39 protein-coding genes (1 of these 39 running past the window's edge) are annotated in these 41,721 nt (G+C 72.0%); 11 read left to right on the forward strand and 28 right to left on the reverse strand.

Translation table 11 applies throughout. The features are described from left to right. The 9 genes from ACWC24_RS33275 to ACWC24_RS33315 form a co-directional block, all read right to left on the reverse strand. A protein-coding gene (locus ACWC24_RS33275; protein ID WP_450666631.1) for an FAD-dependent monooxygenase crosses the window boundary here: on the reverse strand, nt 1-1,269 show its 5' portion. The gene continues 63 nt to the left of window position 1, outside the view; 1,269 of the gene's 1,332 nt are visible here — the first part of the coding sequence; the start codon lies at nt 1,267-1,269; the stop codon falls past the left edge of the window. A gap of 1 nt (nt 1,270) precedes the next feature. Continuing rightward, the gene (locus ACWC24_RS33280; RefSeq protein ID WP_450666632.1) at nt 1,271-2,218 is read right to left on the reverse strand and encodes an aromatase/cyclase; all 948 of its coding nucleotides are present in this window, start codon (nt 2,216-2,218) and stop codon (nt 1,271-1,273) included. Nucleotides 2,219-2,253: 35 nt separating this feature from the next. Then, nucleotides 2,254-3,042 (reverse strand): 3-oxoacyl-ACP reductase FabG, encoded by a 789-nt coding sequence (fabG, locus tag ACWC24_RS33285; RefSeq protein ID WP_404739690.1) that lies wholly within the window; start codon nt 3,040-3,042, stop codon nt 2,254-2,256. Nucleotides 3,043-3,051: 9 nt separating this feature from the next. Continuing rightward, nucleotides 3,052-3,321 (reverse strand): acyl carrier protein, encoded by a 270-nt coding sequence (locus ACWC24_RS33290; protein ID WP_450666633.1) that lies wholly within the window; start codon nt 3,319-3,321, stop codon nt 3,052-3,054. A gap of 83 nt (nt 3,322-3,404) precedes the next feature. After that, nucleotides 3,405-4,628 (reverse strand): ketosynthase chain-length factor, encoded by a 1,224-nt coding sequence (locus ACWC24_RS33295; RefSeq protein ID WP_450666634.1) that lies wholly within the window; start codon nt 4,626-4,628, stop codon nt 3,405-3,407. Then, nucleotides 4,625-5,896 (reverse strand): beta-ketoacyl-[acyl-carrier-protein] synthase family protein, encoded by a 1,272-nt coding sequence (locus tag ACWC24_RS33300; RefSeq protein ID WP_450666635.1) that lies wholly within the window; start codon nt 5,894-5,896, stop codon nt 4,625-4,627. The genes ACWC24_RS33295 and ACWC24_RS33300 overlap by 4 nt, the downstream gene beginning before the upstream one ends. Beyond that, a complete protein-coding gene (locus ACWC24_RS33305; RefSeq protein ID WP_450666636.1) occupies nt 5,893-6,222 on the reverse strand; it encodes a TcmI family type II polyketide cyclase in 330 nt (109 codons plus the stop codon). The genes ACWC24_RS33300 and ACWC24_RS33305 overlap by 4 nt, the downstream gene beginning before the upstream one ends. Before the next feature lie 804 nt (nt 6,223-7,026). Further along, nucleotides 7,027-8,355 carry a class I SAM-dependent RNA methyltransferase gene (locus ACWC24_RS33310; protein WP_450666637.1) on the reverse strand — a complete coding sequence of 443 codons (1,329 nt, stop codon included), beginning with the start codon at nt 8,353-8,355 and terminating at the stop codon, nt 7,027-7,029. Nucleotides 8,356-8,487: 132 nt separating this feature from the next. Further along, nucleotides 8,488-10,539 (reverse strand): APC family permease, encoded by a 2,052-nt coding sequence (locus tag ACWC24_RS33315; protein ID WP_450666638.1) that lies wholly within the window; start codon nt 10,537-10,539, stop codon nt 8,488-8,490. A gap of 161 nt (nt 10,540-10,700) precedes the next feature. On the opposite strand from ACWC24_RS33315, the gene ACWC24_RS33320 reads away from it, so the two are divergent. The 3 genes from ACWC24_RS33320 to ACWC24_RS33330 all read left to right on the forward strand — a co-directional run bounded on the left by ACWC24_RS33320 (nt 10,701) and on the right by ACWC24_RS33330 (nt 12,330). After that, nucleotides 10,701-10,844: a hypothetical protein gene (locus ACWC24_RS33320; protein ID WP_450666639.1), complete on the forward strand. Its 144-nt coding sequence runs from the start codon at nt 10,701-10,703 to the stop codon at nt 10,842-10,844. A 140-nt stretch (nt 10,845-10,984) separates the two neighbouring features. Next, nucleotides 10,985-11,656 carry a potassium channel family protein gene (locus tag ACWC24_RS33325; protein ID WP_450666640.1) on the forward strand — a complete coding sequence of 224 codons (672 nt, stop codon included), beginning with the start codon at nt 10,985-10,987 and terminating at the stop codon, nt 11,654-11,656. Continuing rightward, complete coding sequence (locus tag ACWC24_RS33330) at nt 11,653-12,330, forward strand: potassium channel family protein (protein WP_450666641.1); 678 nt, start codon at nt 11,653-11,655, stop codon at nt 12,328-12,330. Before ACWC24_RS33325 ends, ACWC24_RS33330 begins: the two co-directional genes overlap by 4 nt. Before the next feature lie 304 nt (nt 12,331-12,634). Here the strand turns inward: ACWC24_RS33330 and ACWC24_RS33335 are convergent, their stop codons facing one another. The 8 genes from ACWC24_RS33335 to ACWC24_RS33370 form a co-directional block, all read right to left on the reverse strand. Further along, on the reverse strand, nt 12,635-13,396 hold the full coding sequence (locus tag ACWC24_RS33335) for a DUF3159 domain-containing protein (RefSeq protein ID WP_450666642.1): 762 nt from the start codon (nt 13,394-13,396) through the stop codon (nt 12,635-12,637). A 3-nt stretch (nt 13,397-13,399) separates the two neighbouring features. Beyond that, entirely contained in the window at nt 13,400-13,798 is a 399-nt protein-coding gene (locus tag ACWC24_RS33340) for an OB-fold nucleic acid binding domain-containing protein (RefSeq protein ID WP_351617002.1), read from the reverse strand. Between the two features lie 75 nt (nt 13,799-13,873). Further along, nucleotides 13,874-14,557: a response regulator gene (locus ACWC24_RS33345; RefSeq protein ID WP_450666643.1), complete on the reverse strand. Its 684-nt coding sequence runs from the start codon at nt 14,555-14,557 to the stop codon at nt 13,874-13,876. Continuing rightward, on the reverse strand, nt 14,554-17,223 hold the full coding sequence (locus ACWC24_RS33350; RefSeq protein WP_450666644.1) for an ATP-binding protein: 2,670 nt from the start codon (nt 17,221-17,223) through the stop codon (nt 14,554-14,556). The genes ACWC24_RS33345 and ACWC24_RS33350 overlap by 4 nt, the downstream gene beginning before the upstream one ends. Nucleotides 17,224-17,391: 168 nt before the next feature. Next, on the reverse strand, nt 17,392-18,570 hold the full coding sequence (locus ACWC24_RS33355; protein ID WP_450666645.1) for an alginate lyase family protein: 1,179 nt from the start codon (nt 18,568-18,570) through the stop codon (nt 17,392-17,394). Nucleotides 18,571-18,730: 160 nt separating this feature from the next. After that, on the reverse strand, nt 18,731-19,492 hold the full coding sequence (locus ACWC24_RS33360; protein ID WP_450666646.1) for a DUF3710 domain-containing protein: 762 nt from the start codon (nt 19,490-19,492) through the stop codon (nt 18,731-18,733). A gap of 1 nt (nt 19,493) precedes the next feature. Next, nucleotides 19,494-20,054 (reverse strand): dUTP diphosphatase, encoded by a 561-nt coding sequence (gene dut, locus ACWC24_RS33365; protein ID WP_450666647.1) that lies wholly within the window; start codon nt 20,052-20,054, stop codon nt 19,494-19,496. Continuing rightward, nucleotides 20,051-20,635 carry a PaaI family thioesterase gene (locus tag ACWC24_RS33370; protein ID WP_450666648.1) on the reverse strand — a complete coding sequence of 195 codons (585 nt, stop codon included), beginning with the start codon at nt 20,633-20,635 and terminating at the stop codon, nt 20,051-20,053. The genes dut and ACWC24_RS33370 overlap by 4 nt, the downstream gene beginning before the upstream one ends. Before the next feature lie 113 nt (nt 20,636-20,748). Between ACWC24_RS33370 and ACWC24_RS33375 the strand changes: the two genes are divergently transcribed. Then, the gene (locus ACWC24_RS33375) at nt 20,749-21,213 is read left to right on the forward strand and encodes a DUF3093 domain-containing protein (protein ID WP_450666649.1); all 465 of its coding nucleotides are present in this window, start codon (nt 20,749-20,751) and stop codon (nt 21,211-21,213) included. A gap of 411 nt (nt 21,214-21,624) precedes the next feature. Here ACWC24_RS33375 and ACWC24_RS33380 read toward each other — a convergent pair whose 3' ends face one another. The 4 genes from ACWC24_RS33380 to ACWC24_RS33395 all read right to left on the reverse strand — a co-directional run bounded on the left by ACWC24_RS33380 (nt 21,625) and on the right by ACWC24_RS33395 (nt 25,162). Continuing rightward, complete coding sequence (locus tag ACWC24_RS33380) at nt 21,625-22,563, reverse strand: hypothetical protein (protein WP_450666650.1); 939 nt, start codon at nt 22,561-22,563, stop codon at nt 21,625-21,627. A 13-nt stretch (nt 22,564-22,576) separates the two neighbouring features. Further along, on the reverse strand, nt 22,577-22,873 hold the full coding sequence (locus ACWC24_RS33385; RefSeq protein WP_003993510.1) for a DUF4193 domain-containing protein: 297 nt from the start codon (nt 22,871-22,873) through the stop codon (nt 22,577-22,579). Nucleotides 22,874-23,269: 396 nt separating this feature from the next. Beyond that, complete coding sequence (locus ACWC24_RS33390; protein ID WP_450666651.1) at nt 23,270-24,502, reverse strand: sensor histidine kinase; 1,233 nt, start codon at nt 24,500-24,502, stop codon at nt 23,270-23,272. Between the two features lie 6 nt (nt 24,503-24,508). Further along, nucleotides 24,509-25,162 (reverse strand): response regulator transcription factor, encoded by a 654-nt coding sequence (locus ACWC24_RS33395; protein WP_013000218.1) that lies wholly within the window; start codon nt 25,160-25,162, stop codon nt 24,509-24,511. Nucleotides 25,163-25,576: 414 nt separating this feature from the next. On the opposite strand from ACWC24_RS33395, the gene ACWC24_RS33400 reads away from it, so the two are divergent. Next, a complete protein-coding gene (locus ACWC24_RS33400; protein ID WP_450666652.1) occupies nt 25,577-25,750 on the forward strand; it encodes a hypothetical protein in 174 nt (57 codons plus the stop codon). 127 nt (nt 25,751-25,877) lie between these two features. On the opposite strand, the gene ACWC24_RS33405 is transcribed toward ACWC24_RS33400, so the two are convergent. Continuing rightward, nucleotides 25,878-26,693: an inositol monophosphatase family protein gene (locus tag ACWC24_RS33405; protein ID WP_450666653.1), complete on the reverse strand. Its 816-nt coding sequence runs from the start codon at nt 26,691-26,693 to the stop codon at nt 25,878-25,880. Between the two features lie 8 nt (nt 26,694-26,701). Further along, a complete protein-coding gene (locus tag ACWC24_RS33410) occupies nt 26,702-27,829 on the reverse strand; it encodes a ferrochelatase (RefSeq protein ID WP_450666654.1) in 1,128 nt (375 codons plus the stop codon). 126 nt (nt 27,830-27,955) lie between these two features. On the opposite strand from ACWC24_RS33410, the gene ACWC24_RS33415 reads away from it, so the two are divergent. The 4 genes from ACWC24_RS33415 (at nt 27,956) to sepH (ending at nt 32,777) form a co-directional block, all read left to right on the forward strand. Next, nucleotides 27,956-29,194, forward strand: coding sequence for an MFS transporter (locus ACWC24_RS33415; RefSeq protein ID WP_450666655.1), 1,239 nt, complete (start codon nt 27,956-27,958; stop codon nt 29,192-29,194). Then, nucleotides 29,154-30,470: a D-arabinono-1,4-lactone oxidase gene (locus ACWC24_RS33420; RefSeq protein WP_450666656.1), complete on the forward strand. Its 1,317-nt coding sequence runs from the start codon at nt 29,154-29,156 to the stop codon at nt 30,468-30,470. The genes ACWC24_RS33415 and ACWC24_RS33420 overlap by 41 nt, the downstream gene beginning before the upstream one ends. 299 nt (nt 30,471-30,769) lie before the next feature. Beyond that, the gene (locus ACWC24_RS33425; protein ID WP_450666657.1) at nt 30,770-31,108 is read left to right on the forward strand and encodes a hypothetical protein; all 339 of its coding nucleotides are present in this window, start codon (nt 30,770-30,772) and stop codon (nt 31,106-31,108) included. 634 nt (nt 31,109-31,742) lie between these two features. Then, entirely contained in the window at nt 31,743-32,777 is a 1,035-nt protein-coding gene (sepH, locus tag ACWC24_RS33430) for a septation protein SepH (protein WP_450666658.1), read from the forward strand. Between the two features lie 772 nt (nt 32,778-33,549). Here sepH and ACWC24_RS33435 read toward each other — a convergent pair. Further along, nucleotides 33,550-34,401: a sulfurtransferase gene (locus tag ACWC24_RS33435; RefSeq protein ID WP_450666659.1), complete on the reverse strand. Its 852-nt coding sequence runs from the start codon at nt 34,399-34,401 to the stop codon at nt 33,550-33,552. 306 nt (nt 34,402-34,707) lie between these two features. On the opposite strand from ACWC24_RS33435, the gene ACWC24_RS33440 reads away from it, so the two are divergent. Beyond that, nucleotides 34,708-35,529 carry a VOC family protein gene (locus ACWC24_RS33440; RefSeq protein WP_450666660.1) on the forward strand — a complete coding sequence of 274 codons (822 nt, stop codon included), beginning with the start codon at nt 34,708-34,710 and terminating at the stop codon, nt 35,527-35,529. A 25-nt stretch (nt 35,530-35,554) separates the two neighbouring features. Here ACWC24_RS33440 and ACWC24_RS33445 read toward each other — a convergent pair whose 3' ends face one another. The 4 genes from ACWC24_RS33445 to ACWC24_RS33460 form a co-directional block, all read right to left on the reverse strand. Beyond that, nucleotides 35,555-36,205 carry a thymidine kinase gene (locus ACWC24_RS33445; protein WP_450666661.1) on the reverse strand — a complete coding sequence of 217 codons (651 nt, stop codon included), beginning with the start codon at nt 36,203-36,205 and terminating at the stop codon, nt 35,555-35,557. A gap of 71 nt (nt 36,206-36,276) precedes the next feature. Then, a complete protein-coding gene (locus tag ACWC24_RS33450) occupies nt 36,277-37,482 on the reverse strand; it encodes an alkaline phosphatase family protein (protein WP_450666662.1) in 1,206 nt (401 codons plus the stop codon). Next, entirely contained in the window at nt 37,482-38,078 is a 597-nt protein-coding gene (locus ACWC24_RS33455) for a DUF5998 family protein (RefSeq protein WP_351616559.1), read from the reverse strand. The genes ACWC24_RS33450 and ACWC24_RS33455 overlap by 1 nt, the downstream gene beginning before the upstream one ends. A 129-nt stretch (nt 38,079-38,207) precedes the next feature. Continuing rightward, a complete protein-coding gene (locus ACWC24_RS33460) occupies nt 38,208-41,171 on the reverse strand; it encodes a bifunctional acetate--CoA ligase family protein/GNAT family N-acetyltransferase (protein ID WP_450666663.1) in 2,964 nt (987 codons plus the stop codon). A gap of 173 nt (nt 41,172-41,344) precedes the next feature. Between ACWC24_RS33460 and ACWC24_RS33465 the strand changes: the two genes are divergently transcribed. After that, nucleotides 41,345-41,626, forward strand: a complete 282-nt coding sequence (locus ACWC24_RS33465) for an HPr family phosphocarrier protein (protein WP_152891428.1) — start codon at nt 41,345-41,347, stop codon at nt 41,624-41,626. The last annotated feature ends 95 nt before the right edge of the window (nt 41,627-41,721 follow it).

A 41,721-nucleotide genomic window follows, 5' to 3' on the forward strand; every position in this document is an offset into this window, starting at 1 on the left:
CGACCAGACGGTGTGCCCGTCGGGCCGTACGAGGGTCCAGTGCTCGGCGGGGGCGTGGGGGACGCCGCCCAGGACGTCGGCGGGGCCGAGGAGCAGCCCCCGGCCGGCGCGCAGGAGTTCGGCGTGGTGCGGCAGGCGGGCGCCGACGCCGTCGTAGTGGACGTCGAGGCCGCCGATCGTCGCGGCGAGGTGGGCGCGGACCGGTTCGTGGCCGATGAGTTCGGTGAGCAGGGCGCGTACGGGTTCCACCTCGGGGCCGCCGAACAGCAGCAGCGCCTGCGCCTCGATGATGGAGAGGGTGCGCGCGCCTACCGGGTGGCGTTCGGTGTGGTAGGTGTCGAGGAGGCCGGGGTGGGCGCGGCCGGTGACCTCGGCGGCGAGCTTCCAGCCCAGGTTGAAGGCGTCGTGCAGGCCCAGGTTGAGGGCCTGTCCGCCGATGGGGGGCTGGCGGTGCGCGGCGTCGCCCGCGAACAGGACGCGGCCGTGCCGGTAGTGGGTGAGCTGGCGGGTCGTGTCGTCGAACGCGTTCACCCACAGCGGGGTGCCGCCGCCGACGTCCTCGCCGGTGACCCGCTTCCAGGCACGGACGATCTCGTCGTACGCGGGCGGCCCGGTCCGTACGGGCACCGGCGCGCCGTGCTCGTGCACCATCACCCGCGTCACCCCGTCGGCCCGGCGCGCGGCGACGGCCAGCCCGTCCGGCAGCCGTTCGAAGCGCCGGTCGGGGACCTCGATGCCTGCGACGTCGGCCCGCAGCAGCTCGCGCCGCGCGTCGTGGCCGGGGAAGTCCGCGCCGAGGAGACGGCGTACGGTGCTCTCCTCTCCGTCGCAGGCGACGAGCCAGGCGGCGCGTACGACGTGGTCGCCGGTCTCGACCTCGACGTACGCGCCCGTGTCGGTGACCGCCCGCACCTCCTGCCCGCGCCGCACGTCGGCGCCGAGCCCGGCGGCCCGGCGCGCGAGCAGCCGTTCGGTGTCGAACTGGGGCACCTTCCACAGCCCCGGCCGGCTGCCGGGCAGTGTCAGGTCGACCGGGATCCCGGCGAAGTGCCCGCGCGAGTCGCTCGCCGGGCCGTCGTCCCCGTCCCACAGCCCCCGGCTGTCGAAGATCTCCATCGTGCGGGCGTGAAGGGTGGAGGCCCGCGACTCGGTGGTGGGCTCTTCGAGCCGCTCGAGTACGACGACGTCGGCGCCGCCGAGGCACAGTTCCCCGGCGAGCAGCAGCCCGACGGGGCCCGCGCCGACGACCACGACCTGCGTGTCGGGCACGTCAGCCCCGCTCACCCGCGAGCGTCTCGGCGTACGCCTTGGCGTGGCCGAGGGTGGCGAGGCTGTTGGTGGACAGGGCGGTGTGGACGTACGTCCGGGCGTCGGCCACGGTCGCCTCGGGGCCGAGGACGGCGGCGATGTTGTCGGTGTCGAGGCTGACGGTGTGCTGGGAGGAGGCGACGGCGCCTTCCCCGGTCTCCTCGAAGGTCCACACGCCGGTGTGCAGGGTCAGCAGCGCGGGCAGGGTGACCTGCTTGTAGGCGATGCGGTGGTGGGGGAAGGTCACGCGGTACGACTTGGTGGTGTGCGTGGAACCGTCCTTGGCGCGGGTGTCCATCTCCAGGGTCTGGAGTCCCGGGGTGTCCTCGGTGAGGCGTGCGGACGCGACGTGCGGGAGCCGCTCGGCCCACTGGTCGGCCTCGTTGACGAAGTCGAAGAGGTCCTTGGCGGCGCCGGTGACGGTGACGCTGTCGGTGAAGGAGAACGTCAGGTCCTCGGCGGCGTGGGCGGCTTCGACGTTGGTGCACAGCGCGGCGAGTTCGGAGCGGCTGTTGCGGTCGACGGCCTCGTCGATCCAGGCGAGCCCTTGCGGGTCGTCGTCGACCGCGCGGTAGTCGTGCGTGAGCCGGACCCGTGCCCGGTTGTCGCCGAGGGGTTCGATGATCCAGGCGCCGCCCATCGCGGCGACCGGCGGGGTGCTGATCTCCTGCCGGAAGGTGACGCGCAGGCCCTCCGGGTCCAGGGTGCGGCGGGAAGTCCAGTTCTTGGCCTCGCCGTGTGCCGTGGCCCAGATCCGGATGCGTTCCTCGGCGCCGGTGTGCTCGACCCGGTCGACGTGGATGGTGGGCGGGAAGATCCGGGGCCAGTTCACCACGTCGGCGATGAGGCGGTAGACGGCTGCCGCGGGGGCGCCGACGGTGATCTCGTGCTCGACCTCACGGGTTGTCATGGTCGGGGCTCCTTCGTCATGGTCCTGGGTCCTGGTCAGAAGTTGCCGAGGCCGCCGCAGACGTTGAGGGCCTGTGCGGTGATGGAGGCGGCGGTGTCGGAGGCGAGGTAGCCGACCAGGCCCGCGACCTCTTCCGGGGTGGAGTACCGGCCGAGCGGGATCTTCGCCTGGAACTTCTCCAGGATCGCGTCCTCGCTGGTGTCATAGGCGGCGGCGTACCCCTGCCGGACCCGCTGCGCCATCGGCGTCTCGACATACCCGGGGCAGACCGCGTTGACGGTGATGCCGGTGGGCGCGAGTTCGTTGCCGAGGGCCTTGGTGAAGCCGACGACGCCGTGCTTCGACGCGGAGTAGGGGGCGCCCAGTACGACGCCCTGCTTGCCGGCCGTGGAGGCGATGTTGATGATGCGGCCCCGGTCCTTGTGGCGCAGCCCGCCCGTGGTGAGGACCTCGCGGGTGAGCCGGAAGACGCTGGTGAGGTTCGTCTCGATGACGTCCTCCCACAGCTCGTCGGCGATGTCGGCGGTGACGCCGCCGCCGGACCGGCCCGCGTTGTTGACGAGCACGTCGATCGTCCCGAACCGCTCCAGCGCGGCCCGCACGAAGTCCCGTACGGCCTCCGGTTCGCGGACGTCGACGGTCGTACCGGCCACGTCGAGCCCCTCGGCGACGAGTTCCTTGACGGTGGCTTCGACGTTCTCCGCGTCGCGGGCACCGATGAACACGCGGTGCCCCTGGACGGCGAGCAGCCGGGCGACGGCCAGGCCGATGCCGCTGGTGGCGCCGGTGACGAGCGCGACGCGGCCCGTGGTGGTCGTGGTCATGGTGGCCTCTCAGACGGTGCGGGAGACGGTCAGCTGGTCGTTGACGACGCCGATGAGGACGCGCGGGGTGAGCGCGTCGGTCAGCAGCTCGTCGTCGAGGGCAATGCCGTACGCGCGCTCGATCCGGCTGCCGGTCTCGAGGAGGGCCAGCGACTCGTAGCCGAGCGCGGTGAACTCGGTGTCCAGGACGTCACCGTCGAGGTCGACGCCCTCTTCGGCGCCGGCGGCTTCCAAGAGGATGCGCTTGAGATCGGCGAGGGTGAACGGGTCGGCAGACACGGGAGGGGTCCTTCCGGTGGGGGGCTGGGTGGGGCCGCTGGGCGAGGACACGGGTGGGGAGGCGGTCCTTCCGGGCAGGGCGGTCAGTGCGCTGCGGGCGCCCGCAGGACGACGGCGGAGTTGAAGCCGCCGTATCCCCGGGCCAGGACCAGCGCGGTGCGCAGGCCGAGGCGGCGCGGCCGGTCGACGACGAGGTCGATGTCGTACTCGGGGGAGAGCTTGACGTTGACGGTGGCGGGGACGATCCCGTCGCGCAGGGCGAGCAGGGCGGTGGCCAGGTCCAGGGGAGCGGCGCCCGAGTAGAGGCGGCCGGTCATCGTCTTGGGGACGCTGACCGGGACGCCGTGCGCGCCGAAGACCTGGACGAGCGCGTCGGCCTCGGCTCGGTCGAGGTCGACGTCGCCGGCCGCGTCGGCGAACACGACGTCCACGTCGGCGGGTTGGGTGCCCGCGTCGGCGAGGGCGAGTTCGACGGCCTTGCGCAGGCCGGGCGGGCGCCCGCTGCCGGGCCTGGGGTCGAAGGTGGCGCCGTACCCGGCGATCTCGCCGTAGGAGTGCGCGCCGCGTTCGCGGGCGGCCTCGGCGGCCTCCAGGATCAGGATCGCGCCGCCCTCGCCGGGCACATAGCCGCAGGCGTCGCGGTCGAAGGGGAGGTAGGCGCGGGCGGGGTCCTCGCCGGTGCTGAGCCGGCCGCCGGCGAGCTGCGCGACCCAGCCCCAGGGGCACAGGGAGGCGTCGACGCCGCCGGACACGACAAGACGGGTGCCCTTGCGGATCTGCCGGCGGGCCTGGGCGACCGCGTCGAGGCCGCCGGCCTGGTCGCTGACGACGACGCCGCTGGGGCCCTTCATGCCGTTGCGGATGGAGATCTGGCCGCTGTTGACGGCGTAGAACCAGGCGAAGGACTGGTACGCGGACACGTACTGGCTGCCCTGGCTCCACAGCTTGCGCAGCTCGTTCTGGCCGAACTCGAAGCCGCCGGACGCGCTCGCGGTGACCACGCCCATGTCGAAGGAGGCCAGCTCGTCTGGGCGTACGCCCGCGTCGGCCAGCGCCCAGTCGGCGGCGGCGAGGGCGAGCCGGGTCATCCGGTCGGTCTGCGGGATGAGTCGGCCCGGCAGGTGCTCCTCGGCGGTGAACCCGGTGATCTCGCCGGCGAGTTTCGCCGGGTAGCCGGACGGGTCGAAGCGGGTGAGACGGTCGATGCCGCTGCGGCCATCGAGCGTGGCCGCCCAGTGCTCGCGCGTCCCGAGCCCGGTCGGCGAGGCGACGCCGAGTCCGGTCACCACGACGGTCGCCGTACTCACACCTGCTTCCTCTCCGGCTCGGCCAGCACCATCGCGCTCTGGAACCCGCCGAACCCGCTGCCGACGGTGAGTACCGCGTCGGTGATCTGGTCGCGGGCATCGAGCGGCACGTAGTCGAGGTCGCACTCGGGGTCGGGGGTGTGAAGGTTGGCGGTCGGCGGGACGACGTCGTACTCCATGGCCAGGACCGAGGCGGCGATCTCGATGGAGCCGATCGCGCCCAGGGAGTGGCCCACCATCGACTTGATCGAGCTGACCGGGGTGCGGTAAGCGTGCGCGCCGAGGCTGCGTTTGAACGCCGCCGTCTCGTGGCGGTCGTTCTGTTTCGTGCCCGAGCCGTGCGCGTTGATGTAGTCGACGGCCTCGCCGGGCAGCCGCGCCTCGTCGAGGGCGACCCGGATCGCCTCGGACAACTCCGCTCCGTCGGGGCGCAGTCCGGTCATGTGGTAGGCGTTCGAACGGGTCGCGTACCCGGCGATCTCCGCGTAGATGTGGGCGCCGCGCCTGCGGGCGCTGTCGAGTTCCTCCAGCACGAACACGGCCGCGCCCTCGCCGAGCACGAACCCGTTGCGGGTGCCGTCGAAGGGGCGCGAGGCGTGGGCCGGGTCGTCGTGGCGGGGGGTGGTGGCCTTGATCGCGTCGAAGCAGGCCATGGTGATCGGGGAGATCGGCGCGTCCGACGAGCCGGCGACCATGATGTCCACCGCTCCCTCGCGGATCAGTTCGGCGGCGTACCCGACGGAATCGATGCCCGAGGTGCACCCGGTGGACACGACGGTGGCAGGGCCCTCGGCGCCGACCGCCCAGGCGACCTCGGCGGCGAAGGAGCTGGGCACCAGGTGGCTGTAGAGGTGCGGTGCCGCGTACGCGTGGTCGACGAGGGCGAGCCGGCCGCCGTCGCTGACGACGCGGTACTCCTCGTCCAGCCCCATCGTGGCGCCGACCGCGCTCCCGATGGTGACGCCGGTGCGGTACGGGTCGAGGTCGGCGAACTCGATCCCGCTGTCCGCGACCGCGCCGCGCGCCGCGACCACCGCGAACTGGGCGGCCCGGTCCATGCGGCGCACTTCCTGCGGGGTGAGGCCGTGCTCGTACGGATCGAAGTCGATCTCGGCGGCGACGCGGGAGCGGAACGGCGCGGGGTCGAAGAAGGTGATTCGCCGGGTCGCCGTGCGTCCCTCACTCAGCAGGCTCCAGAAGTTCTTGGCGCCCACGCCGCCCGGCGCGAGAACCTCGAGCCCCGTGATGACGACGCGACGCGCGCTCACGCGGACGCCTCCCACGAATAGAACCGCGTCGCCATCGCGTCCGCCGGCGAGCGCCAGGTCGCAGGGTCGTACGCCTCGATGAACGGCTTCAGGTCGTTGCTGATCCCGACGAACCGGGGGTCGGTCTTCGCCGCCTCGATCAGCTCTCCCCCGTTGTCCTCGTCGAAGTCCTGGAGGTGGAAGTACAGCCCCCGATAGTGAAAGAGCTGGCGCCGCCTGGTCCCCATCCTGTGCGGCATCTCGGTCGTGTCGAAATCGGCGAACAGACCGGCCACGTGCGCGCTCGCGCCCGGTTCCAGCCTGGCGACGATCAAGGTGCTGTGCATGCGTACCCACTCCCCGCTTCCGTGGTGGCCCTGACATGGCAGCGGACACGTCACGTCCGGCTTCCCTCGAACGCCCACGCTGACCCGCGACTTCAAGCCTCCGGGGTGCGGAGATCACGTTCAAGGCAGGCCGGTTCAGAGCTTTGTCAGGGTTTTTCGGGGGACTGCAGAGAAAGGTCAGACGGGTACGGGTCAACAACAGAGGGAGGTGCGGGCGGGACAGGGGACTGCGGGGTGTGTCAGACGATCGTCATGAGGGGGTGGGAAGTGCTTCGCGGGGTGTTCCGGCGAGCGGTACGGCCGGGGGCGACCGGAACGGCCATGGCGAGGCGACCGGACTCGATACCGCCCCGACCAGCGGCACAGCCGTCCGGACCGCGCCGGTCAGGGCGGTCCGGATCCCCGCACCGATCAGGCCCACGACCTGCGCCGCGACGACAGACCGCCCGCACCGCCCGGCAAGCCGGGTGCCAGAGGCCGAAGCGCATACGGCCCCGACGGAGTCAGACCTCCGTGCCTGCGGCACAGTGCACGGTGTCGCCGGACTTGATCACGACAGGGCATGACGGGGACGGCCGCCATTGTCCTGTACCTGGAGACGACAGAACGAGCGTCATCTGAGCGTCAGGACGGCCGGCGCCGTCTGCGCCGAGAGACGGAGAGACGGTCCCGTCGATTCGGCAACGGCCACAGGAGCGCCAGGTCGGACAGCCTTCACAAGCCGACGAGGTGCTCCCCGCCATGCGCTGCGGGAAACAGGTCGGGCACCACCGGACACGCCTGAGGAACCGAGGAAATCGCAGGTCAGAGCCCCTTTGTAGCAGGCTCCAGGATCGCCACGCACTCCACGTGGTGCGTCATCGGGAACAGGTCGAACGCGCGCAGCGTGCGCACCTTGTAGCCGTTGTCGCGGAAGTACCCCAGGTCGCGGGCCAGGGCCGCCGGGTCGCAGGCCACGTACGCGATGCGGCGCGCGCCCAGCGAGGAGAGGTGTTCGACCGTCTTCCGGCCCGCGCCCGCTCGCGGCGGGTCCAGGACGATGAGGTCGACCTCGGTGATGCCGGTACGCGGCAGGACCGCCTCGACCTTGCCCTGTTCGATGCGGACGCGGTCGAAGGCGGCGAGGTTGTGCCGGGCGTCCTCGACCGCGCGCTTGCCGGACTCGATGCCGAGGACCGCGCCCGTCTCGCCGAGGCGGTCGGCGAGGGCGCCGGCGAAGAGGCCGACGCCGCAGTACAGGTCGAGGGCCATCTCGCCCTTGCGGGGCAGCAGGCCCTGCATGACGGCCTTGACGAGGGTGTCGGCGGCCATCGGGTGGACCTGCCAGAAGCCGCCGCTGCCGACGCGGTAGGTGCGGCCGTCGGCGCGCTCGCGCACGAACGCGCGGCCGTGGACGCGGTGGATGCCGCCGTCCTGTTCGGCGACGCGCATCACGGAGACCGGCTTGTCGAGCTCGACGAGAGGCAGGCGGGCGCCGGGGCGGGGCTCCAGGATCACCATGCGGTCCTGGGAGCCGGTGGCGGCGATCGCGTCCACGGACTCCATGCCGGACCAGTCGCGCTCCTCGATGCCGAGCTCGCTGACGCCGGGCGCGGCGATCATGCAGTGCTCGATCGGCTCGACCTCGTGCGAGCGGTGGCGGCGCAGTCCGGCGTTGCCGTCGGCGTCCACGGCGTACTGGACGCGGGTGCGCCACTGCGGCACCTCGCCGGCGGGCAGCTTGTCGCCCTCGGCCGGCATCACCGTGCCGTCCCAGCCGGCCTCCTCGGGAGTGAGGCCCGCGAGCCGCTGGAGCTGCTCGGCGATCACCTCGCCCTTGAGGCGCCGCTGGGCGCCGGGCTTGGCGTGCTGCCAGTCGCAGCCGCCGCAGCGGCCGGGACCGGCGTAGGGGCAGGGTGCCTCGACGCGGTCCTTGGACGCCTCCAGCACCTGGACCGCGTCCGCGCGCAGGAAGCGGGCGCCCTCCTCGCCCTCGGTCACCCGGGCCACGACCCGTTCGCCGGGCAGCGTGTGCCGGACGAAGAGCACCTGGCCCTCGGACGTACGGGCGATGCAGTGACCGCCGTGGGCGACGGGGCCGACCTCGACCTCGTACTCCGCCCCGACCAGCGACTTCTTCGGTTCTGCCTGCATGGCGGGGTGACTCCACAACATCGAGAGAGGAACGGCCGGACAACAGCCCACCAGTCTACGTGGGTGTCGTCCGGCCGCTCACCACGAGGCGCACACCGGTCGCCCGGTCGCGCCGCCGACGCTGCCGCGCGATCAGCTCTCGGCCGTCGTGGACTCCTTCTGGCGCTCCTCCGCCGGACCGCGCCGGACCGCGCCGGGAGCGTTCCAGTCCTGGCGCCTGCGGGCCCGGTTGCGGGCCGCCTCGGAGGACTCCAGCTGGTAGGGCACCGAGGTCACCATGATGCCCGGCGTGAACAGCAGGCGGCCCTTGAGCCGCAGCGCGCTCTGGTTGTGCAGCAGGTGCTCGTACCAGTGGCCGACCACGTACTCGGGGATGATCACGGAGACCACGTCGCGCGGGGACTCCTTGCGCAGGCCCTTGACGTACTCGATGATCGGCCGCGTGATCTCGCGGTACGGCGAGTCGAGCACCTTCAGCGGTACGTCGATGCCGCGCCGCTCCCACTCCTCGCGCAGCGCCTTGGTCTCCGCCGGGTCGACGTTGACGGTGAGCGCCTCCAGGGTGTTGGAGCGCATCAGCTTGGCGTAGGCCAGGGCACGCAGGGTGGGGCGGTGGATCTTGGAGATCAGCACGACCGAGTGCACCCGGGACGGCCGCAGGCTGTCGTCGCTCGGGCCCTCCGGGGCCGCGATCTCCTCGGCCACCCGGTCGTAGTGGCGGCGGATGGACGTCATCGTCACGAAGAAGATGCACATGCCGAGCAGGGCGACCCAGGCACCGTGCGTGAACTTGGTGACGAGGACGACGACCAGGACCAGGCCGGTGAAGAACGCGCCGAAGGTGTTGATGGCGCGCGAGCGGAGCATGTGACGGCGTGCGTCGGGGTCCCGCTCGGTGGCCAGGTGGCGGTTCCAGTGCCGGACCATGCCGATCTGGCTGAGCGTGAAGGACACGAACACGCCGACGATGTACAGCTGGATCAGCCGGGTGGAGTCGGCGCCGTAGATGACGACCAGGAGGCTCGCCGCGCCGGCCAGCAGCACGATGCCGTTGGAGAAGGCCAGGCGGTCGCCGCGGGTGTGCAGCTGGCGCGGGAGGTAGCGGTCCTGGGCGAGGATCGAGCCGAGCAGCGGGAAGCCGTTGTAGGCGGTGTTCGCGGCCAGGAACAGCACCAGGGCGGTCGCCGCGGCCAGCACGACGAACAGGAAGCTGCCCTTGCCGAACACGGCCTCGGCGACCTGGGAGATCACCGGGTTCTGCACGTAGCCGGAACCGACCGGGACGCCGTTGTGGATCAGGTCGGTGGCCGGGTTCTCGGCCATCCGGACGTTGGTCGCCATGGCCAGCGCGATGATGCCGCAGAACATGGTGACGGCGAGCAGGCCCATCATGGCCAGCGTGGTCGCCGCGTTCTTCGACTTGGGCTTGCGGAAGGCCGGGACACCGTTGGAGATCGCCTCGACGCCGGTGAGCGCGGCACAGCCGGAGGAGAAGGCGCGCAGCAGCAGGAAGACCAGCGCGAAGCCCGCGAGGCCCTGGTGCTCGGCCTTGATGTGGTAGTCGGCGGTCGGCGCGCTCATGGTGTCGCCGAGGACCAGGCCGCGGAAGGCGCCCCAGGCGATCATGATGAAGACGCCGGCGACGAAGACGTACGTCGGGATCGCGAAGAGCGTGCCCGACTCCTTCACACCGCGCAGGTTCATCAGCGTCAGCAGCACGATCACGGCGACCGCGCAGAACACCTTGTGCTCGACGACGAACGGGACGGCGGAGCCGAGGTTCTCGATGCCGGAGGCGATGGACACCGCGACGGTGAGGACGTAGTCGACGAGCAGCGCGCTGGCGACCGTCAGACCCGCCCGGGGGCCGAGGTTGGTGGTCGCCACCTCGTAGTCGCCGCCGCCGCTGGGATAGGCGTGGACGTTCTGCCGGTAGGAGGCGACCACGGTGAACATCAGCACGACGACCGCGACGGCGATCCAGGGGCTGAAGTGGTACGCCGACACGCCCGCGATGGACAGGACCAGCAGTACCTCTCCGGGCGCGTACGCGACGGAGGACAGCGGGTCGGAGGCGAAGACGGGGAGGGCGATGCGCTTCGGCAGCAGGGTTTCCCCGAGCCGATCACTGCGCAGTGCGCGCCCGATCAGGATCCGTTTGGGCACGTCGGTCAGTTTGGACACAACTGAGCATCGTAGGCCTTCGAACACAGACTCGCCCACTCGGCACCCGAGATATGCCTCATGGGTGAACTCGAAGACCCGACGGGCTGCTGATTCCGCAGGTGGCGCGACCCCCGTGTCTAGATGTCTGGACCCCTGCCGTCGCCGCCCCCGGAGGTTCCATGTCCACGACCGCAGAGCTGATCGGCGCCGCCGTGAGCCTTGTCGGCCTCGGATTCCTGACCCTGCGCAGCGTGCGCAGCATCACGCGCCGCCCGCCGCCGCTGACCGCGACAGACCACCGCTCCCGGACGTCGATGCGATGACTGCGCGTACGACACCGGGGGTAGGACCGCGAAGTGACTGCACAGGGGTGCCCGGCGCGCACCGCGCGTGTGTAGCTTGGGCGGCGGTCTGAGACCCTGTTCAAGCCATAGTCACCAACCCTTGACCTCGGAAGGACGTCGTGCACATCGTCATCATGGGCTGCGGCAGAGTGGGTTCCGCTCTCGCGCAGACCCTGGAGCAACAGGGGCATTCGGTCGCTGTGATCGACCAGGACCCCACCGCCTTCCGACGACTGGGCTCCTCTTTCGGCGGCCGTCGGGTCACCGGCGTCGGCTTCGACCAGGACACCCTGCGCGAGGCCGGCATCGAGGAGGCCGGCGCGTTCGCCGCGGTGTCCAGCGGCGACAACTCGAACATCATCGCGGCCCGCGTGGCCCGCGAGATGTTCGGCATCGAGAACGTCGCGGCCCGTATCTACGACCCCCGGCGCGCCGAGGTCTACCAGCGCCTGGGCATTCCGACGGTCGCCACCGTCCGCTGGACGGCGGACCAGATGCTGCGCCGGCTGCTGCCGTCCGGCGCGGAGCCGCTGTGGCGCGATCCCACCGGCGGGGTGCAGCTCGCCGAGGTGCACGCCTCCAGCTCCTGGGTCGGTCACCGGATCAGCGAGCTCCAGGAGGAGACGGGCGTACGGGTGGCGTTCCTGACCCGCCTCGGCGAGGCGATCGTGCCGACCTCGCTGACCGTGCTCCAGGAGGGCGACCTGGTGCACGTGATGATGCGGACCGACGACGTCGAGAAGGTCGAGGCGGCGTTCGCCGAGGGCCCGAAGGAGGGCGGTCACCGATGAGGGTCGCCATTGCCGGTGCCGGTGCGGTCGGCCGTTCGATCGCGGGCGAGCTGCTGGAGAACGGCCACGAGGTGCTCCTCGTGGACAAGGCGCCGACCGCCATCTCGGTCGAGCGGGTCCCGCAGGCGGAGTGGCTGCTCGCCGACGCCTGCGAGATCACGTCGCTGGACGAGGCGGCGCTCCAGCGCTGCAACGTCGTGATCGCCGCGACGGGCGACGACAAGGTCAACCTGGTCGTCTCCCTGCTGGCGAAGACGGAGTACGGCGTTCCGCGGGTGGTCGCCCGCGTCAACAACCCGAAGAACGAATGGCTCTTCAACGAGTCGTGGGGTGTTGACGTGGCCGTCTCCACCCCGCGCCTGATGTCGGCCCTGGTCGAGGAGGCGGTGAGCGTCGGCGACCTGGTCCGGCTGCTGCGCTTCAGCCACGGCGACGCCAACCTCGTCGAGCTGACCCTGCCGGAGGAGTCGGCCCTGGCCGGCACCCAGGTCGGCGATGTGGAGTGGCCGGAGGACACCTCGCTGGTCACCATCATCCGCGGGAACCGTGTCCTCACCCCGACCCAGGAGGACTCCCTGGAGGCGGGCGACGAGCTGCTGTTCGTGGCCGCGCAGGCCCGCGAGGAGCAGCTGGAGGACCTGCTGTCGGTGCGCCGCGACGATTCGTCGAGCTAGGGCGTGTTTCGAAAGTAGCGTCGTCCGCCCGAAGGGCGGGCCCGGCGGCGTCTGGTGCGTGCGATCGCAAGGCGGAGGGTCGCCCCGATACTGGTTGTATCGGGGGGATCCCGACAACGCGGCTGGGGGTGCCCCCTCTGGGGGAGCGCGTGCCAGACGCCGCCGGGCAGACGGGACTTTCGAAACACGCCCTGGCGCCGGCCGACGGTCCGTCGAGTCGGCGTCGGCGCATCAGCGCCTCGGGTCTACGACGATGGGGCGCCCGGAAATTTCCGGGCGCCCCATCGTCGTACTCATGTCCGTCTCAGCGGCGGTGGCGTCCGCCCGTGGCCTCGCCGCGTTCCGCGGTCTCCGCGGCGAGCGCGGCCTTGCGCTCCTCCTCGGCCTTCTCCTCCGCCTCCATCTCGGCGAAGACGTCGATCGGCGCCGGCGCCTTCGCCAGGAAGACCCAGGTGAGCCAGACGGCCAGCAGGAAGGGCGGGATCTTCAGGGCGACCAGCACCCAGCCGAGCTGGGCGGTGTTCGCCCACCAGTACAGCGGGAAGAGGACCGCGCACTTGGCGAGCAGGATCAGGCCCCACGCCCAGCTGGCCTTGGCGTACGCCTTCTTGCGGCCGGGGTTGCGGGTCCGCCAGGAGAGGTTCTCCTTGAAGACCGGGCCGAGGATCAGGCCGATCAGCGGGACACCGCACAGCGTGGTGATGATGTACGCCAGGGCCAGGCCCAGCGTGTAGAGCATGCCGGGGAGGTAGAAGTCCTTGGCGTTGCCCGTCATCATCGCGAACACGACGCCGAAGGCGACGCCGAAGACACCGCTGAAGGCGTGCTTGACGGTGTCCTTCATGACCAGCCGGACGACGACCAGGACCAGCGACACGACCAGCGCGGCGATGGCCGACCAGTGCAGGTCCTTGTTGATCGTGAAGATGGTGACGAAGAGCAGGCCGGGCAGCACCGTCTCGACCATGCCCCGCACCCCGCCGAACGCCTCGAAGAGCGCGGCTTCGGTCACCGCCCGGGCGTCGTCCTGCTGAGTGTCCTGGGTCGGCTTGTCGAGCGACGTCACCGGCTACTCCCGTCCGAGGGGTCTCAGTTCGTACTTGGGGTTGAACAGCACTCGCCGGCCCCGGCTCATCGAGATCCGGCCCGACGCGATCAGCCTGCGCCCGGGTTCGATGCCCACGATGGAACGCCTGCCGAGCCACACCACGTCCAGCGCCGCGGAGCCGTCGAACAACTCGGCTTCCAGGGCCGGGACTCCGGCTCGAGGCCGCAGGGTGACCGTGCGCAAGGTACCAGTAACCGTCACGATCTGCCGGTCCTGGCAGTCACCGATGCGGATGCAGCCGGCGGTTTCGGCGTCCTCCCGCAGCTCCTCGGACTCCAGGTCCTCCTGCGACGAGGAGAGCCGGTCGAGCATGCGCCGGAACCGGCCCACCGGTTTCTCGGAACGAGGAACAGCACTCATATCTGAAGCGTACCGGGGTGCCCTGCCAAGGACGTACCCGCGGTGACGACGCCCGAACCGACCCCGTTCCCCGGTTCACTTCTCGAACCTGTATCCCATCCCCGCTTCCGTGATGAAGTGCCGCGGGTGCGAGGGGTCCGTCTCCAGTTTCCGGCGCAGCTGGGCCATGTACACCCGGAGGTAGTTCGTCTCGGTCCCGTAGGAGGGTCCCCAGACCTCCTGGAGGAGCTGCTTCTGGCTGACCAGCCGGCCGGTGTTGCGCACCAGCACCTCGAGCAGATGCCACTCGGTGGGCGTCAGGCGTACGTCCCTGCCGTCCCGGTTGACCTTCTTGGCGGCCAGGTCGACGGTGAAGCCCTCGGTCTCCACCAGCGCGTCGTCCTCATCGGCCCCGACGGGTTCGGCCCGGCGGACGGCGGCCCGCAGCCGGGCCAGCAGCTCGTCCATGCCGAAGGGCTTGGTGACGTAGTCGTCGGCGCCCGCGTCGAGCGCCTGGACCTTCTCGTCGGAGGAGTGGCGCGCGGACAGCACCAGGATCGGCACCCGGGTCCAGCCGCGCAGGCCCTTGATCACCTCGACGCCGTCCATGTCGGGCAGGCCGAGGTCGAGGACGACCACGTCCGGATGACGGGCCGCGGCGAGCTGGAGCGCGGTGGCACCGTCGTAGGCCGCGTCGACCTCGTACTTGCGGGCCCTGAGGTTGATCACGAGGGCGCGGACGATCTGCGGCTCGTCGTCGATCACGAGCACCCTGGTCATCTGACCTGCCTTTGCGGTTGTACGGGCCGTGGTGGTTGTACGAGCTCTTCCGGCGGCACGGAGCCTGCCGGTCGCGCGGGTTCTTCCGGTCGTACGGATCCATCGGGCCGTACGGGACTCGGTGGCTGTGCGGGCCGGACGGACTGTGCGGGCCGGACCGGTTCGGGGCCCGCTCCGGCCGCGCGCAGGGTGAGGACCATGGTGAGGCCGCCGCCGGGGGTGTCCTCGGCGTCGAGCGTGCCGCCCATCGCCTCGGCGAAGCCGCGCGCGACCGCGAGGCCGAGGCCGACCCCGGCGCCGCGCGGGGCGTCGCCGTAGCGCTGGAAGGGCTCGAAGATGCGTTCCTTGGCGTCGTCCGGGACGCCCGGCCCGCGGTCCACCACCCGCACCTCGACCCGGTCCGCGATGGCGCTGGCGGCGACCAGGACGCGTGCGCCCCGCGGGCTGTACTTCACCGCGTTCTCGACCAGGTTGGCCACCACGCGCTCCAGCAGCCCGGCGTCGACCGCGGCCATGGGCAGGGTCTCGGGGACGTCCAGCTCGACGCTGTCCTCGGGAACGCCGCCGAGCGCCATCGGCACGACCTCGTCGATGTCCGTCTCGCGGATGATCGAGGCGACGGTGCCGGTCTGGAGGCGGGACATGTCGAGCAGGTTGCCGACCAGGTGGTCCAGGCGGTCGGCGCCCTCCTCGATGCCCGCCAGCAGCTCGGCCCGGTCCTCCTCGGACCACTCGACGTCCTCCGAGCGCAGGGACGACACCGACGCCTTGATCCCGGCGAGCGGGGTGCGCAGGTCGTGGCTGACGGCGGCCAGCAGCGCGGTGCGGATGCGGTTGCCCTCGGCCAGCGCGCGGGCCCGGTCGGCCTCCTCCCGCAGCCGCCGCCGGTCCAGGACGACGGCGGACTGGGCCGCGAACGCGGCCAGGACCCGGCGGTCCTCGGCGGGCAGTACCCGCCCGGTGAGCGCCAGCGCCATGTGGTCCCCGACCGGCATGTCCACGTCGGCGTCCTCGGGCCGCTCCAGCGGCCGGCCGAGTCCCACGCTTCCCGCGCAGGTCCACGGCGCCACGTCGCTCTCGCGCTCCAGAAGCGCCGCCGACTCCATGCCGAAGGTCTCGCGCACCCGCTCCAGCAGCGCCTCCAGGCTGGTCTCGCCGCGCAGCACGTCACCCGCGAGGAAGGAGAGGATCTCCGACTCCACCCGCAGCCGGGCCGCCTGGTGCGTGCGCCGGGCGGCGAGGTCCACGACCGAGGCCACCGACACCGCGACCCCCACGAAGATCGCGATGGCCACGATGTTCTTCGGATCGGCGATCGTCAGCCGGTGCAGCGGGGGTGTGTAGTAGTAGTTCAGCAGGAACGATCCGACAGCCGCCGAGCCGAGCGCCGGGAGCAGCCCGCCGAGCAGGGCCGCCGCCACCGTCAGCGCCAGGAACAGCAGCATGTCGTTGGCGAGGCCCAGGTCCACCGTGTTCAGCAGCAGCGCCAGGACCACCGGGCCCACCACGGCGACGAACCAGCCCCAGCTGATCCGGGCCCGCCCCAGCCGTGCGCCCCGGGCGGCCGGCAGCCCGCGCCCCTTGCCCGCCTCGCCATGGGTGATCAGGTGGACGTCGAGGTCGGGCCCCGACTCCCGGGCCACGGTCGCTCCCACGCCCGGCCCGAAGACGTACTGCCAACTGTTGCGCCGCGAGACGCCGAGCAGGATCTGGGTGGCGTTGACCCCGCGGGCGAAGGCCAGCAGGGCCGCCGGTATGTCGTCGCCGACCACGTGGTGGAAGGTGCCGCCCAGATCCTCGACCAAGGTCCGCTGGAGGGTCAGTTCCTTCGGCGAGGCCGAGGTCAGCCCGTCGCTGCGGGCTATGTAGACGGCCAGCACCTCGCCGCCGGCGCCCTTCTCGGCCAGCCGGGCGGCCCGCCGGATCAGCGTCCGGCCCTCCGGGCCACCGGTCAGACCGACCACGATCCGCTCCCGCGAACCCCAGATCGCCGACACCCGGTGCTCGCTGCGGTACTGCTGGAGGTACTCGTCGACCCGGTCCGCCACCCACAGCAGCGCCAACTCGCGCAGGGCGGTCAGGTTCCCGGGCCGGAAGTAGTTCGACAGGGCCGCGTCGACCTTGTCCGGCTGGTAGATGTTGCCGTGCGCCATCCGGCGGCGCAGTGCCTGCGGCGACATGTCGACCAGCTCGATCTGGTCGGCGCGGCGCACCACCTCGTCCGGCACGGTCTCGCGCTGGCGCACCCCCGTGATGGACTCCACCACGTCGCCCAGCGACTCCAGGTGCTGGATGTTCACCGTCGAGACCACGTCGATGCCCGCGGCGAGCAGTTCCTCCACGTCCTGCCAGCGCTTGGCGTTGCGGGAGCCCGGGACGTTGGTGTGGGCCAGTTCGTCCACCAGGGCGACGGCGGGCGCACGCCGGAGCACCGCGTCCACGTCCATCTCGGTGAAGACCGCGCCCCGGTGGTCGAGCTCCTGGCGCGGGACGACCTCCAGGCCGTGCAGCATCACCTCGGTGCGCGGCCGGTCGTGGTGCTCCACGTAGCCCACCACGCAGTCGGTCCCGCGCTCCACCCGCCGATGCGCCTCGGACAGCATCGCGTACGTCTTGCCCACGCCCGGTGCCGCACCGAGATAGATCCGAAGCTTGCCGCGTGCCATGGCCCCATTGTCTTCCCGTGCCGCCTGCGTACGCAGCGTCGACCTTACGGCGGGCCGGGGTGACAGAACGGACAAGAAGGGGGGTAGAGGTCGTCTTTGACGCAACCCTGACGCGCCCGGCGCGGGGCCGGCGCGGCCGTGGTCGCGTCGGCCCCCGGGGGGCGCGGCTCAGCCGGCGTTGTCCCCGTGGGTGAGGGTCTCCCAGGCGACGAACAGGTTGTTGCTGCCGGCCGGACGGTTCTGGAGGGTGAGTGCCTGGGTGTTGGTCATCGCGATGCCCAGCCGGTTGTGCAGGGCGTTGTAGCCGACCTCGGTGACCGGACCGAGCCCGAGGTTCAGCGTGCCGCCGCACAGCCAGCTCGGGACGGCGGTGCCGAGCTGGTACTTGGACTGGAAGCCGAGCGCCTGCCGCAGCCGCTCGCCGACGTCGGTCCCGTACAGGTCCTGGCCCTGGATGCGGCTGGTCTCGGCGATGTGCGAGATGGACGAGATGCCGTACCCGGTGTGGGTGAAGTCGCGGCAGGTCTCCTGGGTGAGACCGGTGACGAAGGTGGACTGGCCCTGCCAGTAGGCGACGATCTTCGCCGTGGTGTCGAGGTTCTGGCTCGGCACGGTCTTCGGCACCGCGCCGTCGGAGGCCAGGTAGACGTACGCGGCGGTACGGGTCCGGAACTTCGCCATGGCCTTGTCGTACGACGTCCGGTCCTCCAGGAAGACGGAGATGCCGACGGCGGCCTCCATCATGGTCAGTTCCCAGTTGCCGTTGGAGTTGGAACCGTTGACGACCTCGGGGAGGTAGACGTCGCGGAGCATGGTCGCGAAGCGGCCGGAGTTGGCCCAGGTCCCGGTGTACGTGTACTTGACGATCTCGGCGGCCTTGGCCCAGGAGGAGCCGGCCCAGCCGGTCTGGAGGGGCGCGTTGCTGTTGGTGTGGTCCTTGATCACCGCGGACCACGCGTCCATCAGCGCGATGGACTTCTGCGCGTACCGGCTGTCCCGGGTGATGTACCAGGCGAGGGCGTCGGTGTACGCGGCGATCGCGTCCTCGCGCTCGTCGGTGCAGCCGTAGTTGGGGTTGGAGTACGAGCCGCACTCGACGGTCGCGCGCGGCGCCGGGGTGCGGTTCAGGTCGGCGTACTTGCTCGCCAGCATCTGGTCGAAGGCGCCCTTCCAGGGCTGGGCACCGGCCTGGACCTCGGCCCGGGCGAAGTCCAGCTGCCCCTGGGAGACGGTGACACCGGGGTGGACGAAGGCGGCGGGGGCGGCCTGGGCCTGGCGCGCGGCGGGCCAGACTAAGGCGCCCGCGACCAGGGCGGTGACGGTGGCGAGGAGTGCGGTACGGCGCATGGTGGGGGGCCATCCGTTCTTGTATGTGAACGATGAGCGCCTGCATGAACGCAGGCGCTGCGCCGAGACCATAGGTACAGACCAACCGCCCGTCAAGGTGGCGCGCACATGACGAAGGGCCGTACCCCGTCGGGGTACGGCCCTTCGTGTACGACTGTGCTCAGCGGACCTCGGTGATCTCCGGTCCGCGCTGGAGCTGGCCCATGCCACCGGAGAAGCGGGAACCGGCCTCCTCCTGCTGGACGCCCTCGGGCACCATCTGGGCGTCGTTCGGCAGCTTCAGGACGATCGGGTCACGGGGGGCCATCGGGCCCTCGCCCCGGACCACGACGGTGTCCCGGAAGATCTGCTCCAGCAGACCGGCCGCCTGCGGCTGCACCGCGCCCTGGCCCGAGATGACCCCGCGCAGGAACCAGCGGGGGCCGTCCACGCCCACGAACCGCACGACCTGGAAGCCGCCCGTGCCGTCGGGCAGCTGCACGGGCACCTGGGCCCGCAGCTCCCAGCCCAGGGGACCCTCGACCTCGTCGACGATGCCGCCCTGCTGGGTGATGCCCGAGCCGATCTCCTCGCGCACCTCGCCCCAGATGCCCTCACGCTTGGGAGCGGCGAAGGCCTGGAGCTGGATGGCGCTGTCGTGCAGCACGACGGTGGCGGCGACGATCGCGTCACCGGCCACCTCGACCCGCAGCTCCATGCCGTCGACGCCCGGCACGAACAGACCGCCGAGGTCCACGCGGCCCTCGCCCGGCTCGCGCACCTCGGTGTCGTCCCAGGGCCCGTCGGGCCGCGGCTCGGGTTCGAGCCGCACGCGCTCGCGCACGCCCTCTACGTCCGCCTCGGTGTCGACACTGTCGACGACCTGCTCGGCCTCGCCGGCCGCGCCGTCGGCGGCATCCCTCTTCTTGCGACGTCCGAACACGTCACTGTCCTTCCCGGTCGGATACGACCGAAGCGTATCTATACCCACCCGTTGCGCCGCCGTCGGCGGCCTGACCGCTTGTGCCGCTCGCGCCGTCCACCGCGGCATGGCCGCCGGTGGACCCGAAGCCCCCCTCGGCCCGTACCGAGTCGGGAAGTTCCGCGACCTCCCGGAAGCGAACCCTCTCGACCTGTTGGACTACCAGTTGGGCAATCCGGTCGAAGCGCTCGAACCGCACCGACTCGCGCGGATCGAGATTCACCACGATCACCTTGATCTCCCCACGGTACCCGGCATCAACCGTCCCCGGGGCATTCACCAGGGCGACGCCGCAACGGGCGGCGAGCCCGGACCGGGGGTGCACGAAGGCCGCGTACCCCTCCGGGAGGGCGATCGACACCCCGGTGGGCAGGACCGCCCGCTCCCCCGGCGCCAGCTCGCAGCCCTCGGTGGTCCGCAGGTCGGCGCCGGCGTCACCGGGCTGTGCGTACGAGGGAAGCGGCACCTCGGGGTCGACGCGCCGGATCAGCACGTCCAGCGGGTCACGGCCGGCGGGGCTCACGGGTTCACCTCGAAGGCGCGGGCGCGGCGGATCTGGTCCGGGTCGCTCATGGCGGCCTGGATCTCCTCCTCGCGGCCGTGCCGGACGAAGTGCTCGACCGCGACCTCGACGAAAAGGGCGTCGGCGCGGACGGCGACGGGGCCCTCCGGGCCGCCGATGCGCCCGGTGGCCGTCGAGTAGATCTTCCGTCCTGCCACCGCGGTCACCTCGCCCTCCAGGTACAGGGTCGTCCCCACCGGCACGGGCCGCACGAAGTCGGTCTCCAGCCGTCCGGTCACGGCGACGGTCCGCAGCAGCCAGCTCAGCGAGCCGAGGGTCTCGTCGAGCGCGGTCGCGAGCACACCGCCGTGCGCGAGCCCGGGAGCGCCCTGGTGGGCGGGCTGCACGGTGAACTCGGCGGTGACCGTGACACCCGTGCCGGCCCGTGCCTGGAGGTGCAGCCCGTGGGGCTGCTCGCCACCGCATCCGAAACACTGTTCGTAGTGGGCACCGAGAAGCTCGCCGGGCGCGGGAGCATCGGGGTGTCGCACCGGTTTCACGGCGTCACCGGGAGGCTGAAGAGCTGGGGAAGTACCACTCACAGGCGCAGACCTTACCCGCCCGCCCGTCTCCCGCCGCCGCCCTGCCCGACAGCGCTGCGCGCTGGCCCCCCCTGATCCCGGCGTGATCCGGACACCGTGCCAAGCTTGGCTCCATGCAGCACTCCGCCACCCCGTACGAAGAACGCCTGACCGCCCCCCGCTCCTGGTGGCTGATCTCGTTTCTCGTGGGCGTCGCCTGCGCCCTGGTCCTGCTCCCGTTCGGCACCCTGCCGATGCTCGGCGGCCTGGTCGGCGGCACCGCGGTCGCCGCCGTCACGGCCAGTTCCTACGGCTCGCCGCGCATCCGTGTGGTCGGCGGCTCGCTGATCGCCGGCGAGGCGAAGATCCCCGTGGCGGCGCTCGGCGAGGCGGAGGTCCTGGACGCCGAGGAGGCCCGCGCCTGGCGCACCTACAAGGCCGATGTGCGCGCCTTCCTCCTGCTGCGCTCCTACATCCCCACGGCGCTGCGCGTGGAGGTCACGGACCCGGACGACCCGACGCCGTACCTGTACCTGTCGACCCGGGAGCCGGAACGCCTGGCGGAAGCCCTGGAGGCTGCCCGGACGGCCTCGGCGTAGCACCCGGGCCGTCGGGGCCCCGCGGGGGCTCCGGCAGCCGGAAAGCCCGTCCGGAAGGCCCGGGAGAGGCTCGCGCGGACGGACTCGCAGGGGTCTTCCGGAGCCGCGCGCGGAACGCGGGCCCGAAGCGCCTCGAGCGGCTCACGAGAGCCGCACCGGAAGACCCTGGCACCGGCCTCGGGACAGCGGGCCCGAAGGGCCCTGAGCGGCTCGCGAGACGCGGTCCGGAGGGCTCCCGAAAGGGGCTGCGGGAGGCCGGCCCCGAAGGGGCGTGAGCGGTCGCCGGACCGGAGGGGGCGCGAGCGGGCCGTGCGGGAGACCCGCCCGGAAGGGGCGTGAGCGGCTGCGGGCCCGGAACCGGGGCCTGGAGCGGCTGCGGGAGGCGACGTCACCCGCGGGCGGCGGCGCGTCTCACCGCCCCAGTTCCTTCGAGATGTCGCCCAGCCGCACCGGATCCGCCGGAGGCTCCAGCGGCGGCAGCTCGGGCAGCGCGTCCCAGGACACCTGCGACTTCCGCAGGTCCGCCCGGATCCGCGCGGCGAGTTTTCTCGTGTCACGACGGTTCATGACCGCGCCGACCGCGGCTCCGACCATGAACGGCATCAGGTTCGGCAGGTTGCGGACCAGTCGTTTGGTGATCTGCTGCCGAAGCTCACGCTTCATCCGGCCGCCCAGCGCCGCGTCGATCGTCGACGGTTTCCTCACGTCGATCCCGCGCTCGCCCGACCACGAGCGCAGATACGCGGTACTGCGGTCCCTGAGCTGTCCCGGCGGGCGCAGGCCGTACACCTCGTAGAGCTCGGCGATCAGCTTCAGCTCGATCGCCGCGACCCCGGTGATCTCCGCGGCCAGCTCGGTGGGCATCGCGGGCGGTACGGGCAGCATCGCGGCCGCCCCGATGCCCGCGCCCACGGTCGAGGTGGCGTTCGCGGCGCCCGCGACGAGCTTGTCCGCGAGCTGCTCGGGGCCGAGGCCCGGGAACTGCCTGCGGAGCGTCGCGAGGTCGCGCACGGGAATCCGCGGGGCGATCTCGATGATCCGGTCGACGAGGTACGCCAGGCCCGCCTTGGCGCCGCTCCCGGTCTTGCGGGCGCCGTCCGCGGCGAGGCCCACGGCCTTGTCGCGGATCGCCGCGGCCCGCCGCCTGGCGACGGGCGCGGGACTCTCCACCGGCGCCGGGAGGTCACCCCGGTCGCCTGCCGGTTCGAGCGAGGCCGAGCCGGACGACTCCTGCGTCGTACCGGATGAGCCCCGCTCGTCGTCACGCACGCCGTGAGGGCCGTCGGACGGCCCGTGCTCCGCTCCCCTCAGGAGGAAGCGGCGCTTCCGAGGTGGGGTCGAGCCAGTCACGGCCGACCCGTCCTCAGTCGCAGTCGCGGCAGATCGGCTGGCCGTTCTTCTCGCGGGCCAGCTGGCTGCGGTGGTGCACCAGGAAGCAGCTCATGCAGGTGAACTCGTCCTGCTGCTTGGGCAGCACACGGACGGCCAACTCCTCGTTCGAGAGGTCGGCCCCGGGCAGCTCGAGGCCCTCGGCGGCCTCGAACTCGTCGACGTCGACGGCCGAAGCCGACTTGTCGTTCCGACGGGCCTTCAGTTCCTCAAGGCTGTCCGAGTCAACGTCGTCGTCGGTCTTGCGTGGGGTGTCGTAATCGGTTGCCATGGTCGCTCTCCCCCTCTGGGTGTTTGCGGTGTCTCCAGCGCACGTAACGCGTGAGAGGCCGGACTTGTGCCCGACCCGAGGCGGAGATTTTGCCTCACATCAAGGTCTGTTACTCAATCGACACCCAACCGGATCCCCCGAGAGTGATCGGCTTGGATGGCGATCGGGACCGTACACGGTCATGGCGCCGCTCTCCAAAGGCGCCTCACCGTGTACTTCCCGTGAGCACGGCACCGGAAAACCCGGATTTTACGGGCTTTGTGGCACCAGCTGTGATCACGGAGCGTGGATAGTCTGAATATCGCCCTTGTGATCGATCACACAGGACATCGCCCGCAGGGTGTCCCGAAAATTCCGCTAAAAGCGAACAGTCCCGTGCGTGTCGAGGCCATGGTCTCAGATAGGCAATGTGACGCACATCATGAGCCCGCCCCCTTCCCGCGGCTGCGCGGAGATATGCCCGCCGTGCGCCCGGGCGACGGACCGGGCGATGGACAGACCCAGGCCGACACCCTTGTCACTGCCCGTACGCTCCGTGCGCAGCCGCCTGAACGGCTCGAACAGGTTGTCGATCTCGTACGCCGGAACGACCGGTCCCGTGTTCGACACGGCCAGGACCGCCTGGCCGTGCCGGACCTCGGTGGTGACCTCGACCCAGCCGCCCGAAGGCACGTTGTAGCGCACGGCGTTCTGCACCAGGTTCAGGGCGATCCGCTCCAGCAGCACACCGTTGCCCTGGACGACGGCGGGCTTGCGCTCGCCGCGGATCACCACGCCCTTGGCCTCCGCCTCGGCGTGCACCTGGTCGACCGCCTGCTCGGCGACCTCCGCGAGGTCCACCGGCTTGCGCTCGACGATCTGGTTGTCGCTGCGGGCGAGCAGCAGCAGGCCCTCCACGAGCTGCTCGCTGCGCTCGTTGGTGGCCAGCAGCGTCTTGCCGAGCTGCTGGAGCTCCACCGGGGCGCCCGGGTCGGACAGGTGCACCTCCAGGAGGGTGCGGTTGATCGCCAGCGGGGTGCGCAGCTCGTGCGAGGCGTTGCCGACGAAGCGCTGCTGGGCCGTGAAGGCCCGCTGGAGGCGCTCCAGCATGTCGTCGAAGGTGTCGGCCAGTTCCTTCAGCTCGTCGTCCGGGCCGTCCAGCTCGATCCGGCGGGACAGGTCCGAGCCCGCCACCGCGCGCGCGGTGCGGGTGATCCGGCCGAGCGGGGACAGCACCCGGCCGGCCATCGCGTAGCCGAAGGCGAAGGCGATGACCGCGAGGCCCAGCAGCGCCAGCAGGGAGCGGCTGAGCAGGTCGTCCAGGGCGTGCTGGCGCTGCTCGTTGACGCAGTCGCTCATCGCCTGGTTGAACACGTCCGGCGTGGCCTTGGTGGGCAGGACGCAGACCTTGCTGGTGACGCTGCCCTCGGTGATCTTGAACGGCAGGTCGCTGCCCACGTCCAGCGCCTGTGCCGCGAGCAGATAGATGATCGACAGCAGCATGATGCCGGCGATCAGGAACATGCCGCCGTACAGGAGCGTCAGGCGTATCCGGATGGTCGGGCGCAGCCACGGGAAGGGCGGTTGCGGTCTTCTGGGGTCCCAGGTGGGCTTCGGAGGCGCTGCGGGCGGTGCGGGATCGGTGGCCACAGTGGATCAGATCCTGTACCCGGAGCCGGGGACGGTGACGATGACGGGCGGCTCGCCCAGCTTGCGGCGCAGGGTCATGACCGTCACCCGCACCACGTTGGTGAACGGGTCGGTGTTCTCGTCCCAGGCCTTCTCCAGCAGTTGCTCGGCGGAGACCACCGCGCCCTCGGAGCGCATCAGCACCTCCAGGACGGCGAACTCCTTGGGCGCGAGCTGGACCTCCTTGCCGTCGCGGAAGACCTCGCGGCGGTTGGGGTCGAGCTTGATGCCCGCGCGCTCCAGCACGGGCGGCAGCGGCACGCTGGTGCGCCGGCCGAGGGCCCGCACCCGCGCGATGAGCTCGCTGAACGCGAAGGGCTTGGGCAGGTAGTCGTCGGCGCCGATCTCCAGCCCCTCGACCCGGTCGCTGACGTCGCCGGACGCGGTGAGCATGAGCACGCGCGTGGGCAGGCCGAGCTCGACAAGCCTGCGGCACACGTCGTCGCCGTGCACGAGCGGGAGGTCGCGGTCCAGGACGACCACGTCGTAGTCGTTGACGCCGATGCGCTCCAGGGCGGCCGCACCGTCGTACACGACGTCGACGGCCATGGCCTCCCGGCGCAGTCCGGTGGCCACCGCATCGGCGAGCAGCTGCTCGTCCTCGACGACGAGTACGCGCACGTCGCTTGTCCTTCCTGTGTCCACCCGCGCGGCCCCTCGGGCGCACACGGGCAGGAGTCTTCGTGGATGTGGCGTCCATCCTGCCCTTTTCGGCTGTAAGTCGGCGGTAAGGCGGGAGAGCGGGCACGGATGTGCGGGCGATCGGCCCTGGAATGGCGGATTTTCTCGTCCGGTCGAGGTTTCCGTGGAAGGGAGCGGGGGGAGGACCGTTTACACCCCGCGATCACACTCTGCTTGTGCCGCAACACCATGCGGTACGTCGCTGTCCGCTTTTCCACAGAGTGGTCGTGGGTGTCCGGCACCGTGGCCGCCCGGTACAGGGCTGCGCCGGGCATCCACAGGAGACGTGATCGCCCCTTCCGAACGGCACACCCCCGTGCCATCGACCCACGACCCTGGACGAGGGGGCGCAGCATGGACGCTTTCACCGCAGGACTTCTGCAGCGCATAAAGGCGACCGAGTCCGACCTGACGCGGGCTCGTGACGAGGGCGACGAGTTCCTCGTCGACGTGGAGCAGGGCGAGCTCGACGACCTGCACCGCCTCGCCGCCGAGCACGGCGTGGAAGTCGGCATGTCCGCCGTCTGATCGATTCGCACGTACGACAGCGGGGCCCCGGGCGATCCAGTGCCGGGGCCCCGCTGTCGTAGGTCGCACGGACTCCCGGGCGAACAGTTGTGCTCCTCGGGGTGCCCCGAGGATGCCCGGGGCACGCTCAGTCGTGCCAGGCGCCGAAGTCCTCCAGGAGCCGCTGGAGGGGCTCGAAGACGCCGGGGCTCGCCGCCACCGTGAGGTCGCCCGAGGGGCCCTGGGAGGGGCGCCCGCCGGTCAGGGCGCCCGCCTCGCGGGCGATCAGGTCGCCCGCCGCGTAGTCCCAGGCGTGCAGTCCGCGTTCGTAGTAGCCGTCCAGGCGGCCCGCGGCGACGTCGCACAGGTCGACGGCGGCCGAGCCGCTGCGCCGGATGTCACGCAGCAGCGGAACGAGCTTCCGGGCGACCTCGGCCTGGTGGGTGCGGACCTCGCCGACGTAGTTGAAGCCGGTCGAGACCAGGGCCTGGTCCAGGGGCGGCGCGGGACGGCAGGTGAGCCTGCGCGCACCGTCCCAGGCACCGGTGGCCCAGGCTCCGCCGCCGCGGACCGCGTGGCAGGTCTCCCCGCGCATCGGGACCGCCACCACGCCGACGACCGTCTCGCCGTCCTGCTCGGCAGCGACCGACACGGCCCAGGTCGGCAGTCCGTAGAGGTAGTTCACCGTGCCGTCGAGGGGATCGATCACCCAGCGGATCCCGCTCGTGCCCTCACTGGCGGCCCCCTCCTCGCCGAGGATGCCGTCGGCGGGGCGGCGGTCGGCGATGAGGCCGGTGATCAGCTTCTCCGCCGCGATGTCCATCTCGGTGACGACGTCGATCGGGCTCGACTTCGTCGCGGCGACCGCGAGGTCGGCGGGGCGGCCGTCGCGCAGCAGTTCGCCCGCGCGGCGGGCCGCCTCGTGGGCGATGCCGAGCAGTTCGGTGTGCAGGGGGTCGGTCACGGCGTTCCTCACGCGTAGGGGCTGTCGGCGCCCGCGGCGGCGGGGCGGGGGGCGCGGGCCGGGCAGCAGCCGACCGGGCACACGTCGTGGCTCGCGCCGAGCGCGCCCAGGGCGCACGGTGCGACCGTCCGTCCGCGCTCCGTCCCGGCGCGCTCCAGGATCAGTTCCCGGACCGCGGCGACGAAGCGCGGGTCGTCGCCGACGGTGGCCGACCGGCGCACCGGCAGTCCCAGTTCCGCGGCCCTGGCGGTGGCCTCCGTGTCGAGGTCGTACAGGACCTCCATGTGGTCGGAGACGAAGCCGATGGGGGCCATGACGACCGCCGGGACGCCGGCCGCGTGCCGCTCCTCGAGGTGGTCGCAGATGTCGGGCTCCAGCCACGGGATGTGCGGTGCGCCGGAGCGGGACTGGTAGACGAGCTGCCAGGGGTGGTCGACGCCGGTGCGCTCCCGGACGGCGTCGGCGATCAGCCGCGCCACGTCCAGGTGCTGCCGGACGTAGGCCCCGCCGTCGCCGTGTTCCCCGGCCGGGCCGGAGGTGTCGGCGGCGGAGAGCGGGATGGAGTGGGTCGAGAAGGCGAGGTGCGCGCCGTCGCGGATGTCCTCGGGGAGGTCGGCGAGGGAGGCGAGCACCCCTTCGATCATGGGTTCCAGGAAGCCCGGGTGGTTGAAGTAGTGCCGCAGCTTGTCGATCCGCGGCGGCTCCACGCCCTCGGCCCGCAGGGCGGCGAGCGAGTCGGCGAGGTTCTCGCGGTACTGACGGCAGCCCGAGTACGAAGCGTAGGCGCTGGTCGTCAGGACGAGGACGCGGCGACGTCCGTCGGCGGCCATCTCGCGCAGGGTGTCGGTCAGGTAGGGCGCCCAGTTGCGGTTGCCCCAGTAGACCGGCAGGTCCAGGCCGTGGTCCGCGAAGTCCTTGCGCAGGGCGTCCAGCAGGGCGCGGTTCTGGCCGTTGATGGGGCTGACCCCGCCGAACAGGAAGTAGTGCTGCCCGACCTCCTTGAGGCGTTCCTTCGGGATGCCGCGCCCGCGGGTCACGTTCTCCAGGAACGGGACCACGTCGTCCGGGCCTTCCGGGCCGCCGAAGGAGAGCAGGAGCAGGGCGTCGTAGGGGGTGGGATCGAGCGCTTCTGGCATGAGTCGAATCCTGCCACCCGGCGCCGACAGCCGGGCTCCGGGCCCGCGGAGCCGGTGCATTAGGGTTACCTAACCAGTAACCTGTATCGGCCATCTTCGCGCCTTACCGGATCCCCGGAGACACCCGTGCCCAGCCCCTACCGCGCCCTGTTCGCCGCCCCCGGCTCCAAAGGCTTCTCCGCCGCGGGGTTCCTCGGCCGGATGCCGCTGTCGATGATGGGCATCGGCGTGGTCACGATGATCTCCCAGGTCACCGGGCGCTACGGGCTCGCGGGCGCGCTGTCGGCCACCATGGCGCTGGCCGCGGCGGCGATCGGCCCGCAGATCTCGCGGCTGGTCGACCGGCACGGGCAGCGGCGGGTGCTGCGGCCGGCCACCCTGGTCGCGCTCGCCGCCGCGGCGGGACTGCTGCTCGCCGCGCACTTCGCGTGGCCGGACTGGGTGCTGTTCGTGTGCGCCGCCGGAATCGGCTCCGTGCCCAGCCTCGGCGCGATGATCCGCGCGCGCTGGGCCGCCCTGTACCGGGGCACCCCGCAGCTGCACATCGCGTACTCCTTCGAGTCCGTGGTGGACGAGATGTGCTTCATCTTCGGGCCGATCATCTCCATCGGACTGTCCACGGCCTGGTTCCCGGAGGCCGGGCCGCTGCTCGCCGCGGGCTTCCTGGCGGTCGGTGTGTTCTGGCTGACCTCCCAGCGCGCCACCGAACCCGAGCCGCACCCGCGCGAGCGGCACGGCGGCGGTACTGCGCTGCGTTCGCCCGGACTCCAGGTCTTGGTGGCCACCTTCGTGGCCACCGGAGCGATCTTCGGGGCGGTCGACGTGGTCACCGTGGCCTTCGCCGAGGAGCAGGGCCACAAGGCCGCCGCGAGCGTCGTCCTCGCGCTCTACGCGGCGGGATCCTGCACGGCGGGCATCGTCTTCGGGCTGTTGCGCTTCCGGGGAGCACCGGAACGTCGCTGGGTACTGGGCATATTCATGATGGCCGTGAGTATGATCCCCCTCCTACTGGTCGGAAACTTGCCGTTTCTGGCCGTGGCGCTGTTCGTTGCGGGTCTGTCCATCGCGCCGACGATGATCACGACGATGTCCCTCATCGAAGAGCACGTACCACGTGCGCAACTGACCGAGGGCATGACCTGGGTGAGCACCGGGCTCGCCATCGGGGTCGCACTCGGTTCCTCGGCGGCCGGCTGGGTGGTCGACGCGGTCGGCGCGCGCGCCGGGTACGGGGTTCCGGCCGTGTCCGGGGCCGTCGCGGTCACGGTCGGTTTCCTGGGGTACCGCCGGCTCAGCAGGCCGGCGTCGGGTTGGGGAGGGACCGTTGAGCACGACAGCGAGCGGGAAGAGCGGCACGTGGCGTAACTGGGGCGGCAACGTCTCGGCCCGGCCCGCGCGGGAGGTCACGCCCGCCTCCGTCGAGGAGCTGGCCGCGGCCGTGCGCAAGGCCGCCGAGGACGGTCTGAAGGTGAAGGCGGTGGGCACCGGGCACTCGTTCACGGCGATCGCCGCCACCGACGGCGTGTTGATCCGCCCGCAACTGTTGACCGGCATCCGCAACATTGATCGCGAGGCCGGGACGGTCACGGTCGAGGCCGGCACCCCGCTCAAGAGACTCAATGTGGCCCTGGCCCGCGAGGGTCTGTCGCTGACCAACATGGGCGACATCATGGAACAGACCGTCTCCGGGGCCACCAGCACCGGCACGCACGGCACCGGCCGCGAGTCGGGCTCGATCGCCGCCCAGATCAAGGGCCTGGAACTGGTCACGGCCGACGGATCGGTGCTCGTCTGCTCCGAGAAGGAGAACCCGGAGGTCTTCGCGGCCGCCCGGATCGGCCTGGGCGCGCTCGGCATCGTCACCGCGATCACCTTCGCCGTGGAGCCGCTCTTCCTGCTGACGGCACGCGAGGAGCCGATGCCGCTGGACCGGGTCATCGCCGAGCTCGACGAGCTGTGGGCCGAGAACGAGCACTTCGAGTTCTACTGGTTCCCGCACACCGACAGCACCAACACCAAGCGCAACAACCGCAGCGCGGGCCCGGAGCAGCCGGTGGGGCAGCTGGCCGGCTGGTTCGAGGACGAGCTCCTCTCCAACGGCGTCTTCCAGGTGGCCCAGCTGGTCGGCCGGGCCGCGCCCGCGACGATTCCCGCGATCGCCCGGATCTCCAGCAAGGCCCTGTCCGCGCGCACCTACACGGACATCCCCTACAAGGTGTTCACCTCCCCGCGCCGGGTGCGCTTCGTGGAGATGGAGTACGCCGTCCCGCGGGAGGCCCTGGCCGAGACGCTGCGGGAGCTGAAGACGATGGTCGACCGCTCCGGGCTGCGGGTGAGCTTCCCCGTCGAGGTGCGCACCGCGCCGGCCGACGACATCGCCCTGTCCACCGCCTCGGGCCGGGACAGCGCCTATGTCGCGGTGCACATGTTCCGGGGTACGCCCTATCAGGCGTACTTCACCGCCGCCGAGCGCATCTTCACCGCGCACGAGGGCCGGCCGCACTGGGGCAAGGTGCACACCCGGGACGCCGAGTACCTGGCCGGGGTCTACCCGCGCTTCGGCGAGTTCACCGCGCTGCGGGACCGACTCGACCCTGAACGTCTGTTCCAGAACGACTACTTGCGGAGGGTTCTGGGGTAGGGGACGCGCCGGGCGTCCCGGCCGCGGGCGACGAGCCGTCACCGGAGCCTCCGCCCGCGGCGGCGCTCGGGTCCGGTGCCGGGCTCTGCGCCGTACCACCGCCTCCCGCGCTCCCGTCCGGGGCACCGCCCGCAGCGGTCGCGCCGCCGGCCGCGTCCGGCGTGGCGGAGGAGCCGGACGCGGACGCTGTCGCGCCTCCGCCGGAGCCGGAGCCGGTGGACGGGCCTGCCGACGGACCGGACGAGGGGTCCGATGCCGGACGGGACGACGGGTCCACACCGGAGGACGACCCGCCGTGAGTGGTCAGGGCGCCGCCGACCGTCGTACTGCCGCCGCCGCTGAAACTGCTGCCGGACACCAGCTCGTACGTGGTGATGCCGGCCATCGTGACCCCGAACACGAGGGCGGCCGCGACCACGGGCCGGCGCCACCCCCTGACCCTGGCGCGACAGACGGTCCCCCGTGTGAACTCTCCGACGGGCGGGGCCGCCGGGACACCGGGCACGGCCACGGCGGCCCTGGACGGGACGGCCGCCTCACGCAGCTGCTCGCCGGTCCGCCGGAAGAAGTGCTGGAACAGCGTGCCGCCGCAGGTGGCGACGACACTGACCACGCCGGCACCGAGGATCGTCCCGTAGACACCGAAGTAGGAGGCGAGTTTGGCCGCCACCACCGCGGCCACGGCACTGCCCGCGACCTGAGGCACGCTCAGGTCGATCCGCCTCCCGTTCTTCACCTCCCTCCCGCTGCCGGACTCGTCCACGTCAACGGGCCTTTCACGCATTCCGGGACCTTGTCTGCCTCTCCCTCGACCGGTCGACCCGCACCGCTCGATCGACCACTTGCACGAGAAAGGGACGTACAGACGAAACGATTAGTTCCGTTTCCGGCGATCGGGTGAAGTACGCCACGTTCACGCCCGTACCGCCGCACAACGGACGGTCAAGTCCCACCCCCTGCAACAAGTTGAACGGCGCGCCAATCCACGCACGTGGCCCAAATGGAGTACTGTTGCGAGCCCTGGGTTCGGTCTCCCGCCAGGGCGTCCGGGGCCTTGCCGGACCACCGGGAGGGGGCTAGTTGCACAGGGTGACGGAGTTTGTCACTTAGCGTTGCGAATAGGTAACCGTGCCATAACGGCGTACGCGGACTCACGTCCGACACGCCGGGCAACTCGGCAAGGTTGTGGCAGGCTGCACCCGGGCAGGCCACACTCGACTAGCGGAAGCAGCGACGCACGTGACGTCGGCAGGCACCACCCGGGAGGTCCCCATGCCCGAACTGCGTGTCGTGGCCGTCTCCAATGACGGCACACGGCTGGTGCTGAAGGCTGCGGACAGCACGGAGTACACGCTTCCGATCGACGAACGGCTCCGTGCCGCCGTGCGCGGCGACCGTCCCCGCCTCGGCCAGATCGAGATCGAGGTGGAGAGCCATCTCCGCCCCCGTGACATCCAGGCGCGTATACGTGCCGGCGCGACCGCGGAAGAGGTCGCCCAGATGGCCGGCATCCCGGTCGACCGCGTACGCCGCTTCGAGGGCCCTGTGCTGGCCGAGCGCGCGTTCATGGCCGAGCGGGCGCGCAAGACCCCGGTCCGTCGGCCCGGCGAGAACGCCGGACCCCAGCTCGGCGAGGCCGTCCAGGAGCGCCTGCTGCTGCGCGGCGCCGACAAGGACACCGTGCAGTGGGACTCCTGGCGCCGCGACGACGGCACCTGGGAAGTCCTGCTGGTCTACCTGGTCGCCGGTGAACCGCACTCGGCGAGCTGGACGTACGACCCGCCCCGGCGGCTCGTGCAGGCCGTCGACGGCGAGGCGCGCTCGCTGATCGGCGAGTCCGACGACCTCGCCGCGCCCGAGCCCAGCTTTCCCTTCGTGCCGCGGATCGCACGGCTGCCGCGCGACCGCCCGCTGGACCGCGCCCTCGACCGGGAGCGGCCGAGCCTGCCGGCGCAGGCCTCCGAGCCTCCCGAGGAGAGCACGGGCGAACGGGACTCGCTGACCAGCCTGCTGGAGGCGGTGCCGAGTTTCCGGGGCGACCTCGTGGTCCCGGAACGCCCGGTGGAACCGCCCGTGGAGGAGCCCGTCGAGGAACCGGAGGCGGAGGAGCCCCCGGCTCCCGCGGCCTCCGCCGGCTCCGCCTACGCGGACGTACTCATGCCGCGCTCGGTCGGGAGTCACCGCGACCGTCTGGTCGGTGCCACCGACCGGCAGGCCGAGGCGGACGGCGTCCGTCCAGGGCGCCGGGCCGCGGTACCCAGCTGGGACGAGATCGTCTTCGGCACGCGCCGCAAGAAGCAGGAGTAGCCCGGCCGTACGACACCGAGGGCCCGCGCGCGTCACCGGCGCGGGCTCCGGTGACGCGCGCGGGCCCGGAACTCGTGCGCGGAGCACGGCACATGCACGGAGACCGCCGGAACACGCGCGTGGGGCACGGCACCTGTGCCCGTCCCCCGGAACGCGTGTGCGCGGTGCGCGGGAGTCCTGCCGGACACCGGCGGACGCGCGGGACGCCCGTAGGCGTTCGCGTGGGGCCACCGGCGCACCCGTGCGTTCGCCGGGCCACGCGCGCCCGCCGACCGGCCCGCACCGGGCCCTGGCCCCGCACGGACGCGCGGGCATCCGCGCGGGACAACCGCGAGCTCGCGTACGGCCCACCGGACATCTGTACAGGACAACCGCGGGCCCGCCCATGACCCGTCGGGCATCCGTACAGGACAACCGCGAGCCCGCCTATGACCCGTCGGGCATCCACGCGGGACAACCGCGAGCTCGCGTACGGCCCACCGGGCATCCGCGCGGGACAACCGCGAGCCCGCGTACGGCCCACCGGGCATCCGTACAGGACAACCACGGGCCCGCCCATGACCCGCCGGGCATCCACGCGCGACAACCGCGGGCCCGCCCATGACCCGTCGGGCATCCGCGCGCGACAACCGCGAGCCCGCGTACGGCCCACCGGGCATCCGTACAGGACAACCGCGAGCCCGCCCATGACCCGTCGGGCATCCGCGCGCGACAACCGCGAGCCCGCGTACGACCCGCCGAGCATCCGTACGAGACCGGCGGGCGTGCCGCGCTACTGCGGGTCGGGGCCCACGGCGACGGGTCGGGAGGGGTCCGAGGACCACTGCGACCACGAACCGACGTACAGCGCGGCCGGGATCCCGGCGACCGCCAGCGCGAGCACCTCATGGGCGCCGGAGACACCCGAACCGCAGTACACGCCCACCTCGGTGCCCTCGGCGGCCCCCAACGCCCTGAAGCGCGCGTTCAGTTCCCCGGCGGGCAGGAACCGCCCGTCCGCCGCCACGTTCTGCATGGTGGGCGCCGACACCGCGCCCGGGATGTGCCCGCCGACCCGGTCGATCGGCTCCACCTCGCCCCGGTACCGCTCCCCCGCGCGCGCGTCGAACAGCACCCCCGACCGCGCCAGCGCCGCGGCCCCGTCCGCGTCCAGGAATCCCGCGGCCGCCGGCACCGGCTGGAAGTCGCCCTCGGCGGGAGTCGGCACGTCCGCCGACAGGTCCCCCTCCCAGGCCCGCAACCCGCCGTCCAGGACCCGCACGTCCGGGTGACCCGTCCAGCGCAGCAGCCACCACGCGCGCGCCGCCGCCCAGCCCTGTCCACCGTCGTACACGATCACCGGCACCTCTCGCGACACGCCCGCCCGGCGCATCGCGGCACCGAACTCCGCGATGTCGGGCAACGGGTGCCGGCCGTCCGGTCCGGGCGCGGCGGCGAGCTCCGCGTCCAGGTCGACGAAGACGGCTCCGGGCACATGTCCGGCCGCGTACTCGGCCCTGCCGTCGAAGGCGGGTTCCCCGGCCGCCTTGGCCGTGCTGAGCTGCCAGCGGACGTCGAGCAGCGTCGGCGGACGCTCCTCGGACAGGACGGTCGCGAGTTCTGCTGCGGAGATGATGGCGTTCATGGTCACCATCCTCGCGCAAAGGGTGGCCGCGTCGCCGATGTCCGGCTACTCTGCTCGGCCGGGCAGGCACGGTCACGAGGAGTACGGGATCGGCCACATGCTGTACAACTGATCGACCCCCACAAGTAATCGTGCCGAAAGGGACGAGAAACCTTACAGCGGGCATTCTCCGGCTATGGGACCCACGCACGCGTGACGGCGTGTACGCCCGGTGAGCAGGGCGCCACACTCGGTGCGAGCATCGGGCACGAGATCCGGAGAGCGGAAGCGACGCGGCCCCCACGAGGGGCCGAGAAGAGAGTGACGATGACCGAGACACGGGAGTCGGCAGGCCCGAACGGCGAGGCGCACGCCCGGTACGCGCCCGGCACGCCCTGCTGGGTGAGCCTGATGGTGCACGAACCGGCGGCGACCCAGGACTTCTACGGAGAGCTCTTCGGCTGGGAGTTCCAGCCCGGTCCCCGGCGGCTCGGCCCGTACGTCAGGGCCCTGCTGGACGGCCGAGAGGTGGCGGGCATCGGCCAACTGCCGCCGGACCTGCACCTGCCGACCGCCTGGACGCCCTACCTCGCCTCGGACGACGTGGACCAGACCGCCGAGACGGTACGGCTGTGCGGCGGCACGCTCGGCGTCGGACCGCTCGACGCGGCCGAGGCCGGACGGCTGGCGATCTGCTCCGACCCGTCGGGCGCCGTCTTCGGGGTCTGGCAGACGGCGGAACACCAGGACGACGGCGGCCTCGGAGCCCCGGGAGTCCCCGGCGTCCCGGGCACGCCCGCCTGGAACGAGTTGCTGACCTTCGACTCGGTGACCGTCGCCAAGTTCTACGGATCGGTGTTCGGCTACGAGGAACAGCCTTTGGTCCCGGCCGACTTCGACCAGGTGACGCTGTGCGTCGAGGGCCGCCCGGTGGCCGGCATCCAGGGAGTGGGCAACGCCCTGCCGCGCGAACGGGGCCCGCACTGGCTGACGTACTTCGAGGTGGCCGACACCGACGAGTCGCTGGCCCGGCTCGTCGCACTCGGCGGACGGGTCCTGAAGCCGGCCCGGGACGGCGCCCACGGGCGCGTGGCCTCGGTGGCGGACCCGGAAGGGGCCCGGTTCGCCCTGGTCCAGAGCCCGCGCTGACGGTCCGGGAGAGCGGGCCCGAGGCTCAGGAGGTCGACACCGGCAGCACGTCGGGCGACAGGGCCGCCGCGTGGGCCGTGGCCGACGTCATACGTCGCCGGTGATGGCGGCGGCACAGCACCTCGTAGCCGATCTCGTCCGCGGAGCGGTTGACGTCGCCCACGACCACCTGGGCGCCCTCGACGACCATCTCGCCGCCGACCGTGCGGGCGTTGTGCGTGGCGCGGGCGCCGCACCAGCACAGGGCCTCGACCTGGAGCACCTCGACCCGGTCGGCCAGCTCCACCAGCCGCTGGGAGCCGGGGAAGAGCTTGGAGCGGAAGTCGGTCGTGATGCCGAAGGCGTAGACGTCCACTCCCAGGTCGTCGACGACCCGCGCGAGCTGGTCGATCTGTTCGGGCGCCAGGAACTGCGCCTCGTCCGCGATCACGTAGTCCGCGCGCCCGCCCTTGGAGAGGTGGTCGACGAGGAACGCGTACAGGTCCTGCCCGTCCTCGACCTCGACCGCGTCCGTGACCAGGCCGAGGCGGGAGGACAGCTTGCCCTCGCCCGCGCGGTCGTCACGCGTGAAGATCATGCCGACCAGCCCCCGCGTGGAGCGGTTGTGCTCGATCTGGAGGGCCAGCGTCGACTTCCCGCAGTCCATCGTTCCGGAGAAGAACACCAGCTCGGGCATGGGAAGCGGAGCACCTTTCGGCGGAGACAGGCGGAGGGCGGACGGGAGGGAACGGGGCGTGGGTGTGGAACTCAGGTGCGTACTTCGAGCAGCGGGACCAGCTGCTCGGCCGGGGTCATCGAACCATGGTTGCCGACCATCGCCGACTCCTTCGGTTCCCGCTCCGAGGCGATGATCAACACGTCGTCGTGGGCGGCCGCCACCACGTCGCCGATACGCGCGTACACGCGTTCGTCGATGTGCGGACCGAACCATCCGGCCGCGATCGCCTCGTCCCGCGAAGCCACCCAGAACTGCTCGCCGAGCACCTCGCGCCAGCAGGTCAGCACGTCGCTCTCGGCGCCGGGCACCGCGTAGACGTGGCGGGCGCGGCCCTCGCCGCCCAGCAGGGCCACGCCGGCGCGCAGCTCCCAGTCCTCGTCGAAGTCGATGCGGTGCTGCTCGTCGAACGGTACGTCGATCATGCCGTGGTCGGCGGTGACGTACAGGGCGCTGCGCGGCGGCAGTTGCTCGGCCAGGCGCTGGACGAGCCGGTCGACGTACATGAGCTGGCCGCGCCAGGTGTCGGAGACGACGCCGTAGCGGTGGCCCGCGCCGTCGAGTTCGGCGTAGTACGTGTAGACCAGGGCGCGGTCGGCCGCGGCCAGTTGGGCGGCGGCGAGATCCACGCGTTCCTCGCCGGCCAGCCTTCCGTGGAACGTTCCGCCGCTGAGGGCGACCTTGGTCAGCGGGGTGTTCGCGAAGGTCGGCGACGAGACCTGGGCGGCGTGCACGCCGGCCTCCTGGGCCAGCTGGAAGACGGTGGGGTACGGCTGCCAGACGCGCGGCGAGGTCCACGGCTTCCAGCGGAGCTGGTTCATCAGCTCGCCGGTGTCCGGGTTGCGGACGGTGTACCCGGGCAGGCCGTGGGCGCCCGGCGGCAGGCCGGTGCCGACGGAGGCGAGGGAGGTCGCGGTGGTGGCCGGGTAGCCGGCGGTGATCGGGCGGCCGGTGCCGCCGCGGGAGCTCGCCAGCAGCGAGGCCATGAAGGGCGCCTCGTCCGGGTGCGCCCTGAGCTGTTCCCAGCCCAGGCCGTCGATCAGGAACACGCAGTTGCGGTCGGCGGCGGTCAGCTCGGGGATGCCGGCGGGCAGGCCCGGGACGCCCATGCCGGCGGCGAGCGTGGGCAGCAGGTCGGCGAGCGAGCCGGAGCCGTACTCCGGGACGGGGGCGGAGCCGACGGCGAGCGGCTCGGGGTGGTCCCAGGCGACGGAGTCGGACGGCGAGAGAGGGGACATCAGGGGGTGACGTCCGCGGTCGCCTCGGAGATCGCCTGGGCGAAGGAGAGGGCCTGGCGGACCGTCTCCGGGCCGTCCCCGGCCTCGCTGACACGCAGGCTGAGGTCGTCCGCCGTCGAGCTGCCCGTGTAGCCGTGGTCGGCGTCGCAGTTGGGGTCGCCGCAGGCGGCGGGCTCCAGGTCGATGCGGGAGACGGCGCCCCAGCCGATGGTCAGCACGATCTCGCGCGGCAGCGTGCCGGGGGTGTAGGACTCGGGGTTGGCGACCACCCGGCTGACCACGACGGACGAGATCCGGCCGATCTTCACGGACTCCGTGGACGTCGTGGCGTACGGCGTCGGGGAGGTGGTGTCCGCGGCCTGCTCGTCGGTGTGGCTCACGATGAAGCGGTTGCCGGTGAGGACCAGCACGGTCACGTGCCGGCGCACCTCGTTCTGGTCGAACGTGGTCTCCTGGTGGACCAGGTACGACCGGATCGGCTCGCCGCCCACGGCGGCCTCCACCGCCTCGGCCACGAGGGCCGGGTAGTAGCCGCTGCGCTCGATCGCCGCACGCAGCCCCTGGGTCGTCGTACTGGTCTTGGCCATGACGTCCATCCTACGGGGGCGCACTGACTGCGAGGCACCGCTCGGCGTACCCGACGGTCCCGCGCGAGCGAACCGTCCCGCCCGGACGGCCGCTCGGCGCGGCGCCCGGTGGGACCGGACGGCCGCTCGGTGCCGCGCTCAGTACGAGGGGAGCGTGCGCGGGCCGAGGTCGTCACGGACGGGGGGTGGTGCCAGGCGCACGGTGGCGCCGAGGACGCTCAGTCCGCGAGGGGCGACGACGACCGGCTCCAGAGTGACCGCGACGACCTCGGGGTGGTCGTCCACCAGCCGGGACACCCGCAGCAGCAGTTCCTCCAGCGCAGGCGTGTCGACCGGGGTCGAACCCCGCCAGCCGAACAGCAGCGGCGCCGTCCGGATCGACCGGACCAGCGAGGTCGCGTCCCGGTCGGTGACCGGAACCAGCCGGTGCGCCATGTCGTCGAGCAGTTGGGACGCGGCCCCGGCGAGCCCGAACGACAGCACGGCCCCGGCCTTCGGATCGATGACCGAGCGCACGACCGTGTCGACCCCGCGCGGTGCCATCGCCTGCACCACCGGCCGCAGCTCGTCCGGCTTCCCGAACAGCTCGGTCAGCTCGGTGTACGCCCGGCGCAGTTGCTCCTCGTCCGCCAGGTCGAGGCGTACGCCGCCGAGGTCGGCGCGGTGTCGCAGATGCGGTGCGGTGGCCTTGAGGGCCACGGGATAGCCGAGGGCGCGGGCGGCCTCGGCAGCGGCCTCGGGGGTGGGTGCGGGCACCGCCTCGCGCACGGCGATCCCGTACCGCCCGAGCAGCTCGCACGTCTCCCCGGTACCGAGGGTGAGTCCCTGGCCGCGGTCGAGCAGGCCCTCGATCAGCCGGGCGGCCCCCTTCTCGTCGATGTCCTCGTACTCCGGCACCTTGCCCGGGTCGGCGGCCTCACGCCGCCACTGCCCGTACCTGACGGCCTCGGCGAGAGCGCGGACCGCCCGTTCCGCGGCGGGGTAGGCGGGGATGAGCCGGGAGCCCGAGGCGGGGATGCCGGGCTCGCCGAGGGAGCCGGGCGCGCCGGGAGCCCCGGGCGTTCCAGGTGTTCCGGGTGTTCCGGGCGTTCCAGGTGTTCCGAGGGGGCCGGGCCTTCCGGGCGGCCCGGAGACGGTCGGGGCCGGGGAGTTCCCGGACGCCGGGGCGGGCTGCCGCGGTTGCGTGGTGGGCGGTCGTGGCGCGGAGCGGGTGGCCGCCTGGGCCTGGGGCGCGGTGCTCGCCGCCGCCGACAGCGCCTCGGCGAGCCCGCCCAGCTCCACGTGCACGACCAGCACCGGCTTCGAGGGGACGTCGGCCGCGGCCGACCGCAGCGCCTCGGCCAGCGTCGCGTCCCCGACCGACTCCTCGCCGACCGCCGGTATCGCGGTCACCACGACCGCGTCGCACGTCTCGTCCGCCAGCGCCCGCGACAGCGCCCCCCGGAAGTCGTCCGCCGTGGCCCCCGTCGTCAGGTCGACCGGCGGCTGCGGCCGCAACCCCTCGGCGAGGCAGGCGTCGTACGTCAGCACGCCCAGCGACTCGGAGTTGCCGAGGATCGCCACGCGCGGGCCGGCCGGCAGCGGCTGACGGGCGAGCAGCAGCCCCGCGTCGACCAGCTCGGTGATGGTGTCGACGCGGATGACCCCGGCCTGCCGCAGCAGCGCGGACACGGTCGCGTGCGGCAGCCGGGTCGCCCGTACGGCGTGCCCCTGCGGGACGTGGCCCGCGCCCTGCACGACGACGAGCGGCTTCGCCGCGGCCGTACGCCGGGCCAGGCGGGTGAACTTGCGCGGGTTGCCGATGGACTCCAGGTACATCAGGGCGACGTCGGTGTCCGGGTCGTCGTACCAGTACTGGAGGACGTCGTTGCCGGAGACGTCCGCCCGGTTGCCGGACGACACGAAGGTCGAGACGCCCGTGACACCGGTCACACCGCCGCCTCGCCGGTGCAGCCGGGACAGCAGGGCGATGCCGATGGCGCCGGACTGCGCGAACAGACCGATCCGGCCCGGACGGGGCATCTGCGGGGCGAGCGAGGCGTTCAGCCGTACGTCCGGGGAGGTGTTGATGATCCCGAAGGCGTTCGGGCCGATGATGCGCATCCCGTACACGCGCGCGTGACGTACGAGTTCGCGCTGGCGCTCGCGCCCTTCGGGTCCGCTCTCCGCGTACCCGGAGGAGACCACGACGAGACCCTGGACGCCGTGCTCGCCGCACTCGGTGACGACGTCGGGCACGTGCTCGGTCGGCACGGCGACGACCGCGACGTCGACGGGTCCTTCGATGTCGCGCACCGAGCGGTGGGCGGGCACGCCGTCGAGCTCGTCCTGTCCCTCGGGCAGCGCCCGGTTCACGGCGTACAGGCGTCCGGTGAACCCGGCCTCCCGGAGGTTGCCGAGGACGCTGCGGCCGACGCCTCCCGGGGCGCGGCCGACACCGACGACGGCGACGGAGCCCGGGGCGAGCAGCCGGCGCACCGACCGCGCCTCGGCGCGCTGCTCCCGCGCGCGCTGCACGGCGAGCGAGCGCTCCGTCGGTTCGAGGTCGAACTCCAGGCGTACGACGCCGTCCTCGAAGCTGCGTTTCTGGGTGTAGCCGGCGTCCGTGAACACCTTGATCATCTTGGTGTTCGCGGGCAGCACCTCGGCGGCGAAGCGGCGGATGCCCCGCTCGCGCGCGACGGCCGCGATGTGCTCCAGGAGGGCGGAGGCGACCCCCCTGCCCTGGTGCGCGTCCTGGACCAGGAAGGCGACCTCGGCCTCGTCGGCGGGCGCGGAGGCGGGCACTCCGCCGGCGCCGATGCGGTCGTAGCGCACGGTGGCGACGAACTCGTCCCCGATCACGGCCGCGAGCCCCACCCGGTCCACGAAGTCGTGGTGCGTGAAGCGGCGGACGTCCTTGGCGGACAGGCGCGGGTACGGCGCGAAGAAGCGGTAGTACTTCGACTCGTCCGAGACCTGTTCGTAGAAGCTGACCAGGCGGTCGGCGTCGTCGACGGTGATGGGCCGGACGCGGGCGGTGCCGCCGTCGCGCAGCACCACGTCCGCTTCCCAGTGTGCGGGGTACTCGTGCCGGTCCTGCGGGTCCGCCGAGGTCTGCATGGGCCCCAGAGTACGGCTCGCGTACGACAACGGCGCGAGGCAGTCTGTGGGGGACGGACGTCGGGTCGAGGCCGCGGCCGGCACCCCGGGACGGGAACCGGGTCGCACCCGGCACCCGTCCCGGCATGTAACACTGGTCTAGACAACCCTGAGACACTGAAGGGCAGCATCACATGGCTGAGCGCCGCGTCAACGTCGGCTGGGCCGAGGGCCTCCACGCCCGTCCCGCCTCCATCTTCGTCCGGGCCGCCACGGCCACCGGCGTCCCGGTCACGATCGCCAAGGCCGACGGCAACCCCGTCAACGCGGCCTCCATGCTGGCCGTCCTCGGCCTCGGCGCCGAGGGTGGCGAGGAGATCGTCCTCGCCTCCGACGCCGAGGGTGCGGACGCCGCCCTCGACCGCCTGGCCAAGCTGGTCACCGAGGGGCTCGAAGAGCTTCCCGAGACCGTCTGAGCCCGCGCCAATCCGACCTTCTCCAACAGGCCCTTGTCGCCGGATCCGCCGGCCGGGTCGGTGTTGTGGCGCAGGACCATACGGATGTTCCACGA

The sequence above is a fragment of the Streptomyces sp. NPDC001443 genome (genome assembly GCF_053597355.1).

Bases quoted from the DNA above. Each gene is read 5' to 3' on its own strand.
- ACWC24_RS33280 (WP_450666632.1), bottom strand. From the start codon at position 2,218: ATGACAACCCGTGAGGTCGAGCACGAGATCACCGTCGGCGCCCCCGCG.
- fabG (WP_404739690.1), bottom strand. From the start codon at position 3,042: ATGACCACGACCACCACGGGCCGCGTCGCGCTCGTCACCGGCGCCACC.
- ACWC24_RS33305 (WP_450666636.1), bottom strand. From the start codon at position 6,222: ATGCACAGCACCTTGATCGTCGCCAGGCTGGAACCGGGCGCGAGCGCG.
- ACWC24_RS33310 (WP_450666637.1), bottom strand. From the start codon at position 8,355: ATGCAGGCAGAACCGAAGAAGTCGCTGGTCGGGGCGGAGTACGAGGTC.
- ACWC24_RS33320 (WP_450666639.1), top strand. From the start codon at position 10,701: ATGTCCACGACCGCAGAGCTGATCGGCGCCGCCGTGAGCCTTGTCGGC.
- ACWC24_RS33330 (WP_450666641.1), top strand. From the start codon at position 11,653: ATGAGGGTCGCCATTGCCGGTGCCGGTGCGGTCGGCCGTTCGATCGCG.
- ACWC24_RS33340 (WP_351617002.1), bottom strand. From the start codon at position 13,798: ATGAGTGCTGTTCCTCGTTCCGAGAAACCGGTGGGCCGGTTCCGGCGC.
- ACWC24_RS33345 (WP_450666643.1), bottom strand. From the start codon at position 14,557: ATGACCAGGGTGCTCGTGATCGACGACGAGCCGCAGATCGTCCGCGCC.
- ACWC24_RS33350 (WP_450666644.1), bottom strand. From the start codon at position 17,223: ATGGCACGCGGCAAGCTTCGGATCTATCTCGGTGCGGCACCGGGCGTG.
- ACWC24_RS33355 (WP_450666645.1), bottom strand. From the start codon at position 18,570: ATGCGCCGTACCGCACTCCTCGCCACCGTCACCGCCCTGGTCGCGGGC.
- ACWC24_RS33375 (WP_450666649.1), top strand. From the start codon at position 20,749: ATGCAGCACTCCGCCACCCCGTACGAAGAACGCCTGACCGCCCCCCGC.
- ACWC24_RS33385 (WP_003993510.1), bottom strand. From the start codon at position 22,873: ATGGCAACCGATTACGACACCCCACGCAAGACCGACGACGACGTTGAC.
- ACWC24_RS33400 (WP_450666652.1), top strand. From the start codon at position 25,577: ATGGACGCTTTCACCGCAGGACTTCTGCAGCGCATAAAGGCGACCGAG.
- ACWC24_RS33410 (WP_450666654.1), bottom strand. From the start codon at position 27,829: ATGCCAGAAGCGCTCGATCCCACCCCCTACGACGCCCTGCTCCTGCTC.
- sepH (WP_450666658.1), top strand. From the start codon at position 31,743: ATGCCCGAACTGCGTGTCGTGGCCGTCTCCAATGACGGCACACGGCTG.
- ACWC24_RS33435 (WP_450666659.1), bottom strand. From the start codon at position 34,401: ATGAACGCCATCATCTCCGCAGCAGAACTCGCGACCGTCCTGTCCGAG.
- ACWC24_RS33440 (WP_450666660.1), top strand. From the start codon at position 34,708: ATGACCGAGACACGGGAGTCGGCAGGCCCGAACGGCGAGGCGCACGCC.
- ACWC24_RS33445 (WP_450666661.1), bottom strand. From the start codon at position 36,205: ATGCCCGAGCTGGTGTTCTTCTCCGGAACGATGGACTGCGGGAAGTCG.
- ACWC24_RS33450 (WP_450666662.1), bottom strand. From the start codon at position 37,482: ATGTCCCCTCTCTCGCCGTCCGACTCCGTCGCCTGGGACCACCCCGAG.
- ACWC24_RS33455 (WP_351616559.1), bottom strand. From the start codon at position 38,078: ATGGACGTCATGGCCAAGACCAGTACGACGACCCAGGGGCTGCGTGCG.
- ACWC24_RS33460 (WP_450666663.1), bottom strand. From the start codon at position 41,171: ATGCAGACCTCGGCGGACCCGCAGGACCGGCACGAGTACCCCGCACAC.
- ACWC24_RS33465 (WP_152891428.1), top strand. From the start codon at position 41,345: ATGGCTGAGCGCCGCGTCAACGTCGGCTGGGCCGAGGGCCTCCACGCC.